We start from the raw sequence: 57,671 nt of genomic DNA on the forward strand, positions 1-57,671 counted from the left end.
GAACACCCGCAGGCCCACCCCGAGCTGCGGCGCGGCCAGGCCGGCGCCGTTCTGCTCGCGCATCGTGTCGGTCAGGTCGGCGATCAGCTTGCGCAGCTCGGCGTCGAAGTCGACCACGGGGTCGGCCGGCGTGCGCAGCACCGGGTCGCCGAACAGACGGATGGGCTGGACGGTCACGCGGCGTGGCTCCTTGTCTGGGACGGGTGGTGCCGTCCCAGTCTACGGAGTGCGGCCGGACGCCTCCGGTGGCGTACCGGGAACGGTGACCGGGGCCGCCTCCCGCCCGACGGTGACCGGCAGCGTGGCGTAACCGCGCAGGGTGAGCCGGACCCGCCGCTCGGGCGCGCCGGCCAGAGCCAGCCCGGGCAGCCGGCGCAGCAGCAGCGGGAACGCCACCTGTGCCTCCAGCCGGGCCAGCGCGGCGCCGAGGCAGTAGTGCGGCCCGGCGCCGAAGGACAGCGGGTGGATCTGCGGTCGCCACGGGTCGAAGCGCGCCGGCTCCGGGTAGCGGCGGGGATCACGGTTGGCCGCGCCGAGCATCACGATGATCCAGCTCTCCGGCGGCAGGTCGAGGCCGCCGTGCCGGGACGGCTCGGTGCTCATCCGGGAGGTCAGCTGCACCGGCGAGTCGTAGCGCAGCAGCTCGTCGACGTAGCCGGGGGCGAACTCCGGGTGCTCGCGCAGCGTCGCGGCCGCGTCGGGGTGGTCGAGCAGCGCCACCAGACCGTTGCCGAGCAGGTTGGTGGTGGTCTCGAAGCCGGCCACCAGCAGCACGATCAGGTTGGCCAGCAGCTCGTCGCCGGAGAGGCTCTCACCGTCGCTGTCGGCCCTCATTCGGTCCGGAGCGCCGTCTTGCGGCGCGGAGGCCGAATCATGGCCGTCGTGGGCCTGGACCAGCGCGGTCGTCAGGTCGTCGGCGGGGGCCCGGCGGCGGGCCGCGACCAGCTCGGTGAAGTAGGCCCGCAGCTCGCCCGCGCCCCGGTCGGCCACGGCCAGCTCGTCGGCCGTGATCTCCGGCTCCAGCACCCCGGTCAGGTCGGTGGCCCAGCGCCGGAACAGCGGCCGGTCCGCCGCCGGGACGCCGAGCAGCGCGCAGATCACCCCGACCGGCAGCGGGTACGCGAACTCGGCCATGAAGTCGACCGGCGCGCCGCCCCGCCCGCCGGCCAGCAGCCGGTCGACCAGGTCGTCGGCCTGCGCCTGCACCACGTCGCGCATCGCGGCGATCCGGCGTGGGGTGAACGCGCCGGCGGCGAGGCGCCGCATCCGGCTGTGGTCGGGCGGGTTGGTGCGCAGCATCGACCGGGAGATGGACAGCACCGCCGGGCTCTCCCGCCAGCCGGGCATGAACTGGTCGCGCAGGCCGTCGTCCATCACCCCGAACCGGGCGTCGCGCAGGATCGCGTCGGCCTCGGCGTACCCGGTCACCACGTAGAAGACGGGCCCGGCCTGGACCACCGGGCCGTGCGCGCGCAACCGCTCGTACGTCGGGTAGGGGTCGACCCGACCCGCGGGGGACATCAGCAGCGCGAGGGCGTCGGCAGGATCCACGGTCGGCCTCCCCAGGCGTCGGAGACCCCCATCATGCCCCGTTTCCGCCGGATCGGGCGATCCCGTCGCCGCGCCCGGACGGCCGTCAGGCCCCGGCGCCCGGCTCCCCGGCGAGCACCGCACCACCGCCGAGCAGGGCGTGCTCCGGCAGCGGCAGCGCGATGCCGTGCGCGTCCTCCCAGTCGTGGATCAGACCCGGCCGGGCCTGGGCGGCGAAGAAGTCGACGGCGCTCATGCCGCCGACCACCGGCTCGTCGACCTCGGCGACCAGTCGGGCGGGCACCAGCGGGAACCCGCCGCGCACCGCGGCGCTGAGCCGCCGGTGCCCGTCGACGACGAAGAAGTACTCACCGGTGTAGCCGATGCTCAGCGGCTCCAGCGCCTCGTCGCCGGCCTCGGCCACCTCGCCGGCGAACTCCGAGTCCCAGAGACCGCGCAGCGTGGCCACGTCCTCGGTCGGGTAGACCCGGTTCGGGTCGAGCAGCAGCAGCGGCTGGCCGGCGCGCAGCACCTCGGCGCCGAGCCGGCCCTCGTAGACGTCGACCACGTGCTGGATCACCTGCTCCGGGTTGGCCCGGGTGGTGTCGCAGATCAGGTCGTAGTTGCGCAGCCGGGCCTTGTCGACGCCGTACCGGACGATGAAGCGGCCGCGCTCGCTCTCGCTGCGCTCGCGCAGCTTGGCCCGCGCCTCCTCCAGCGAGGTGTAGCTCTCGGCCGGACCGGACGGGCGGGCCAGCACCCGTCGGGCCGCCTCGGTCGGCTCGGTGATCATGTGCACCTTGAGCGCGTCGGTGAAGAAGTGCCACGCCAGGCGGGAGTCCATCACCAGCGACTCGCCCGAGGCGGCGATGTCGCGCTGGAGCTGGTCGACGTAGCCGTCGACGGCCTGGTCCAGCTCGGCGTGCAGGTTGAGCTGGAGGGCGGTCATCTGCCGCTCCTGGGCCATCTGCCGGTAGAGGTCGCCGACGCTGACCCGGCGCAGGCCGAGCCGCTTGGCGATCTCGACGGAAACGGTGCTCTTGCCGCTGCCGAGGTCGCCGTTGAAGACGATCGACTGACGAACGGTCACGACTGGTCCACCCCTGCTCACCGGCTGACTGACGACATCGAATCCGTGTCGGCCCGACGTGCTGGGAGCATCCGCCGTGCCGTGTCCCGCGCGGAAAACCGCGCGCCTGGGCATGACGGGCGATGCTATCACCGCCCGCTACCCAATTGCCGGACCAGGTGTGCGGCAAACCCCAGCTCACGACCGTGCGCGCCGGCCCGGGTGCGCTGGGTCACGGCCGTCGGGGGCCGGTCAGAACAGGCTGAGCGGATCGACCTGGAGCCGGACCGGATCGACCGCCTTGCGCGCGCTGCGCTGCCCGGCCGCCGCGTGCAACGCGTCGGCCAGGGCGGCGGCCCGGGCCCGGGGGACCCGGACCAGCATCCGCTCCCGCCCCTCCTCCGCCGGCACCGGGCCGAGGACCTCCGCGTCGTCCGGCAGCCGGGCGCCGGCCAGCAGGTCGGCCACCGCCTCGGCCACGCCGGTGACGCTGGCCATCCGCACCGCCGGCGGGAAACCCAGCTCGCGGCGTTCGGCCAGCTCCCGTTCGGCGAACCAGGCCGCGTCCCAGCGCAGCAGCGACTGCACCGGCGCGAGGGCGCCGTCGGCGACCACCACCACCCGGCCCCCGGCCGCGCCGGGACGGGCCAGCGCGGCGGCGGCCATCCACCGGCGCAGCGCCTCCTCCCCGGCCCGCAGGTCGGCCCGGGTGAGCAGCGCCCACGAGTCGAGCAGCAGCACCGCGCCGAAGCCGCCCTCGGCCACCGGCTCCGCGCCCGGGGTGGCGATCACCAGCCCGGCCCCACCCGGCACGGTGGCCAGCACCTCCTCCCGGCCCGAGGTCCGCACCGGCACGCCCGGGAACGCCCGGCCCAGCTCCTCGGCGGTACGCCGGGCGCCGGTGACCGAGGCCCGCAGCCGCCGCCCGCCGCACTCCGGGCAGGCGTACGCGGCGGCCACCCGGCCGCACCAGCGGCAGGCCGGCGTGCCCTGGGCCGAGGGCAGGCTCAGCGGACCGGCGCAGTGCGGACAGCGGGCCGGGGCCCGGCAGTCGGCGCAGGCGACCGAGGGCAGGTAGCCGCGGCGGGGCACCTGCACCAGCACCGGCAGGTCGGCGCGGAGCGCGTCCCGGGCGGTGGTCCAGGCCAGGCTGGGCAGCCGGGCGGAGGCCGCGCCGGGGTCCCGGGCCAGCTGCGGGTCGTCGCCGGTGGGCGCCATGGCCGGCATCCGCGCCCGGACGGTGGCGCGGTCGGCGACCACCTCCCGGGCCCAGCCGGTCTCCACCAGCAGCTGCGCCTCGGCGGTCCGGGCGTAGCCGCCGACCAGGGCGGCCGCGCCGGTGAGCTGGGCCCGGGTGAGCAGCACCTCGCGGGTGTGCGGGTAGGGCGCGCGGGGTTCGGCGTGCAGGTCGTCGCCGTCGTCCCAGACGGCCACCAGGCCGAGCCGCTCCACCGGGGCGAACATGGCGGCCCGGGTCCCGATCACCACCCGCGCCTCGCCCCGGCGGGCGGTCAGGAAGGCGCGGTACCGGGCGGCCGGGCCGTCGGCGGCGGTGAGCCGGACGTGCCGCCCCGCGCCCGGCACCGCGGTCAGCGCCGCGTCGAGGCGGTCCAGGTCCCGGGCGTCGGCGACCACGACCAGCGCTCCCCGGCCGCCGGCCACGGTCGCGGCCACGGCGTCGGCGTACCGCTCGGCCCAGTCCTCCCCCGGCAGCGCGGACCACACGGCGCGGGGCGCCCGGCCGTCGGCGAGCGCCCGGATCAGCGCCGGCCCGGCCGGGTAGTCCCGCCAGCCGCGCGGATCGACCGGCGCGCCGACCGGTTCCGGTCGCACGGACCCGGGGTCCGCCGGAGAGGCGGCAGGCGCGCGGTCGGGGTCCGCGGACGCGTCGGCGGCCGCCGACGGCGCGACGCCGACGTCGACGTGGGTCTCTCCGGCGGCGTCCGGGGCGCGGTCGGGGTCCGCGGACGTGCCGGCGGCGGTGAGGGCCTTCTCGGCGCGGGCGTGCCGGGGCGGCACGGCGAGGCGGAGCACGTCGGCCAGGCTCCCGGCGTAGCGGTCGGCGACCGCCCGGGCCAGCCGGGCCACCTCCGGGGAGAGCACCGGCACCGGGGAGACGACCTTCTCCAGGTACGCCAGCTTGGGGTGCGCCGACTCGGCGACGCGTTCCAGCAGCCAGCCGTCGACGAGCTGCCCGGCGAACCGGACCTTCACCCGCACCCCGGGCCGGGCGTCGGCGTCCAGCGCCTCCGGGACCAGGTAGTCGAACGGCCGGTCGAGATGCGGCAGCGGCACGTCCACGCAGACGCGAGCGACCGGCGACCCCTCGGCGGGTCGCCGGTCGCGGCGCGTGGTGGCGGTCAGGCTCCCGCGGCCGACTTGAGGTCGGCGGCCCGCTCGGTGCTCTCCCAGGTCAGATCCGCCAGCTCCCGGCCGAAGTGGCCGTACGCGGCGGTCTGCTGGTAGATCGGGCGCAGCAGGTTCAGGTCCCGGATGATCGCGGCGGGACGCAGGTCGAACACCTCGGCCACGGCCTTCTCGATGGAGGCCACCGCCACCGTCTCGGTGCCGAACGTCTCGATGAACAGGCTCACCGGGTGCGCCTTGCCGATCGCGTACGCGACCTGCGCCTCGCACCGCTCGGCCAGGCCGGCGGCGACCACGTTCTTGGCCACCCAGCGCATCGCGTACGCGGCGGACCGGTCGACCTTCGACGGGTCCTTGCCGGAGAACGCGCCACCGCCGTGCCGGGCGTACCCGCCGTAGGTGTCCACGATGATCTTGCGGCCGGTCAGGCCGGCGTCACCCATCGGGCCGCCGATCTCGAACCGCCCGGTCGGGTTCACCAGCAGCCGGTAGCCCTCGGTCTCCAGACCCAGGCCCTCCAGCTCCGGCGTGATGACGTGCTCCCGCACGTCCGGCGTGAGCAGCGACTCCAGCGAGATGTCCGCCGCGTGCTGGCTGGAGACGACCACCGTGTCCAGGCGTACCGGGCGCAGGCCGTCGTACTCGATGGTGACCTGGGTCTTGCCGTCCGGACGCAGGTAGGGGATGGTGCCGTCCTTGCGCACCGCGGCGAGCCGGCGGGCCAGCCGGTGCGCCAGCGCGATCGGCAGCGGCATCAGCTCGGGCGTCTCGGAGCAGGCGAAGCCGAACATCATGCCCTGGTCGCCCGCGCCCTGCGCGTCCAGCGCGCTCTCCGAGCCACCGGTGCGCAGCTCGAACGCGTTGTCCACGCCCTGCGCGATGTCCGGCGACTGGGCGCCGATGGACACGCTGACGCCGCAGGACGCGCCGTCGAAGCCCTTCTTCGACGAGTCGTAGCCGATGCCGAGGATGGTCTCCCGGACGATGGTCGGGATGTCGGCGTACGCCTTGGTGGTCACCTCGCCGGCGACGTGCACCTGCCCGGTGGTGATCAGCGTTTCCACCGCGACCCGGCTGTGCGGGTCCTGCGCGAGCAGCGCGTCGAGAATGCCGTCACTGATCTGGTCGGCGATCTTGTCCGGGTGGCCCTCCGTGACCGATTCGGACGTGAAGAGACGTGTCACGGCACTCCTAAGCATGTGAAGACTTTTAAAGGTCGCTCGGCGGCAGTTTAGTCGCCCCCGTTCCGGTCCGGCCCCGGGAACGGCGAGCAGACCAACCGTCAGGACGGCGGGCCCAGGCGCGCCGCCACGAGATCCCAGACGGCGTCGGCCAGGTCCTCCTTGGGCTGCTCGGGCAGCCGGTGCACGGCGCCGTCGGCCCCGATCACGGTCGCCGCGTTGGTCTCCGCGCCGAAGACCTTGTCGACACCCACCTCGTTGACCACGATCAGGTCGGCGCGCTTGCGGGCGAGCTTGGCCCGGCCGTTGGCCTCGGCGTCGTCGGTCTCCGCGGCGAAGATCACCAGCACCTGCCCGGGCCGGCGATCCCGGCCCAACTCGGCGGCGATGTCCGGGTTGGTGACCAGCTCGACGGTCGGCGCGACGCCGTCCGCCGACTTCTTGATCTTCCCGGTGGCGTAGCTGGCCGGACGGAAGTCGGCGGGCGCGGCGGCCATCACCACTGCGTCCGCGTCGGTGGCCGCCGCCAGCGTGGCCTCGCGCAGCTCCTCGGTGGTGCCCACCCGGACCAGGTCGGCGCCGGCCGGGTCGGCGAGGGCCACGTTCGCCGACACCAGCGTCACCCGGGCGCCCCGGGCCACGGCGGCGCGGGCGAACGCGTACCCCTGCTTGCCGGACGACCGGTTGCCGAGGAAGCGGACCGGGTCGAGCGGCTCGCGGGTGCCGCCGGCGGTGACCACCACGTGCCGGCCGGCCAGGTCGGCCGGGGCGGCGACGCCGCGGGCCAGCGCCCGCCGGGCGACGGCGAAGATCTCCGCCGGGTCGGGCAGCCGGCCCTTGCCGGTGTCCCGCCCGGTCAGGCGGCCGACCGCCGGCTCGATCACCCGTACGCCCCGGGAGCGCAGCGTGGCCACGTTGGCCACGGTCGCCGGGTGCTCCCACATCTCGGTGTGCATGGCCGGGGCCAGCACCACCGGGCAGCGCGCGGTCAGCAGCGTGTTGGTGAGCAGGTCGTCGGCGAGGCCGTGCGCGGCCTTGGCGAGCAGGTCGGCGGTGGTCGGCGCCACCACGACCAGGTCCGCGTGCTGCCCGAGCCGCACGTGCGGCACCTCGTGCACGTCGGACCAGACGTCGTCGGCCACCGGTTGGCCGGAGAGGGCCGCCCAGGTCGGCGCACCGACGAAGCGGAGCGCCGACGCGGTCGGCACGACCCGGACCCGGTGACCCGACTCGGTGAAGAGCCGGAGCAGCTCACACGCCTTGTAGGCGGCGATGCCACCGCCGACCCCGAGGACGATCTCGGCGGGCATCGGCGCGGACGGAACTACGGCTGGTCGGTCGGCTCGGCGGTGAGCAGGCCCGCGTTGATCTCACGCATCGCGATGGAGAGCGGCTTCTCCTGCGGGGTGGTCTCCACCAGCGGGCCGACGTACTCCAGCAGGCCCTCACCGAGCTGGCTGTAGTAGGCGTTGACCTGGCGGGCACGCTTGGCGGCGAAGATGACCAGCGCGTACTTCGAGGTGGTCTTCTCGAGCAGCTCGTCGATCGGCGGGTTGGTGATGCCCTCGGGGTTGGTGGCGATGGATCCCACGAATTCAAACCTCTGCGTCTCGTGCGCCGCCCGGGGGCGGTGACCGGCTGGCGGGCCGCTCAACCGCCGGGAGGCGGTCGGGCCGGGGCCAGGAATGACGAACCGAGCAATCCTACCAGCTCGGTGGCGGCACGCTCGGTTCGGTCGTGCGCCACGGCGTGTGTGAAGGCGGCCGCGACGGCCGGCTCGGCCCGGTACGCCGGCGGCGCGAGCAGCACCAGCCGGGCCCGCGGCGCCACGGCCCGGACGGCGAGCGCGCCGGCCAGGTCCAACGGCAGCAGCACCGGACGGCCCTGCCTGAGCCGGGTCCACACGCCCGCGCGGGGCACGCCCCGCCGGTACGGCCCGATCCGGCACCACTCCAGCAGCTCGCCGGCCGCGATCAGCCGGTCGAAGCCGGCGGGGTCGAGGAAGAGGCGGTCCACCCCGTCGCGCTCCCCCGGGCGCGGCGGCCGCGTGGTGGCGACCACCGGCACCCACACGGACGCAAGGCGCGCCCGGACCAACTCGACGACACTGCCCCGGCCGGCCCCGGAGGGGCCGGAAAGGACAGTGAGCCGAGCCGCCGAGCGCGCCTCGTCATCCGTGCTCACCGCTTGTTTCTACACGGTGGGCCGTTCAGTTGGCGGCGAACTCTCCGAGCAGCGCCTTACGCTGCTGCTCGCCGAGGCCGCGCAGGCGACGGCTGTCGGCGATCTTGAGCTTCTCCATGATCTGGGTGGCCCGGATCTTGCCGATGCCCGGCATCGCCTGGAGCACTGCCGAAACCTTCAGCTTGCCCACGACGTCGTCGGACTCGGCCCGCTCGAGGACGGTGGCGAGGGTGGTCTTGCCCTGCTTGAGCTGCTCCTTCAGCTCAGCGCGGGCCTTGCGGATCTCCGCGGCCTTCTCCAGCGCGGCAGCGCGCTGTTCGGGGGTCAGTGACGGGAGCGGCACCAGTTCTCCTCAGGTCCCTAGTACGGCGGGCGGAGCGCCCCACCGCAGCTGTGAAACGTGGTGTCGCTGGCAACCAAAGGGGTCCGTGGTTCCCAGCGCGGGGAAAACTAGCGGTCAACGGAGCTTTCGGCAACGTGGACGCGCGATGATCAACGTAAAGTGACGGAGCCGTCAGTCAGTCAGGCGGTGGTCAGGGCGGCCCGGCACTCGGTCAGCACCCGCTCGACGGCGGCCCGCAGGGCCGCCTGGTCCGGCCCCGCGCCCAGCACCTCACGGGAGTACGACGGCAGCACCGACGGCAGGGCGGCGCCGAAGACCGCACGCAGCCCGGCGGGCGTCCCACCCTGCGCCCCGAGGCCCGGCGCGAGCAGCGGACCGTTGACCGCATCCAGGTCGTGACCGGTCTCACCGATCGTCGCGCCGACCACCAGGCCGATGCTGCCGAGCGGCTCCGCACCCCGGTTGAGCTGGGAAATCTCGTCGATCACAGTCTGCGCCACGGTGCGTCCGTCGGCGGCCACGGCACGCTGCACGGCAGCGCCCTCGGGGTTCGAGGTGAGCGCCAGGACGAACACTCCGCCGCCGTGCGCGGCGGCCAACTCGAACATCGGGGCGAGCGAACCCACCCCCAGGTAGGGGCTCGCGGTGACCGCGTCGACATACAGCGGGCTGGATGGATCGAGGTACGCCGAGGCGTACGCGCGGACCGTCGAGCCGATGTCACCGCGCTTGACGTCGAGCAGAACGAGCGCGCCCGCATTTCGCAACTGTCGGATAGTTGACTCAAGCACGCCGACACCCCGCGCGCCGAAGCGCTCGAAGAACGCCGACTGCGGCTTGACCACGGCCACCCGGTCGCCGATCGCCTCCACCACGGTGCGGCTGAACCGTTCGAGCCCCTCGACGTCGTCGGGCAGGCCCCAGTCGGCGAGCAGACCCGGGTGCGGGTCGATCCCCACGCAGAGCGGTCCCCGCTCCGCCACGGCCCGGTGCAGGCGGGCGCCGAACGTCTCCATCGCGCATCTCCCTCTTCCGGCGGCCGGGGCCGCCTCCGTGTCCGGCGACGGACCTCCCGTCGCGTCAGGTCGTCCCGGCCGGACCAGCCGGCCCCGACCGCCCGGCCGGGACTCAGCCGGCCTTGACCGCGGCGGCCACGCCGGCCGCGATCCGGGCCACGTCCGCCTCGTCGCAGACGTACGGCGGCATGGTGTAGACCAGGTCCCGGAACGGGCGCAGCCACACCCCCTCCCCGACCGCGGCGGCGGTCGCCCGCGGCAGGTCCACCTCGTGGTCCAGCTGGACCACGCCGATCGCGCCGAGCACCCGCACGTCGGCCACGCCCGGCGTGCCGCGCAACGGCTCCAGGCCGGCCCGCAGGCCCGCCGCGATCCCCGCCACCCGCCCGGACCAGTCCCCGGCCCGCAGCAGGCCCAGGGAGGCGTTGGCGACCGCGCAGGCGAGCGGGTTGCCCATGAACGTCGGACCGTGCGCCAGCACGCCGTCGGCGGAGATCGCCCCGGCCACCTCGGGGGTGCAGAGCGCCGCCGCCAGCGTCAGATAGCCACCGGTGAGCGCCTTGCCGACGCAGAGCACGTCCGGCGTGACGCCGGCGTGCTCGGCGGCGAACAGCCGGCCGGTCCGGCCGAAGCCGGTGGCGATCTCGTCGAAGACCAGCAGGATGCCGTGCCGCCGGGTCACCTCGCGCAGCACCCGCAGGTAGTGCGGGTGGTGGAACCGCATCCCGCCGGCGCCCTGGACCACCGGCTCGACGATCACCGCGGCCAGCTCGTCGGCGTGCCGCTCCACCGCCTCCACCAGCGCCGCCTCGTACGCCGGGTCGGGCGTGGCGTCGAAGCCGGGCGGCGGCACCGGCGCGAACACCTGACGGGGCAGCACGTCGCCCCACAGGTGGTGCATGCCGCCCTCCGGGTCGCAGACGCTCATCGGGTGGAACGTGTCGCCGTGGTAGCCGCCCCGCCAGGTGCCCAGCCGGCGGCGTCCCGGGCGCCCGACGGCGCGCTGGTACTGCAGGCACATCTTCACCGCGACCTCGACGCTCACCGAGCCGGAGTCGGCCAGGAAGACGTGTTCCAGCCCGTCCGGGGCCAGCTCGACCAGGGTGCGCGCCAGGCGTGCCGCGGGTTCGTGGGTGAGGCCGCCGAACATCACGTGGCTCATCCGTCCGAGCTGGTCGGTCACCGCGGCGTCCAGCACCGGGTGCCGGTAGCCGTGGATCGCCGCCCACCAGGACGACATGCCGTCGACCAGCTCCCGCCCGTCGCCCAGCCGCAACCGCACCCCGGCGGCGCTCTCCACCACGTACGGCGGGCTGCCCGCCGGCATCCCCGAGTAGGGATGCCAGACGTGCCGCCGGTCAAGGGTGAGGATCTCCTCGGGCGTCACGGACTCTCCTCCTTCGCCTCTCCCCGGCGATCTTGCGGTTTCGGCCCGTGTCGCGCCCGGTATGAGCGGTGTGCCGGGGCCGAAACTGCAAGATCGCGCGAACCGGGGTCAACGGGTGGTGCGGGTGGTGATGGCTCGGGTGAGGGCGGGGCCCCGGTAGATGAAGCCGGTGTAGAGCTGGACCAGGGCGGCGCCGGCGTCGAACATCCGGGTCGCGTCGTCGGGGTCGAGGATGCCGCCGACGCCGATCACCGGCAGACGGCCCCCGGTCTCCCGGTGCACGAAGCCGACCAGTTCCCGGGCGCGGTCGGTCAGCGGCCGGCCGGAGAGGCCGCCCGTCTCGGCGGCGCGCGCCCGGTCGGCGGGGGCGAGCCCGTCCCGACCGAGCGTGGTGTTGGTGGCGATGACGCCGGCCGCGCCCCGGTCCAGGCACACCTCCAGCAGCTCGGCGACGGCCGGCTCGCTGAGGTCCGGGGCGATCTTCACCAGCACCGGCTTCTCCCCCACCAGCGCGGCGAGCAGCGCGTCCAGATGGGACCGGTCCTGCAGCGACCGCAGGCCCGGGGTGTTCGGCGAGGAGACGTTGACCGCGAAGTAGTCGCCGTGCCCCATGAGCGCCCGGTAGGAGGCCAGGTAGTCCTCGACCGCCTCGTCCAGCGGGGTCACCTTGGACTTGCCGAGCGAGATGCCCAGCGGCACGCCGAGCGGGCGCGGCAGCGCCGCCAGCCGGGCGGCCAGGGCGTCCGCGCCGGCGTTGTTGAAGCCCATCCGGTTGATCACGGCCTCGCTGTCGCGCAGCCGGAACAGCCGGGGCCGGGGGTTGCCCGGCTGGGCGTGCGCGGTCACGGTGCCGACCTCGACGAAACCGAAGCCGAGCGCCGGCCAGGCGGGCAGCGCCAGACCGTTCTTGTCCATGCCGGCGGCCAACCCGACGGGGTTCGGGAAGCGCACCCCGAACACCTCCCGCGGCGAGGCCCGGAAGTACGTCCGACGCAGCGCCGCCAGCATCGCCGGCCGCCGCGACAGCGCGGCCAGCCGGGCGAGGGTCCACTCGTGCGCCGCCTCGGCGTCCCCGCCCCCGAGCGCGAACAGCCGCGGCCGCACCACCTTCTCGAAGATCACCGCCCCGCCCCCGACCCGTTGACCCTGAGGTTGGCGGCGATGTGGATGTCCGTCACCGCCGCCAACCTCATGATCGACGCGGATGTCGGGGTGGTCACTCGCCGGCCCGGAGGGCGGCGTGCAGGTCCTGGAGGGGGCGGACCTGGAGGTCGCCGTTGATCCTCGCCTCGATGCCCATGACCGCGGCGGCGGCGCCGGGGACGGTGGTGACACACGGGATGTCCGCGGTGACCGCGGCGCTGCGGATCTCGTAGCCGTCCGAGCGGGCACTCGCGCCGGAGCCCTGCGGGGTGTTGACCACCAGCGCCACGTCGCCGCCGAGGATCAGCGAGACCGCGTCCGCCCCCTCGCCCGACTCGTAGTGCTTGCGGATCTGCTCGCAGGCGATGCCGTGCCGGCGCAGCACCTCGGCCGTGCCGGTGGTGGCGACGATCTCGAAGCCGAGGTCCGCCAGGCGCTTGATCGGGAAGATCATGCCGCGCTTGTCGCGGTTCGCCACCGAGACGAAGATCTTCCCGGCCGTCGGCAGCGACCCGTACGCGGCGGCCTGCGACTTGGCGAACGCCCGGCCGAAGCCGGTGTCGATGCCCATCACCTCGCCGGTGGACCGCATCTCCGGGCCGAGCAGCACGTCGATGCCCTTGCCGGCCGGGGTGCGGAACCGCTTGAACGGCAGCACCGCCTCCTTGACCGCGATCGGCGCGTCGGCCGGCATGGTGCCGCCGTCACCGGTCGGCGGCAGCAGGCCCTCGGCGCGCAGCTGCGCGATCGTCGCGCCCAACGCGATCCGGGCCGCCGCCTTGGCCAGCGGCACCGCCGTGGCCTTCGACACGAACGGCACCGTACGCGAGGCGCGGGGGTTGGCCTCCAGCACGTAGAGCGTGTCGCCCTGCAACGCGTACTGGACGTTGAGCAGGCCGCGCACCCCGACGCCGCGGGCGATCTCCTCGGTGTAGCGGCGCACCTGCGTCAGGTGCGAGCCGGCCAGCGTGATCGGCGGCAACGCGCAGGAGGAGTCGCCGGAGTGGATGCCGGCCTCCTCGATGTGCTCCATCACGCCGCCCAGGTAGACGTCGCCGTCCGCGTCGACCAACGCGTCCACGTCGATCTCGATGGCGTCGTCGAGGAAGCGGTCCACCAGCACCGGGTGATCGGGCGAGATGTCGGTGGCCCGGCCGATGTAGTCGCGCAGCGTGGCGTCGTCGTAGACGATCTCCATGCCCCGACCGCCGAGCACGTACGACGGCCGCACCAGCACCGGGTACCCGATCTCGTCGGCGATCGCCTTCGCCTCGTCGTACGAGGTGGCCATGCCGTGCGCGGGCGCCCGCAGCCCGGCCCGGGCCAGCACCGCGCCGAACGCGCCCCGCTCCTCGGCCAGGTGGATCGACTCCGGAGAGGTGCCGACGATCGGCACCCCGGCGTCCTTGAGCCGCTGGGCCAGGCCCAGCGGGGTCTGGCCGCCGAGCTGCACGACCACCCCGACCACGCCCGGCCCGCCGGCCGCCTTGCCCGACGAGTCCTCGGCGTGCCAGACCTCCAGCACGTCCTCGAAGGTCAGCGGCTCGAAGTAGAGCCGGTCGGCGGTGTCGTAGTCGGTGGAGACGGTCTCCGGGTTGCAGTTGACCATCACGGTCTCGTAGTCCACGTCCCGCAGTGCCTGGACGGCGTGCACGCACGAGTAGTCGAACTCGATGCCCTGCCCGATCCGGTTCGGCCCGGAGCCGAGGATGAGCACCTTCGGCCGGTCCGAGGGCGCCACCTCCGTCTCGGAGTCGTAGGTCGAGTAGTGGTAGGGCGTGGTCGCCTCGAACTCGGCCGCGCAGGTGTCCACCGTCTTGTAGACCGGCCGGACCCCGAGCCGGTGGCGCAGCGTGCGTACCCCGTCCTCGGCGGCCAGCTCGGGGCGCAGCGCGGCCAGCTGCCGGTCGGACAGGCCGGCCCGCTTGGCCCGGCGCAGCAGGCCGGCGTCGAGCACCGGGGCGTCGACGATCTCGGCGCGCAGCTCGACCAGGGCGGCGATCTGGTCCAGGAACCAGGGGTCCATGCCGCCGGAGGCCTCGGCCACCTCGGCGATCGACGCGCCCAGGCGCAGCGCCCGCTCGACGGTGTAGAGCCGGCCGTCGTGCGGCATCCGCAGCGCGGCGAGCGTGTTCTCCTTCGTGGCTCCCGCCGGGTCCGGGGTGGTCCAGAAACCGGACGACCTGGTTTCCATCGAGCGCATCGCCTTGTTCAGCGCCTCGGTGAAGTTGCGGCCCAGGCTCATCGCCTCGCCCACCGACTTCATGGTGGTGGTCAGCTCCGGGTCGGCGCCGGGGAACTTCTCGAACGCGAACCGGGGGATCTTCACCACCACGTAGTCCAGCGTCGGCTCGAACGCGGCCGGCGTCTTGAGCGTGATGTCGTTGGGGATCTCGTCCAGCGTGTAGCCGATGGCGAGCTTCGCGGCGATCTTGGCGATGGGGAAGCCGGTGGCCTTCGACGCCAGCGCCGAGGAGCGCGACACCCGCGGGTTCATCTCGATCACGACGATCCGGCCGTCGGCCGGGTTGACCGCGAACTGGATGTTGCAGCCACCGGTGTCCACCCCGACCTCGCGCAGCACGGCGATGCCGAGGTCGCGCAGCCGCTGGTACTCCCGGTCGGTGAGCGTCATCGACGGAGCCACCGTGACGCTGTCACCGGTGTGCACGCCCATCGGGTCGACGTTCTCGATCGAGCAGACCACCACCACGTTGTCGTGGCGGTCGCGCATCAGCTCGAGTTCGTACTCCTTCCAGCCGAGCACGCTCTCCTCGATGAGCACCTCGTGCACCGGGCTGGCGGCCAGGCCCGCGCCGGCGATGCGCTCCAGGTCCTCGTCGGTGTGCGCCATGCCCGAGCCGAGACCGCCCATGGTGAACGACGGGCGGATGACCACCGGCAGGCCCAGCTCGGCGACCGTGTCCCGGACCTCGTCCATCGAGTGGCAGACCCGCGAGCGCGGGGTCAGCGTCGACGGGTCGTCCAGGCCCAGGCGTACGCCGGCCTTGGCCACGATGTCCTTGAACAGCTGCCGGTCCTCGCCCCGGTTGATCGCCTCGATGTTGGCGCCGATCAGCTCGACGCCGTACTTCTCCAGCACGCCCGCCTCGTGCAGCGCGACCGCGGTGTTCAGCGCGGTCTGCCCGCCCAGGGTGGGCAGCAGCGCGTCCGGGCGCTCCTTGGCGATGACCAGCTCGACGAACTCCGGGGTGATCGGCTCGACGTAGGTGGCGTCGGCGAACTCCGGATCGGTCATGATCGTCGCCGGGTTGGAGTTGACCAGGCTGACCCGGATCCCCTCGCTGCGCAGCACCCGGCAGGCCTGGGTGCCGGAGTAGTCGAACTCGCAGGCCTGTCCGATCACGATCGGCCCGGAGCCGATCACCAGCACGTGCTTCAGGTCGGTCCGCTTAGGCATTCTTGCCGCCTTCGATGAGCTCGGCGAAGCGGTCGAACAGGTAGTCCGCGTCGTGCGGACCGGCCGCCGCCTCCGGGTGGTACTGGACGGTGAAGGCGGGCACGTCCACGGCCCGCAGCCCCTCGACCACGTTGTCATTGAGGCAGAGGTGTGACACCTGGACGCCGCCGAACTCGGTCTGGATCACCTGATCCGGCACCACCGCGCCGTCCCCGGCGCCCGGCACCTGCACCGCGAAGCCGTGGTTGTGGCTGGTCACCTCGACCTTGCCGGTGACCCGGTCGAGCACCGGCTGGTTGATGCCGCGGTGGCCGTACCCGAGCTTGTAGGTGCCGAAGCCGAGCGCCCGGCCGAGGATCTGACTGCCGAAGCAGATGCCGAACAGCGGGATCCGCCGGGTCAGCACCTCCCGCGCCAGGGCCACCGGGCCGTCGGCGGTCGCCGGGTCGCCCGGGCCGGGCGAGAGGAACACCGCGTCCGCGCCGGTGGCGAGCAGGTCGTCGATCGTCGAGCCGGCCGGCAGCACGTGCGTGGTGACGCCGCGGGCGGCGAGCCGACGCGGCACGTTGCGCTTGATGCCCAGGTCCAGCGCGGCCACCGTGAACCGGTGCTCGCCCTGCGCCTCGACGACGTACGGCTTGGGGGTGCTCACCTCGGCGGACAGGTCGGCGCCGACCATCTGCGGCGAGCGGCGTACCCGCTCCAGCAACGCGGCCGGGTCGTCCTCGACGCTGGAGACACCGACCCGCATCGCGCCGCGCTCACGCAGGTGCCGGGTGAGCGCCCGGGTGTCCACCCCGCTGATGCCGACCACTCCCTCGGCGGCGAGCCGGTCCTCCAGGCCGCCGGTGGCGCGCCAGTTCGAGCCGATCCGGGCCGGGTCGCGCACCACGTACCCGGCCACCCAGATCCGGCCGGACTCGTCGTCCTCGCCGTTGACGCCGGTGTTGCCGATGTGCGGCGCGGTCTGCACCACCACCTGCCGGTGGTAGGAGGGGTCGGTGAGCGTCTCCTGGTAGCCGGTCATGCCGGTGTTGAAGACCGCCTCGCCGAAGGTCTCCCCGACGCTGCCGTACGCCTCGCCGTGGAACGTGCGCCCGTCCTCCAGGACGAGAATCGCGGGCCGTCGCTTCACTGTCCCCGCCTTTCGTTCCCGACTGCGGGACTCCGCTTCGCTGCGCTCACTTGACTGCCTTTCCGTCCAGGACCGTCGGCTCGCCGCGCAGGAAGGTCGCCACGATGCGACCCGGCAGCGTCATGCGGGCGTACGGGGTGTTGCGACTGCGGCTGGCCAGCTCCGCCGGTTCGATGACGCGCCGGGCGGCCGGGTCCACCAGGGTCAGGTTGGCCGGCACGCCGGGCGCGGGGTCGACGCCCTGCCCGGCCAGGCCGGCGATCCGGGCCGGCGCCCGGGACATCCGCTCGGCGATCAGGTCCCACCGCGGACCGAACACGTCGAGCGCGATGGAGAGCGCCGTCTCCAGGCCGAGCATGCCCGGCCGGGCGTACGCCCACTCGCACTCCTTGTCCTCCACGGCGTGCGGCGCGTGGTCGGTGGCGATGATGTCGATCACGCCCTCGGCCAGCGCGGCCCGCAGCGCGGCGACGTCGGCGGCGGTGCGCAGCGGCGGGTTGACCTTGAAGACCGGGTCGTACGTCTCGGCCCGCTCGTCGGTCAGCAGCAGGTGATGCGGCGTCACCTCGGCGGTCACCCGCACCCCGCGCGCCTTGGCCTGCCGCAGCACCTCGACGCTGCCGGCGGTGGAGACGTGGCAGACGTGCAGCCGGCTGCCGACGTGCTCGGCCAGCAGCACGTCCCGGGCGATGATCGCCTCCTCGGCGACGGCCGGCCAGCCGGTCAGCCCGAGCCGGGTGGACACCTCGCCCTCGTGCATCTGCGCGCCCTCGGTGAGCCGGGGCTCCTCGGCGTGCTGGGCGATCACCCCGTCGAACGCCTTGACGTATTCCAGCGCCCGGCGCATCAGCCGCGGGTCGGCCACGCAGTGCCCGTCGTCGGAGAAGATCCGCACCCGGGCCGCGGAGTCGGCCATCGCGCCCAGCTCGGCCAGGCGCTCCCCGGCCAGCCCGACGGTCACCGCGCCGATCGGCTGCACGTCGACCAAGCCGGCCTCCCGGCCGAGGCGCCAGACCTGCTCGACCACGCCGGCGGTGTCGGCGACCGGCGACGTGTTCGCCATCGCGCACACCGCCGTGTAGCCGCCGAGCGCCGCCGCCCGGGACCCGGACTCGACCGTCTCGGCGTCCTCCCGGCCGGGTTCACGCAGGTGGGTGTGCAGATCGACCAGGCCCGGCAGCGCGACCAGGCCGGTCGCGTCGAGCACCGTGGCGTCGCCGGCGGTCAGGCCGGCGCCGGCCTCGGCCACCACACCGTCGCGGATGAGCAGGTCGGTCGGCTCGCCGTCGAGCACACGGACGTTCCTGATGAGGTACGCGGTCACCGGTTGTTCCCTCCGAGCAGCAGGTAGAGGACGGCCATCCGCACGGAGACCCCGTTGGCGACCTGTTCGACGATGGTGGAGCGGGACGAGTCGGCGACCTCGGGCGTGATCTCCATCCCCCGGTTCATCGGGCCGGGGTGCATGACGATCGCGTGCTCGGGCAGCCGGCGCATGCGCGGCCCGTCGAGCCCGTAGCGGCGGGCGTACTCCCGGGCCGAGGGGAAGTAGGAGTCGCTCATCCGCTCCCGCTGCACCCGCAGCATCATCACCACGTCCACACCGGGAAGAACGGTGTCGAGGTCGTAGGAGACGTCGGTGCCGGGGGCCAGCGCCGGGGAGATGTCGCGCGGGATGAGCGTCGGCGGACCGACCAGGGTGACCTTGGCGCCCAGCGTGCTGAGCAGCAGCACGTTCGAGCGGGCCACCCGGGAGTGCAGCACGTCGCCGACGATCGCCACGTGCAGGCCGGCGAGCCGGCCCAGCCGGGACCGCATCGTGTACGCGTCGAGCAGCGCCTGGGTGGGGTGCTCGTGGGTGCCGTCGCCGGCGTTGACCACCGACCCGTCCACCCAGTCGGCCAGCCGGTGCGGCGCGCCGGAGGCGGGGTGCCGGACGACCACCGCGTCGGCGCCCATGGCCTGCAGGGTCAGCGCGGTGTCCTTGAGGCTCTCCCCCTTGGCCACGCTGGAACCCTTGGCGGAGAAGTTGATCACGTCGGCGCTGAGCCGCTTGGCGGCCGCCTCGAACGAGATCCGGGTCCGGGTGGAGTCCTCGTAGAAGAGGTTGACCACGGTGCGTCCGCGCAGCGCGGGCAGCTTCTTGACCTCGCGGCCGGCCACGGTGGCCATCTCGGCCGCGGTGTCCAGGACCAGGGTGGCGGTGTCGGCGTCCAGGTCGGCGCCGGAGAGCAGGTGACGGATCATGCGGGTGACCCCCCGTACAACTTGACCTCGTCGGTGCCGTCGGTCTCGGCGAGGGTGACCTTGACATTCTCGGCCAGCGCGGTGGGGATGTTCTTGCCCACGTAGTCGGCGCGGATCGGCAGCTGGCGGTGACCGCGATCGACCAGGACGGCGAGCTGGACGGAGGCCGGGCGGCCGACGTCGCTGAGCGCGTCCAGCGCGGCCCGCACGGTGCGGCCGGAGAAGAGCACGTCGTCGACGAGGACGACCCGCTTGCCGTCGATCCCGCCGGGCGGCAGGTCGGTCGGGCCGACCGCGCGGGTGGCGTGCCGGCGCAGGTCGTCGCGGTAGAGGGTGATGTCGAGCACGCCGACCGGGACGGTCACGTCCTCGAAGGTGCTGATCCGGGCGGCGAGCCGCCTGGCCAGGGGCACGCCCCGGGTGGGGATGCCGAGCAGCACGGTGTCGGCGGCGCCCTGGGTCTTCTCCAGGATCTGGTGGGCGATGCGGTCGACCACCCGCGAGACGTCGGCGGCGGCGAGGATCACCTTCACCGAGGGTTGTCGCGGCGGCGACGGTTGGGCAGCCGGTGGGTAGGCCACGGCGGACCTCCTTCCCCGCCTCACGGGACGGGTCGTTAAAGGACGTCTGATCGACTCCGGCGGAACCGCGAGGGCCCGGACCGGGGCTTCACGCCACGTTACCAGCGGTCACCGGACCCCCCGTCGCCGGTCCTGACCTGCTGGTCAGCCCGGAGAAATGCGGACAAGCCAGACCGGCCCCCCGGACCCGGTGGAGAGCAACACTTGACCACGTGTCGCAATCCCCGTACCGTCACGCTCCGTAGCGATAGCTGGGAGAACCCCGAGCAGCACTGGGAGTGTCCGAATGCCCTCTGAATACGCCAAGTCGCTGGGCGCCCGCCTGCGCTCCATCCGCCAGCAGCAGGGCCTGTCCCTGCAGGGTGTGGAGGAGAAGTCGAACGGGCGGTGGAAGGCCGTGGTGGTCGGCTCGTACGAGCGCGGCGACCGGGCCGTCACCGTGTCCCGCCTGGCGGAGCTGGCCGACTTCTACCGCGTTCCCGTCTCGGAGCTGCTGCCCGACGGCAGTGGGGTGCGTCACGAGCCCACCAGCAAGATCGTGCTGGACCTGGAGCGGCTCTACGACGAGGCCTCCGAGGACCTCGCGTACGTCGCCCGGTACGCCCGCGCCATCCAGCAGCAGCGCGGTGACTACAACGGCCGGGTGCTCTCCATCCGCGCCGACGACCTGCGCGCCCTCGCCATCGTCTACGACGCCTCGCCGTCGGGTCTGATCGAGCGGCTGACCGAGCACGGTGTGCTGGTCGCCGACCCGCGGGCGTTCTTCGCCTCCTGACCCACCCGTACGTCGAAAGGGCCCGTGCCATCCGGCACGGGCCCTTCGTCGTCGCGGCGCGTCAGCGCGTGGCGTACTCGGCGATCCGGCCGAGGATGCCGTTGAGGAACCGGGGCGAGTCGTCGGTCGACATCTGCCGGGCCAGCTCGACGGCCTCGCTGATCGCCACCGCGTCGTCGATCTCGTCGACGTAGAGCAGCTCGTAGACGGCGATCCGGGCCAGGTTGCGGTCGACCACCGGCATCCGGTCGATCGTCCACCCCTCGGCGTAGCTGGCGATCGTCTCGTCGATCCGGTCGAGGTGCGCCGCGACGCCCTCGACCAGCCCGACCGCGTAGCCGAGGTGGTCGGGGCGGGGCTGCTCGATCCGCTCCAGGTAGCCGGCCAGGACCTCGACCGGGGGCCGGTCGCGCAGGTCGGCCTCGAAGAGCACGTCCAGCGCCCGCTTGCGCGCCTTGCGGCGCGCCGGCATCTGCTGCTTCGGACCCTCGGCCATCAGGCTCGGCCGAGGTAACGGCCGTCGCGGGTGTCGACCTTGATCTTCTCACCGGTGGTGATGAACAGCGGAACCTGGACCGTGGCGCCCGTCTCGACGGTGGCCGGCTTGTTGCCGCCGGTCGACCGGTCGCCCTGCAGGCCGGGCTCGGTGTAGGTGACCTCGAGCACGACCGAGGTCGGCAGCTCGATGTAGAGCGGGACGCCCTCGTGGGTGGCGACGGTCGCCTCGGCCTCCGGGAGGAGGTAGTTGGCGGCCTCGCCGACGACGCCGCCCATGACGGTGATCTGGTCGAACGTCTCCAGATCCATGAAGACGTAGTCCTCGCCGTCGGCGTACAGGTACTGCATGGTGCGCTTGTCCACGGTCGCCGTCTCGACCTTGGTGCCCGCGTTGAAGGTCTTGTCGACCACCTTGCCGGACAGCACGTTCTTCAGCGTGGTGCGCACGAAGGCACCACCCTTACCGGGCTTGACGTGCTGGAACTCGACGACGGCCCACAGCTCGCCGTCCAGGTTGAGTACCAGGCCGTTCTTCAGGTCGTTGGTGGTGGCCATTTCCTGCCTTGATCATCAATTGGCGGACAGACCCACCAAGTCTACTAGCTGTGTCGAATCGGACCCCGGCCCCAGGTGACGCAGCGTCAGGCGCCGGCACCGAGCCGGAGCGCCAGGTGGTGCAGGGCCAGCCGGTAGCCGTCCACGCCCAGGCCGCAGATCACCCCGGTGGCCACGGCGGAGACCACCGAGTGGTGCCGGAACTCCTCGCGGGCGTGGATGTTGGAGATGTGCACCTCCACCAGGGGGCCGCGCAGCAGGGCACAGGCGTCGCGGACCGCGATCGAGTAGTGCGACCAGGCGGCCGGGTTGAGCACCACCGCCGCCTCCTCGTCGGCCGCCTCGTGCAGCCAGCCCAGCAGCTCGTGCTCGGCGTCGGTCTGCCGCACCACCACGTCCAGGCCCAGCTCACGCCCGGTCCGCTCGCAGTCGGCCACCAGGTCGGCGTAGCTGGTCACGCCGTAGACGTCGACCTGGCGGGTGCCGAGCCGGCCCAGGTTCGGCCCGTTGAGCACGTAGACCCTCACGAGCTGATCTCCCGGTACGCCTCGGCGAGCAGCTCGTCCGACGGCGCCTCCAGGATCGCCGGGCGGGCGAGCCCGTCCAGCACCACGAAGCGCAGCCGGCTGCCCCGGGCCTTCTTGTCCACCCGCATCGCGGCGAGCAGCTCCGGCCAGGCGTCGGCCCGGTAGCCGGTGGGCAGGTCGAGCGCCGCCAGCACGTCACGGTGCCGGCGCGCGGTCGCCTCGTCGAGCCGGCCGGCGAGTCGCGCGAGGATGGCCGCGTAGACCAGCCCGACCGCGACCGCGTGCCCGTGCCGCCAGCGGTAGCCCTCGACCTTCTCGATCGCGTGGGCGAGGGTGTGTCCGTAGTTGAGCACCTCGCGTACCCCGGACTCGCGCAGGTCACCGCCGACCACGTCGGCCTTGACCCGCACCGCGCGCTCGACCAGCTCACGCAGCACCGGGCCGGTCGGGTCCAGCGCGGCGGCCGGGTTCCGCTCCACCAGGTCGAGGATCACCGGGTCGGCGATGAACCCGCACTTGACCACCTCGGCCAGGCCGGCGGCCAGGTCGGCCGGGGGCAGGCTGTCCAGCGTCGCCAGGTCGCAGAGCACGCCGACCGGCGGGTGGAACGCGCCGACCAGGTTCTTGCCGGCCGCCGTGTTGATCCCGGTCTTGCCGCCGACCGCGGCGTCGACCATGCCGAGCAGCGACGTCGCCACCGGCACCCAGCGCACGCCGCGCAGCCAGCTGGCCGCGACGAAGCCGGCCAGGTCGGTGACCGCGCCGCCGCCCACCCCGACCACCGCGTCGGTACGGGTGAAGCCCGCCGCGCCGAGCCGGTCCCAGCAGCCGGCGGCCACGTCGACGTGCTTGCCCGCCTCGGCGTCGGGCACCTCCACCAGCAGCGGCGCCACGCCGTCGGCGCGGACCCGCTCGGCGAGCCGTTCGGCCAGCGCCTTCAGCGGCGGCGCGTACAGGAAGGCCACCCGCTCCGCGCCGGGCAGCAGCCGGGGCGGCGGGTCGAGCAGGTCGCGTCCCACCAGCACGTCGTACGGCCGTTCGCCGCCGACCGGGATCCGGGTCACCTCGTCCATCGCCGGCAGCCTAGTCCAGCGCCCGGCCCCGGCGCGGCGACTGTCCACTCCGTGGGGCGTTTGTCCGCGCGCGCCCCGGGTAGGGCGGCCGGATGAGCGAGAGCACGCAGCGCACGAGCATCCGGCTCCCCGCCACGATCCTCGGCATCGGGCTGGGCGGCTTCGTCGACGGCATCCTCCTGCACCAGGTCTTCCAGTGGCACCACATGCTCAGCAGCACCAACGCCGACCACGTGGGGATCAGGGACTACCCGGTCGACACCGTGCCGGGGCTGCAGATGAACACGGTGTGGGACGGCCTGTTCCACGTGGTCACCTGGGTGGCGGTGCTGACCGGGCTGGCCCTGCTCTACGCCCGGGTCACCCACTCCCGGGGCCGGCTTTGGCGCTCGCCGATGCTCTGGGGCTGGGTCCTGGTCGGCTGGGGACTGTTCAACCTGGTCGAGGGGATCGTCGACCACCACCTGCTCGGCATCCACCACGTCCGCACCGGCCCGCACCAGACCTGGTGGGACCTGGGCTTCCTCGCCCTCGGCCTGGTCCTGATCGCGGTGGGCTGGGCGATCCAGCGGCGGGCCGACGGGGTGGACCTCTGCGCGCCGGAGCGTCGGTGACCCTCGCCCACGCCGGGCACGCCGCCGACGGGTTCCCGGCGACCGCGCTGCTCCCGGCGGTCCTGTTCTGGGCCTACCTGGCCGCCGCGCTACGGCTGCGCGACCCCGACGGGCCGGGCTGGGCACACGGGCGGACCGCGAGCTTCGGGCTGGGGACGCTACTGGTGGCCGTCGGGCTGCTCCGGCCGGCCGACGACTTCGTCGGGCACATGTGGCAGCACCTGCTGATCGGCATGCTCGCGCCGCTGGCCCTGGTCCTCGGCGCGCCGGTCACGCTGGTGCTGCGGACCCTGGACCGGCGCGCCGGTCGCCGGCTGGTCCACGTGCTCCGGCACCCGGTGGCGCGGGTGCTCGGCCACCCGGCGACCGGTCTGCTGCTCACCGCCGGCGGGCTGTGGCTGCTCTACCTGACCCCGCTCTACCGGGCCACGCTGGACAACCCCGCCCTGCACACGCTGGTGCAGGCCCACTTCCTGCTCAGCGGTTGCCTCTTCGCCTGGTCGATCGCCGGGCCGGACCCCGGCCCGCACCGCCCCCGGGTGCCGGTCCGGCTCGTGGTGCTCGGCGTCGGCGTCGCCGCGCACGCCACGATCGCCCAACTGCTCTACGCCGGCATCCTCGTCGACGTGCCGGCCGGCGCCGCCGAGCTGCGCGCCGGCGCCACCCTGATGTACTACCTCGGCGACCTGGCCGAGATCGCCCTCGCGCTCGCCCTGCTCGCCACCTGGCGTCCGGAGCGCCCGGCCCGCCGTCCGGCCGACCGCTCAGCCACCGGCCCCGCGCCGGCCCGGGCGTGACCAGCGCGAACGCACCACAGACCGCGCGGCGCGGGATGCTCGCAGCTCTGCCGCACCCCGCCGTGCAGGATGCTCGCAGCTCTGCCGCACACGCCGTGCGAACTGCTCGCGGCTTCTGCCGCACACGCCGTGCGAACTGCTCGCGGCTTCTGCCGCACACGCCGTGCGAACTGCTCGCGGCTTCTGCCGCACCTCACCACGCGGCGCGCGGACGGCCGCAGCAGTCCGGGCCAGTTCGCCCCGCGAGCCGGCGTCGGGCCGCACGCTGACCGCGTGGTTGGCCGGTGACTCCCACCACCGGCACCCGACCCGCCCGCACACCCATAGCGTTCCACCCACCAGCGTCGACGACACCGAGTGGAACATCATGGGTGCCTCAACCCTCCGCAGACACCCATAGCGTTCCACCCACCGGCGCCAACGGCACCGAGTGGAACACCATGGGTGTCACGATGCGGCCGGACTTGCCCGACCGCGCGCCGGCCAGGGCAGGGCCGGGCCGAGGGCGGGCCGTGGTCAGGGCTTGAGCAGCGCGGCGATCTCGGTGGCCAACTCCTCCGGGGCACGCCCGTCGGTGACCACCGTCGCGGTCGCCACCTCGGCGTAGAGCGGGCGGCGCTGGTCCAGCAGGTGCTTGAGGGTGGCGCGCGGGTTCAGCGCCAGCAGCGGCCGGCCCGCGCCCAACCCGACCCGCCGGATCGCGTCGGGCAGCTCCACCGACAGGTGCACCACGGTGTGGCCGATCAGCGCGGCCCGGTTCTCCTCGGCCAGGACCGCGCCGCCGCCGAGCGCGAGCACGCCGGCGTGCGAGGCCAGCGCCGCCGCCACCGCGGCCCGCTCCAACGCGCGGAAGTGGTCCTCACCCTCGTCGACGAAGATCTCCGGGATCGGCTTGCCGGCCTGCCGCTCGATGTCGGTGTCGGTGTCCCGGAAGTCGACGCCGAGGGCGGCGGCGAGCGCGGTCCCCACCGTGGTCTTGCCGGAGCCCGGCGCCCCGACCAGCACGCAGACCGGTCGGCTGCTCACCGGTGCCACCTTCCGTTCGCGACTGCGGGACTCCGCTGCGCTGCGTTCCTCGCGCTCACCGAACCACCAGGCTGTCGAGGTAGCTGGCCAGGTTGCGGCGCATCTCGGCGATCGAGTCGCCGCCGAACTTCTCCACCGCCGCCTCGGCCAGCACCAGGGCGACCATGGCCTCGGCGACCACCGCCGCCGCCGGCACCGCGCACACGTCGGAGCGCTGGTTGATCGCGGTGGCCGGCTCGCCGGTGGTCACGTCGATCGTCGCCAGGGCCCGGTTCAGCGACGAGATCGGCTTCATCGCCGCCTTCACCCGCAGCGGCTCGCCGGTGGTGATGCCGCCCTCCAGGCCGCCGGCCCGGTCGGTCACCCGACGCACCCCGGTCGCCGTCGGCATGATCTCGTCGTGCGCCTCGGAGCCGCGGGAGCGGGCCTGCTGCCACCCGTCACCGATCTCCACGCCCTTGATCGCCTGGATCGACATCAGCGCGGTGGCCAGGCGGGCGTCGAGCTTGCGGTCCCACTGCACGTGGCTGCCCAGGCCCGGCGGCACCCCGTACGCGAGCACCTCGACCACGCCGCCGAGCGTGTCGGCGGCCTTCTTCGCGGCGTCGACCTCGGCGACCATCCGGGCGCTGGCCTCGGCGTCGAGGCAGCGCAGCGGGTCGGCGTCGATCCGCGCCGCGTCCTCCGGCGTGGGCCGCAGGCCGGGCTTCACCGCCACCGGACCCAACTCCACCACGTGCGAGACGATCTCGACGCCGAGCGCTTGCCGGACCAGCGCCTTGGCGACCGTGCCGACGGCGACCCGGGCGGCGGTCTCCCGGGCGCTGGCGCGCTCCAGGATCGGCCGGGCGTCGGTGTGCCCGTACTTCTGCATGCCGGCGAGGTCCGCGTGGCCCGGACGGGGACGGGTCAGCGGCGCGTTGCGGGCCTGACTCGCCAGCTCGTCCGGGTCGACCGGATCGGCGGCCATCACGGTGCGCCACTTCGGCCACTCGGAGTTGCCCACCCGGATCGCCACCGGGCTGCCCAGCGTCACGCCGTGCCGGAGCCCACCGATGATCTCGACCTCGTCCTGCTCGAACGACATCCGGGCGCCCCGGCCGTAGCCGAGCCGACGCCGGGCCAGTTCGCCGGAGATCTCCCCGGTGGTCACCTCGATGCCGGCGGGTACGCCCTCCAGCATCGCGACGAGGGCGGGTCCGTGCGATTCACCTGCAGTCAGCCAGCGCAACACAGCGGTCAGTGTGTCACGCCCGGTGGTCGCCGCCGTACGGCGGTCGCCGCGTCCCGCCCACCGGACAGGCCACCTCCGCGCGCTGATCTCCCAGCAGACGGCGGTGGTGTTAACAGGGGGCCCTTCCTCTACCGGAGGCGTTAAGAAGGGGCCCTTCCTTAAACCGCAAGCGCGGCGCGCATCGCGGCGCGCGGCGCGGCGACGCCGGTGAAGTGTTCGAACTGCCCCACCGCCTGGGCCAGCAGCAGGTCCAGCCCGGAAACCACCCGGCAGCCGGAGGCCAGCGCGGTGGCGGCGAGCGGCGTCGGCCACGGGTCGTAGACCACGTCGAAGAAGACCGACTCCGGCCGCCAGTCGAAGTTGTCCGCGAGCGGGTCGGCGACACCCTTCGGCACGGTGGAGATCACCAGGTCGGCCCGGGCGTGCGCGGGCGCGCCGTCCCACTCCGCGCCGGCCAGCGGCACGCCGACCGCCGCCGCCACCGGGCGCAACTCGTCCACCGCCTCGGGCCGGCGGGCCACCACCGTCACCTCGGCCGCGCCGATCCGGGCCGCCGCCGCGATCGCCGCCCGGGCGGTGCCGCCGGCGCCGAGCACGGTGACCACCGCCCCGGCCACGCAGCCGGCGCCGGTGAGCACCTCGACCATGCCGGTCACGTCGGTGTTGTCCGCGTACCAGGTGCCGTCGGGTCGGCGTACCAGCGTGTTGGCGGCGCCGACGGCGGCGGCGACCGGCGAGACCTCGTCGGCCAGCGCGAGCGCCGCCTCCTTGCCCGGCATGGTCACCGACAGCCCGGCCCACTCCGGGCCGAGGCCCGCGACCAGGCCGGGCAGCTCGTCCGCGCCGGCTTCGATCTTCGTGTACGACCAGCCGGTCAACCCGGTCGCCGCGTACCCGGCGGTGTGGATCGCCGGGGAGAGCGAGTGGGCGATCGGCTTGCCGACCACCGCCGCACGGTGGGGGGCCATCAGATGATCCCGGCCTCCCGGGCCTTGGCCTTGTTCTGCTCGTGCTGTTCGGGTGTCTCCGCGAAGGCGGAGTGTCCCTCCTTGTCGATCGCCACGAAGAAGAGCCACTTGCCCGGCGGCGGGTCCAGCGCGCCTTCCAGGGCCTGCTTGCCCGGGTTGTTGATCGGCGTGGGGACCAGACCGGCCAGCTTGCGGTTGTACGGGTTCTTCGGGTTGTTCAGCTCGGACTCGGTCATCTGCTTGGAGGTCTTGGTCCGCTGCCCGGTCAGCTCCAGGTAGTAGTTGACCGTGACGTCCATCTCCAGGCAGTTGCACGGGAAGTCGCCGTAGACCCGGTTGTAGGCGACCCGGGCGACCTTGCCCAGGTCGTCCTTGTTGCCCGCCTCCGCCTGAGCCAGCGACGCGACGATCAACGCCTCGTAGGGCGCGATACGGCGGTCCGACTTCACCTTGTCGGCGTACTGCATCTCGCCCGTGACGGTGAGGAAGTTGTCCACCATCAGCTTGAGCACCGTCTCGGCGGTGGCCTTCGGCGGGATCTCGTAGGTGTCCGGGAAGAGGAATCCCTCGATCGAGGGCTTGATCTTCTTGCCGTCGGAGCGTTCGAACCACCAGTCCGGCACGCCGAGCGCGATCGGATCCTTCGCCGCCGTCTCAAAGTCCTTGACCGGGATGTCCGTCTTCTCGGAGAGCCGCTTGAAGACCGTCTTCGCGGTCAGCCCCTCCGGGATGGTGAGCCCGTTGACGACCCTGTTCTTCAGGTCGAGCATGGCCGCGACCGCCGCGTCACCGCTCATCTGCTTGCGCAGCTTGTACGTGCCGGGCTGGATGTTCTTGCTGCGCGAGTTCTCCTCGGCGGCCTCGATGAACGCCTTGGTGCTCTTCACCACGTCGGCGGCGACCAGCGCGTCGCCCATGTCGGCGATCAGCGCGCCCTGCTTGATCTCGACGATCGCCTCGCCGGTGCCGGAGCCGTCGTAGTCGGGGGTGACGAAGTAGTTCTGCACCCGGTCGAAACCGTAGAACGCGCCGCCGCCGATGCCGCCGAGCAGGATCAGCGCGAGCGCGAGGGCGAGGAGGGTCTTGCCCCGGCCGCCGCCGGACTTGCCCTGCCGCCGGCGCACCGCGCCGCGCCGGTGCCGGCCCTTCTCCCCCCTCTCCGTCTCGTCGAATCCCAGGTCAAGGTCGTCGATCATTGCGTCCGCCTCCGCTGTGCGTCCAGCCAGCTCTGCAGAATCTCCACCGCGGCGGCCTGGTCGACCACCGCCCGTTGGCGCTTTCCCCGGACGCCCCGTTCGGCCAGCCTACGACTCGCGACGACGGTCGACATCCTCTCGTCCGTCAGCGTCACCGGAATCGACCCCATTACATCGGCCAAACGGGTGGCGTAGGCCGAGACGTTCGCCGCCGCCGGGCCGTGCTTTCCGGCGAGGTTGACCGGCAGCCCGACGACGATCCCGACCGCCTCGTGCTCGGCGGCCAGCCGGACCAGCTCGGCCATGTCGGCGGGCACCGCGTCCGGCTCGGCGCTCAGGTCGCGGGCCAGGGTGACCAGCGGGGTGGCGAGGATGCCGTGCGGGTCGCTGCGGGCCACGCCGACCCGGACCTGGCCGACGTCCACACCCAGCCGGACGCCCCGGGCGAACTCGGTCATCGGCCGCCACACCTCCGAAGCCGGTACGGGCCAGGGCGGACCGGGAGGTCCGCCCTGACGTCGATCAGTGCGCTCATGTCGTGCCAGCTGGGCATGCCCTCACGGCCCTCGCTCCGCTCGGTGCGTTCGCTCATGCCGTGCCAGCCGGGCATGCCCTCACGGCCCTCGCTCCGCTCGGTGCGTTCGCTCATGCCGTGCCAGCCGGGCATGCCCTCACGGCCCTCGCTCCGCTCGGTGCGTTCGCTCATGCCGCGTCCGCGACCGCCTTCTCCACCGTGACCAGCAGGTTCGGCGCCTCCGTGGCGGGCAGTCCGCCGCCCTGGGCCAGGTCGTCGCTGCCGCCGCCGCGCCCGGAGAACGCCGCCTTGACCAGCTCCTTGGCGCTCAGGCCCCGCCCCCGGGCGGCCTGGTTGACGGCCACCACCAGCGACGCCTTGCCGTTCGCCCGGGCCGCCACCGCGACCACCGCCGGGCGGGCCGCGTCGATCCGGCCCCGGATCTCCTGGGCCAGGGTCCGCACGTCGTTGGCCGCCGCGCCCTCGGGCGCCTCGGTGCCCACGTACGCGACCCCGCGCACGTCCTTGGCCTGCGCCGCGAGCGCGCCGGCGCCGCCGAGCACGAGCTGGGCGCGGAGCTTCTCCAGCTCCTTCTCCGCGTCGCGCAGCTGGGTGACGGTCTGCTCCACCCGGTCGGCGACCTGCTCCCCCGGCACCCGGAACAGCTCGGCCAGCCGGGACACCAGCAGGTGCTCGCGGGCCAGGAAGCCGAACGCGTCCATGCCGACCAGCGCCTCGATCCGGCGTACGCCGGAACCGACCGACGCTTCGGAGAGGATCTTGACCAGGCCGAGCTGGGCCGAGCGGGCCACGTGCGTGCCGCCGCACAGCTCCCGGGCGTAGTCGCCGACCTCGACGACCCGGACCCGCTCGCCGTACTTCTCGCCGAACAGGGCCATCGCGCCGATCCGGCGGGCCTCCTCCTGGCTGGTGACGAACGCGTGCACCTCCAGGTCGGCCAGCAGCACCTCGTTGACCTGCTGCTCCACGTCGTGCAGCACGCTCGGCGCCACCCCGGTCGGGGTGTTGAAGTCGAACCGCAGCCGGCCCGGCGCGTTCAGCGAACCCGCCTGGGTCGCCGACTCGCCGAGGAAGTTGCGCATCGTCTGGTGCACCAGGTGCGTCGCGGTGTGCGAGCGGGAGATCGCCCGTCGTCGCGACACGTCGATCTCGGCGTACCCGGTCTCGCCGGTGCGGACCTCGCCGCGCACCACCCGGGCCCGGTGCACGATCAGGCCGGGCACCGGCTGCTGCACGTCGAAGACCTCGACCTGGCCGCCGCCGACCGTGATCAGGCCCTGGTCGGGCTGCTGCCCGCCGCCCTCGGCGTAGAACGGGGTGGTGTCGAGCACCAGCTCGACCGTGTCGCCCTCGACCGCGGCGGACACCGCGGCGCCGCCGGACAGCAGCGCGCGCACCCGGGACTCGCGGTTCAGCTCGGTGTAGCCGGTGAACTCCACCGGGCCGCCGCCGTCGAGCACCGACCGGTACGCCGACACGTCGGTGTGCCCGGTCTTGCGGGCCTGCGCGTCGGCCTTGGCCCGGCTGCGCTGGTCGGCCATCAGCCGACGGAAGCCGTCCGCGTCGACCTGCAGGCCCTGCTCGGCCGCGATCTCCAGGGTCAGGTCGATCGGGAAGCCGTACGTGTCGTGCAGCTGGAACGCCTTGTCACCGGAGAGCGCCGGCTTGCCCGCCGACTTGGTCTCCGCGATCGCGGTGTCCAGGATCGTGGTGCCGGCGCGCAGCGTGGCGAGGAACGCGTCCTCCTCGGCGTACGCGTACTGGGAGATCCGGCCGAACTCCTCGGCCAGCTCCGGGTACGACGGGGCCATGCAGTCCCGCGCCACCGGCAGCAGCTCCGGCAGGGCCCGGTCCTGGTAACCCAGCAGCCGCACCGCCCGGATCGCCCGGCGCATGATCCGCCGCAGCACGTAGCCACGGCCCTCGTTCGACGGGGTCACGCCGTCGCCGATCAGCATCAGCGCGGTGCGCACGTGGTCGGCGATCACCCGCAGCCGCACGTCGTCCGGGTGCGACTGGTTGGCCGCGTGACCCGAGTGCGCGCCGTAGCGCTTGCCGGTCAGCTCGGCCGCCCGGTCCAGGATCGGCTTGACCTCGTCGATCTCGTAGAGGTTGTCCACGCCCTGCAGCAGCGAGGCCATCCGCTCCAGGCCCATGCCGGTGTCGATGTTCTTCGCCGGCAGGTCGCCGAGGATCGGGAAGTCCTCCTTGCCGACGCCCGGGCCGCGCTCGAACTGCATGAAGACGAGGTTCCAGAACTCCAGGTAGCGGTCCTCGTCGACCTCCGGACCGCCCTCCCGGCCGTACTCCGGGCCGCGGTCGTAGTAGAGCTCCGAGCACGGGCCGCACGGGCCGGGGATGCCCATCGACCAGAAGTTGTCGGCCTTGCCCCGGCGCACGATCCGCTCGGTGGGCACGCCGGTGGCCCGCCAGATGTCGTACGCCTCGTCGTCGTCCAGGTAGACCGTCGCCCAGATCCGCTCCGGGTCCAGCCCGAAGCCGCCCGCCTCGACCGACTTGGTGGCCAGGTCCCAGGCGAGCGGGATCGCCCCGTCCTTGAAGTAGTCACCGAAGGAGAAGTTGCCGTTCATCTGGAAGAACGTGCCGTGCCGGCTGGTCTTGCCGACCTCGTCGATGTCCGGCGTCCGGATGCACTTCTGCACGCTCGTCGCCCGCGCGTACGGCGGGCTCTGCTGTCCCAGGAAGTAGGGCACGAACTGCACCATGCCCGCGTTGATGAACAGCAGGTTCGGGTCGCTGATGGCGGGCAGCGGAGCGGACGGCACCACGGCGTGCCCGTTCGCCTCGAAGTGGGCGAGGAACCGCCGCTTGATCTCCGCCGTCTTCATCGCTGGTGCTCCTCCGGGAAAATCTCTCGGTCGCCGATCCGCGGGTCCTCCCGCAGCTCGGCGAACTCGTCGTCGTACGCCTCGCCGCGGGCGAAGGCCTCGTGGATCTCCTGCTCACGCTCGGCCATACCGACCCGGACGTCGTCCACGAAGGCGCGCACCGACTCGACCAGCCCGCCGGCGGACTCGGACAGTCCGCTGGCGATGCCCGCCGGGGTGTACGCCTGCGCGGTCCGGGTGGCCTTGCGGACCACCAGGACGCCCACGGCCAGCCCGATGCCCAGCCAGAACAACCGCCTCATGCTCTCATCCTTCCGCGTACGCCGGTCGGGGTCAGCGGTTGCCACGCCTGGCGGCCCGGCGCTGCTGCTTGATGGTGTCGCGCACCTCGCGCTCGGTCTCGGCGTGCCGGCGGGCGGAGGCGGCCTTGCGCACGCCGTAGCCGAACGCGGCCACCTTGACCAGCGGGTTCGCGGCGGCGGCGGAGACCACGGTCGCCAGGTTCGCCACGTTCGCGGTGACGTTCTGCGCGTGCGTGGTCATCGTGTCCACCTTGGCGAGCTGGAGGTTCACCCCGTCCAGCGAGGTCTGCACCTGCTCCAGCGCCACGTTGACGTTCTTCACCGTGGTGTTCACGTCCCCGAGCAGCGGCGCGGTGCGGTCGTTCAGGTCACCGATCATGCGGGTCGTCGCGTCGACGGTGTGCCGCAGCCGCAGGATCGGCACCGCCAGCACGAGCACCAGCATCAGGAACGCACCGGCCGCGATCAGCGCAGCGATCTCTCCACCACTCACGCGCATGTCCTCCTCAAGCAGTGTCCCGGGGCCGGACGGCTCCGGGACGCGCGACCGTCCCTACCCACTTCGCGCCACGCCGACCCGGTCACCGGGCGCGGGCGGGCGCGCCAGCCCCAGACCCTACCGTCCGTGATGGAAGTCGGCTCACGACGGTGAGGGGGTCGGCTCGCCGAGCGGGTCGTCGGTGAGGGTCGGGTAGGGATCCTCTCCGGTGAGTGACGGATCGGTGGTCGGCGTGGGGCCGGTGCGCTCGTCGTCGATCGCGTTGCGCACCTTCACCGACACCAACGAGCCGGTGCACGTCGCCGCTGCGGGCGCGGGCGGCGCGGACGGCGCCGGTTCCCCGTCCACCGGCGGCGGCGTGCAGGCGGGGTCGCGGACCCACAGGTCGAGCGTGAGCTCGTCCCGACGCCAGCACGTGTAGCTGCCCTCGACCTTCTCCTCCGGGCAGCGGTCGACCTTCCAGCGTCGCCAGCCGTCCTTGGCCAGGGCCGCCTCGTAGACCGTCACCGTCTGCTTCCAGCCCTGCTCCGACTCGACCGCGCGTTCCCGCAGCCGGCAGTCCTGCAGGCACCACCGGCTGCCGCTGACGTTGTCGACCGTCTTGGTGGCCGCCCAGGACGGCACGTCGAGCGCGTCGAGGGTGTCGAAGACCGGGTCGCGGCTGAGCGTGCGCATGCCGAAGTAGAGCGGCACCGCGCCCAGCAGCACGAGGCTGACCAGGGCGAGGATGCCCATCCGCAGTCGACGCCGCTCGCGTACCTGCCGGCGCAGCTCCGACCGGGCGCCGCGCAGACCGCCGGCCGCCGCGTCGTCGTCGGGGCCGGCCGGGCGCGACGCCGGCGCGTCGCCGGGCCGGATCCCCGCCGGCTCCACCGGGGGTACGACCGCGGCGGCCCGGGCCACCGCCGGCCCGCCCGGTCCCGGGCCGCCCGGAGCCGGCCCCATCGATTCGGGGGCGGGCGGAACGGCCCGGCCGGTGGTGCGCTCCTCCGGCCCGGCGGGACGGGCCACCCCGGCCGCCGCCCGAACGGGCGCCGGTCCGGCGACCGGCCCGGGGGCGACCACCGGGCCGGTGGACGGTCCTCGGGTGCCCGGGCGGGGCGGACCGCCGGCGCCGTCGGGACGGGCAGGTCCAGGACCGTCGGGGCCGGACGGAGCGGGTCCGGGGCGGACCGGGGACGCGCCCCGGTCCGGGCCGGGACGCCCGCCGTCCACGCCGGACGGGCGGCCGGCGGCGCGGGTCCGGTCGTCGGCCGGTCCACGCCCTCCGGGACGGCCGCCACCGACCGGCATGCCACCGGTCCGTTCGGGGTCACCGGGCGACGCGGGTCCGCCCGGCCCCACGGGACGACCCGGGCCGCCGGCGGTGCGGTCGCCGGCGCCCGGCGGCACGCCGGGACCGGTCGGGCCACCCGGGCGGTCACTCACCGGTGGGGCGCCGGGACGACCAGCGCGGACATCCGCCGGCTGGCCTCCGGGACGACCCGCGCGGTCACCGGCGGCCGGGGCGACGCCCGGACGCGCCGGTCCACCACCGGCCGGCGGCGCGCCGGTGCGGGCGGCGCCCCGGACGGGACCGGCCTGTTCGGGTCGGACGGGCGGCGCGGCCGGGCCGGGCTGCTCGGTGCGGGCCGGCGGCACGGCTGCCCCGGCACGGGCGCCCGGACCGCGGTCGGTAGCGCCGGCACGGGCACCCGGCCCGTCCGGCGGCGCGCCGGCCGGACGACGGGCGGCCGGCATGGCGGGGTCGGTGTGCGGCGTGCGACCGGCCTGCCGCAGCCAGTCGGCGGGGCGCTCCGGCCGCTGCGGTCGCGGCCCGCCGTTCTCGTCGCGGGCGGCCCGACCCGGTGCGGCGGGGACGGAACCGGAGCGGTCGGCGGCGTCGACCGGGTCGGGCGCGGCGCGCCGGCCGCCGGCCGGGGCGCGGCGGGAGCCGGGCGCGGGCGCCGGGCCGCCGGACACCGGGGCGGCGGGACCCGCGCCGGGCATCTGCGGCGCGTTTCCGCTGCGCGGGACGGCGGGTGGCCGGTCCGGCTCGGCGGCCCGCCGACCGGCACCCGAGACGGGCCGCGCGGCCGGATCGACCGGCGCGCGGTGGCCACCGGCGGCGGTCGGATCGTCCGGGCGGGCCCGCCGCGCGCCGGCGGAGGCCGCACGGGCGGCCGGGTCGGGGCCGGCCGGGTTCGGGCCGGCGCCCTCCGGCGCGGCGCGACGGCCGGCGCCGGACACCGGTCGCGTGGCGGCCGGAACGTCGTCGGGCCGCGCCCGACGACCCGCGCCGGACACGGGACGGACGCCGGAGTCGTCGGGCAGGGCACGGCGTCCACCGGGCACGGGCGGCATCGCGGGGTCGGTGCGCATCGGGTGGGTTCCGCCGGGAGCCTCGGCGCCGTGCCGGCCGCGCGGGGTGGGTGGCACCGCGACCGGCTGGTCGTCGCCGTCCCCGGGCCGGGGTCGGCCCGGCGCGGGCTCGGCCGGCGCGCGCTCGGGTCCCCGTCGTCCGGCGGGCGGAGGGCCGGGCGGGCCGGCGGGCGGCGGGACGGCGGGACGGCCGACCACCGGCGGTTGCGATCCGGTGGGCTCGTCCGTGCTCCGGCTGTACCGGGAACCGGCCGGCCGGGGCGCCTCGGGCACACCGGGCCAGGGACCGTCGACGGGGCGACGCGGGGCGGCCGGATCGGGTCCGCCCGGGCGGACCGGCGGGGCGGCCGGCCCGGCCGTGTCGGGGTCACGGCGCGCGACCGGAGGACGCGGCCCGGGGCGACCGCCGCCGGGCGTCTCCGGACCAGGGCGACCGCCACCGCCCGGGACGGCCGCGCCGGCACGACCGGGCGAGGTGGCCATCTCGCCACCGGGCCGACCATGCGCGGTGGGCATCTCGCCACCGGGCCGGCCGGGGGCGATGGGCATCTCGCCACCGGGCCGGCCGGGGACCGGGGGCCCGGCACGACCGGCGCCGGGAGGCGGCGCACCGGGACGACGGGACGTCGGAGGCATCGGCGCGCCGGGGCCGCCGGGCGGCGGCGTCATCGGGTCGGGGCGGCCGGCCGGTGGCGCGGTCGCGTCCGGGCGACCCGACGGCACGCTCGGGCCGGGACGGCCCGACGGCGGCGCGTCCGGACGAGCGGCGGCGGGCGGGTGGGGCCGGCCGGGAACGGGCGGCGGAGCGGTCCGGGCGACCGCCGGGGGCGGCGGACCGGTCACCGGCGACGAACCCGGTCCCGGCGGCATCGCCGCGCCGGGACCGGGCGGAGCCGGCGCGGGCGCGCCGGGACCGGCGCCCGGTCGGGGCGGTCGGCCCGGCTCCGGCGCGGATGCGGGCGGGGTGCCGGGGCCCGGTGGCCGACCCGGTCCCGGGACGGGGCCGGCGCCGGACCGAGGGCCCGGACCCGCCGGCGTCTCCCCCTCCGGGCCCAGCTCGCCCCGTTGCTGCTTGGCCGTGCGCAGGTCGTCGATCCAGCCGAACTCCTCGCCGGCGACGGCCGGATCCGGCTCCGCCTCGGCCCGGCCGCGCCCCCACCGGCGGCCCTTGGCCCGCGGATCGCGCCGCTCGTCGGGGCCGTCCGCCGGCCGCTCCGGACCACGCGCCATCACTACTGACCCCCCTCGATGACGTCGCCGCCACCTTCGCTCGCCCCGCTGGCCTGCTCGGTGCCCCCCGCCGGGCCCCCGGTCGGGGCGCCCGCCCCCGCCCGGGCCGCGGGTGCCGGCAACCCCCGGACGATCCGGCGCAGCACCGGCAGCCGGGTGGCGACGGCCCGCTCCGCGCCGTGCCCGCTGGGCCGGTAGTAGTCCGTCCCCACGAGATCGTCCGGAGCGTACTGCTGGGTGACCACCCCCCGGTGGTCGTCGTGCGGGTAGCGGTAGCCGGCCCCGTGCCCGAGGCCGCGGGCGCCGGAGTAGTGGGCGTCGCGCAACCCGCGCGGCACCGACCCGCCCCGCCCGGCGCGCACGTCGGCGACGGCGGCGCCGATCGCGGTGGTGGCCGAGTTCGACTTCGGCGCGGTGGCCAGGTGGATGACGGCCTGGGCGAGGTTGAGCTGCGCCTCGGGCAGGCCGACGTATTCCACGGCGTGGGCGGCGGCGGTGGCCACGGTCAGCGCGGTGGGATCGGCCATCCCGACGTCCTCACTGGCGAAGATCACCATCCGCCGGGCGATGAACCGGGCGTCCTCGCCGGCGACCAGCATCCGGGCCAGCCAGTGCAGCGCCGCGTCCACGTCCGAGCCGCGCATGCTCTTGATGAACGCGCTGGTCACGTCGTAGTGGGCGTCGCCGTCGCGGTCGTAGCGCACGGCCGCCACGTCGACCGCCTGCTCGGCCACGGCCAGGTCGATGCGGCCGGCGCCGAGCGCGGTCGCGGTGGCCGCCGCCGCCTCCAGCGCGGTGAGCGCCTTGCGGACGTCGCCGCCGGCGAGCCGGACGAGGTGGTCCTCCGCCTCCTCGGCCAGGGTCAACGTGCCGCCGAGGCCGCGCTCGTCGGTCACCGCGCGACGCAGCAGCCCGCGCACGGCGTCGTCGTCGAGCGCCTGGAGGGTGAGCAGCACGCAGCGGGAGAGCAAGGGCGAGATGACCGAGAAGTAGGGGTTCTCGGTGGTCGCCGCGAGCAGCGTGACCGTGCGGTCCTCGACGGCGGCGAGCAGCGAGTCCTGCTGGGTCTTGCTGAACCGGTGCACCTCGTCGATGAAGAGCACCGTGGGCGGGCCACCGGAGCGGCGCTGCCGCCGGGCGGTCTCGATCACGGCGCGGACGTCCTTCACGCCGGCGGTCAGCGCGGACATCGCCACGAAGCGCCGGTCGGTGGCCCGGGCCACGAGGTGGGCGATGGTGGTCTTTCCGCTGCCGGGCGGGCCCCAGAGAATCACCGACATCGGTGTCGCGCCCTCGACCAGCTGGCGCAGCGGCGCGCCGGGGGCGAGCAGGTGCTCCTGCCCGACCAGTTCGTCGATGCCGGCCGGCCGCATCCGGACCGGCAGCGGGGAGTCGGCCCGGGCGGCGGTGAACCCGTCGACGCCACCGGAGCCCGCGGGTGCGCCGGGCGCTCCGGCGGGCTCGCCGAGGGTGAAGAGGGCGTCGGATTCCATCACGAGAACAGTACCGGGCCGGACCGACGGCGCCGGAATCGCGCCGCCGACCCGACCCGGGTGGTCGTTTCCGGTCAGCCGCGGCCCGGACGACGGCCGCGGTACCAGCGGCCGCCACCGCCACCGCGCGGGCCGGAGCCGACGCCGGCCAGGTAGAGCGAGAGCAGCAGGAAGCCGATCAGGCTGAGGGTCCAGTTGTTGAACAGGTCCGGCGCGCCGAAGTTGGTGTTCAGGAAGTCCAGCAGCAGCGCGAAGCCGAACACGATGGCCGCGAGAATGGCGAGCATGTCGTTCCTCCGGTGGGGGTTCCCAGTAGGTCGGCGAGGGATGTACCCGATCGGTCTGTTCGTCAATCTCCACCGTGGAACGGCTCGCCCGGGCGGGTGTCTAGGCTGACGACATGATCACTGCCGACCCGGCGCTGACCGGGCGCGAGGCCCTGCTCGCCGCCACCGGCCACCATCCGTACGCCCGGCACGCGCTCTGGCGTGACCAGGAGGCGCGGGGTTGGCGACGCGACGGCGCGGTGGGCTGGCTGCTCCCACCGGGACAGGGGCCGGCGGGCGGCGCGCTCGGCGCCGCCGGACCGGCGCTGGCGGTCTTCGCCGGTCTGCGAGCCGACGGGACGCTGCGGGCCGGCCAGTCGGTGCACCTGCCCCGGACCGCGCCGGCCGAGGTGGCCGCCCACCTTCCGGTGGCCCGCCTCGACGAGTGGGACTTCCTCTGGACCGCCGCGCCACCGCCGCCGCAGCCGGCGCAGGAGCGGGTGGTCCGGCTCACCGAGGCCGACCACCCCGCGCTCGCCGCGCTCGTCGAGGAGGCCTTCCCCAGCTCCACCTCCCGGCCCGGCGACCCGCGCGTCGTCGACTGGTACGGCATCCGGGACGGTGACCGCCTGGTGGCCTGCGGCGCGGACCGCAGCCGCGGCGACATCGGCTTCGTGGCCGGCCTGACCGTCGCGCCCGGGCACCGGGGCCGGGGGCTGGGCGCGGCGCTGACCGCCGGGATGGCGGCGGCGCTGTTCGCCCGGTACGACCACGTGGCGCTCGGCGTCTACACCGCCAACGTCGGCGCGATCCGGCTCTACCGGCGACTCGGTTTCAGCGGCACGGAGCCGCGCACCTCGGTCCACCTCGGCTGACCGGGACGGCGGTTCGGCGACGGGTGGCGGCCTCCGGCGCGGGTGTGCGGTGGCTACGAACCTGATGACCCGGATGGATCGGGGGCACGCGTTCCCGCTCGCCTGAGCCGTTCGCGTCATCAGGTTCGTAGCCGGCGGCGGCCCTACGGCCGACGCCCGTCAGGCGGGCCGGTCGGCGGCGCCGGCCACGGCCGCAGGGTCCGGCGTCGGCACGCCACCCACCGCCCCGGTCACCGGACCCGCCGCCGGCCGCTCCGCCGCCTGGGCGTCCACCCCGGGCCGGGCCGGTGTGGCGGCAGTGGTGGCACCGTCCGCGGTGGTCCGGCCGGCGCGCCAGGCCGGCAGGTAGAGCGGCGCGGCCACGGCGAGCACCACCGCGCCGACGAGCATGGCGACCCCGACGCTCGTCGCGTCGGCGAGCGCGGTCAGCACCACCGCACCGAGCGCCCCTGCCGCTCCGGCCATCATCGAGTTCAGCGAGAGCACGCTGGTCCGGTAGGCGCCGTCGACCTGCCGGTGCAGCAGGCCCTGGTGCAGCGGGTTCGAGGCGCCGTGCACGGCGTAGCAGGCCAGGTAGGCCACGAGCACACCGACCGGGCCGGCCAGCAGGCCCATGCCGACCACCGTCGCGCCCTGCAGGATCCGCATCAGCGCGGCGGCCGGCGCGGCGCCGAGGCGGCGCAGCAGGAGCGGGGTGAGCGCGGCCCCGGCCGCGTTGGCCAGCCAGGCCGCGGAGCCGGCGGGGCCGAGCAGCGCGGCCGCGCGGTCGGCGTCACCGACCACCTCGGACAGCCGGACCGGCAGCAACGACTCGAACGTGACCATCCCGAAGCCCCAGAACAGCTCGACCGCGACCAGGGCCAGCAGCACCCGGTTGCGGCGCAGCAGACCGACGGCCTGCCCGACCATCCGGGGCGCCTCGACCACCGAGGCGCGCAGCGCGGCCGGGCCGGAGGCGGGTCGCCGTTCGACGAGCAACGCCAGCAGCGCCGCGATCGAGACCGCCTGGAGCACGACCGCGACCAGCACCGGCAGGGTCAGCGCGCTGACCGGACCGACCGGTCCGAGCGCCACCAGACCGCCGCTGAGCAGCGCGCCCGCGCCGATCGCGACGCCGACGACGGTGCCGGCCCAGCCGAGGCCGCGTTCGTACTCGGCGGCCGGGTCGGCGGCCAGCGTGGCGTCGACGTACCAGGACTCCAGCGGGCCGCTGTCGAGCGCCCGGTAGACGCCCTGCAACGCCCAGACCAGGAAGAACATCCAGAACGAGTCGGCCACCGCCATCAGCGCCAGCGAGGCGAGGCAGACCACCCAGGCGGCCAGCAGCACCGGCTTGCGGCCGAGCGCGTCGGCGAACCCGCCGGTGGGCAGCTCCAGCGCCAGCACCACCAGGCCCTGCGCGGTGAAGACCAGGCCGATCTGGGACAGCGAGAGCCCGCGCTCCTGCATGAGCAGGATCATCACCGGGATCATCAGGCCGGCGGGCAGCCAGCGCAGGCCGAAGAGGATGAGGTAGCGGGACCGGACCTGGCGTACGGACAGCCCGCTCACGACTTTCCCCCGGCCGGCGGCAGCACCGTGCTGAGCGGGAAGGCGGCCAGGTAGAGCTGGACCATCTCGGCGTCGGGGTCGTCCGGGTCGGTCTCGTCCCGGTGGCGTTCGAAGACCGCGAAGACCTCGGCCTTGATCGCCTCCAGCCGGGCGGCCGGGATCCGCATGAAGAAGTCACCCATGCCGTACGCGTCGCGCCAGGCGGGCGACCACTCGTGGCGCCCCGCGAACCAGCGCTCCGCGTGGTGGGCGAAGAAGCGGACGTAGTCCTCCTCGATCCACTCGATGGCGGCCCGCGCGTCCGGGTCGTCGTCGAAGTCGGAGGCCTCCCAGCTGGTGGCGTCGTGCGCGGCCCGCCAGTAGCGCTGCCGGCCGGTGCCGAGGTTCGGGTCCTCGACCACGAGGCCCACCTCGGCAAGCTGACGCAGGTGATAGCTGGTCGCGCCGGTGTTGGTGCCGAGCATCTCGGCGAGGGCGGTGGCCGTGGCGGGGCCACCGACCCGCAGCGCCCCGATCAGCCGCATGCGCAGCGGTTGGGCCAGGGCGCGCACCTGCCGGTGGTCGATGCGCACGGCGCGGTCCTCGGTCCGCTTCTTTTCCTCCATGCGAAGCACAATATCTGTGCACACTTCTCGTGCACAAGAGGCTTGCAAAGAAAGTGTGCAACTAGGCGTACAGCTCGGCGACCCCACGCAGCCGGGTCCGCAGCAGCCCGACGGCGCGGGCGGAGTCCAGCACCACCTCGGCCGGGCGGTGCAGCCCGGCGCCCGCGATCGTGGTCGTCCGCAGTCCGCCCGCGTCCACGCCGTCGTGCCGCGCCACCAGGACTCCCAGCTCGGCACGGCTCACCGCGTCCGGCCCGGCCACGTTCAGCGGCCCGGCGTAGTCGCCCGGCACCAGCTCCAGCACGGCGGCGGCCAGGTCGGCGACGTGGACCGGGCAGCGCAGCTCGTCGGTGAAGAGCGTCGCCCGGCCGGCGAGCGCGTCCCGGCAGAGCTGGATCTGCTTGCTCCCCTCCCCCAGGATCAGCGACGTCCGCACCAGCGCGGCGCCCGGATCCACCGCCCGCACCGCCGTCTCCGCCGCCGCCTTCGCCGCCCCGTACGCGTGCAGCGGCGTGGGCACGTCGTCGTCGGCGTAGGGCTTCGGCCGACCTGCGTGCAGCGCGTCGCTGGACAGGTGCACCAACCGCGCGCCCACCTCGGCGGCGGCGACCGCGATGTGGGCCGCCCCGTCCGCCGTGACCGCCCAGTCGTCGTACCGGTAGGGGTCGCGACGACCGCGTCGGGGCGTACCCGGGTCAGGAGCTCACGCACGGCGGCGCGGTCGGTCACGTCGAGCCGGCGCGGCGCGACGCCCGGCACCCCGATGGCGGTCGAGTGGTAGGTGCCGACCACCCGATGCCCGGCGGCCACCGCCTGCCGGCACACCTCGCCACCGAGAAAGCCGCTGGCGCCCACCACGAGCAGGTTCATCCGTCCCCCTGAAGATCGAAAAGGCCCGCGTCATCATGACGCGGGCCTTTCGACGAAGCCAGGATCAGGTCGGGTCGGCCACCGGGGCGGCCGGGCCGGCGGTGCCGGCGTGCGGGCCGACCGGCGCCTTCGGCTTGGCGTCGATGCCGGCCTCGGCACGCTGCTGCCCGGTGATCGGGGTCGGCGCGCCGGTCAGCGGGTCGAAGCCGCCACGCGTCTTCGGGAACGCGATCACCTCGCGGATCGAGTCCGCGCCGGCCAGCAGCATGCAGACCCGGTCCCAACCGAACGCGATGCCGCCGTGCGGCGGGGCGCCGTACTTGAACGCCTCCAGCAGGAAGCCGAACTTGTCCTGCGCCTCCTCGGGCGTGATGCCCAGCAGGTCGAACACCCGCTGCTGTACGTCACCCCGGTGGATACGGATCGAGCCGCCACCGATCTCGTTGCCGTTGCAGACGATGTCGTACGCGTAGGCCAGCGCCCGGTCCGGCGCCTCCTCGAAGCGGTCCACCCACTCCGCGTTCGGCGAGGTGAACGGGTGGTGCACCGCGGTCCAGCCGCCCTCGTCCGTGCGCTCGAACATCGGCGCGTCGACCACCCAGCAGAACGCCCAGGCGCTCTCGTCGACCAGGTTCGACCGCTTGGCGATCTCGATCCGGGCCGCGCCGAGCAGCTCCTGCGCCTCCCGGGTGTTCGTGCTCGCGGCGAAGAAGACCGCGTCACCGGGCTTCGCGCCGACCGCGTCGGCCAGGCCGGCCAGGTGCGCCTCGGACAGGTTCTTGGCCACCGGGCCGCGCGCCTCGCCGGTCTCCGCGTCCAGCACCACGTAGGCCAGGCCGCGCGCGCCGCGCGCCTTGGCCCAGTCCTGCCAGCCGTCCAGCTCCTTGCGGGTCTGGCTCGCGCCGCCGGGCATGACCACCGCGCCGACGTAGCCGCCCGCGTCGATCGCGCCGGCGAACACCCGGAACTCGGTGCCGCGCAGGTAGTCGGTCAGCTCGGTCAGCTCCACGCCGTAGCGCAGGTCCGGCTTGTCGGAACCGTAGCGGGCCATCGCGTCGTGCCAGGTGATCCGCGGGATCGGCCGAACGATCTCGTGCCCGGCCAGGTCCTTCCAGAGCGAGGAGACGATGGCCTCGCCGAGGTCGATCACGTCGTCCTCGGTGACGAACGACATCTCGATGTCGAGCTGGGTGAACTCCGGCTGCCGGTCGGCCCGGAAGTCCTCGTCGCGGTAGCAGCGGGCGATCTGGTAGTAGCGCTCCATGCCGCCGACCATGAGCAGCTGCTTGAACAGCTGCGGCGACTGCGGCAGCGCGTACCAGCTGCCCGGCTGCAGCCGCACCGGCACCAGGAAGTCGCGCGCGCCCTCCGGGGTGGAGCGGGTCAGCGTCGGCGTCTCGATCTCCAGGAAGTCCCGCTCGTGCAGCACCGTGCGGGCGAGCTGGTTGGCCTTCGAGCGCAGCCGCATCGCCCTGGCCGGGCCGCCCCGGCGCAGGTCCAGGTAGCGGTACTTGAGCCGAATGTCGTCGCCGGCCTCGATCTGGTCGTCCACCGGCAGCGGCAGCGGCGCGGCCTCGGAGAGCACCTCCAGCGCGGCGGCGGTCACCTCGACCTCGCCGGTCGGCAGGTCCGGGTTCTCGTTGCCCTCGGGGCGACGGGTCACCTCGCCGACGACCTTGACGCAGAACTCGTTGCGCAGCGCGTGCGCGTCCTCCTCGCGGAAGACCACCTGCACGACGCCGGAGGCGTCGCGCAGGTCGACGAAGATGACACCGCCGTGGTCGCGCCGGCGGGCCACCCACCCGGCGAGCGTCACCGTCGAGCCGGCGTCCGCGGCGCGCAGGCTTCCGGCATTGTGGGTACGGATCACGGCTGGCGTCTCCTCATCTGGTCCACGACTGCTTCCCGCATTCTGTCAGGGCGGACCGGCCGGCTCCCGGGCACCCGTCGGAGCGGCCCGGCCCGGGGGTGTGGCAAAGCCGGGCCGTGACCCGGGCGGACGGTTACCGTGGCCGGGTGCGCGTCGTACCGAGCTGGGCCGTGGGCGTCGCGGCGGCCGCGCCCGCGATGCTGGTGACGGGATGGACGGTCGCCGGCGCCCGCCAGCCCCCGGATTACGACCCGGTGCGGGACACGATCAGCGAGCTGGCCGGCGAGGGGGCGACCGACCCCTGGCTGATGGGGGGCGTCCTGGTGCTGCTCGGCGTCGCCTACGTCGCCACCGCCGCGGTGCTGCACGCCGCCGGGCTGGCCAGTCGGTTCCTGCTCGCGCTCGGCGGCACGGCCACCGTCGGGTTGCTCGCGTTCCCCCGCCCCGAGGTGGGCGGCTCGCCGGCGCACGGCGTGGTGGCCACGGTCGCGGTGCTCGCGTTGTCGCTCTGGCCCGCCGGCTCGGCCCTGCGCCTGCCGCGCGCCGTGCGCCGGGAGGTGGCCGCCTCGCCCACCGGCACGCCCCCGTGGGCGTTCCGCCGGCCGGTGGCGCTGACCGTGACCGCGGTCCTGCTGGTGCTGTTCGGCTGGTTCGTGATGGAGGTGACCGGCGGCTCGCGGACCGGGCTGGCCGAGCGGGTGGCGGCCCTGGCCGTCGCGCTCTGGCCGCTGGCCGCGGTCCTGTCGGCCCGCCGGGCGGCCACGACATCCGCTCCCGCGCCGGTCAGTCCGGGTCGGCCGGGAGCAGGTGGCTGACCCGCGTCACCGACCCGGTCGGGGACGCGGAACGGGCCGCCGGTCACCCGGCGGCCCGTCCGTGGGGTCTCGATCAGAAGACGCTCACGCCGTAGACGCTGAGCGCCTCGGTGACCGGCTGGAAGTAGGTGGTACCACCGGTGCGGCAGTTGCCGCTGCCGCCGGAGGTGAGGCCGAGCGCGGTGCTGCCCGAGAAGAGCGAGCCGCCGCTGTCGCCGGGCTCGGCGCAGACGTTGGTCCGGATCAGGCCGTAGACCGAACCCTCGGCGTAGTTGACCGTCGCGTTGGTGGCGTTGACCGAGCCGCTGCGCAGGCCGGTGGTGCTGCCGGAGCGCTGCACGCTCTGGCCCACGTAGGCGTTGCCGGCGCCGGTGATGTCGCGGTAGCTGCCGTTGTAGAGGTAGACGTTGCCGGCGGCGTTGCCCGAGTTGCTGTGCCGGACGATGCCGTAGTCGTTGCCCGGGAAGCTCGTCCCGGCGCGGGTGCCGAGCAGGCTGGTCTGCGAGGAGTTGCTGTACCAGCTCGACGAGATGTTGGTGCAGTGGCCCGCGGTGAGGAAGTAGTAGGTCGAGCCGCTGCGGACGTTGAACCCGAGCGAGCAGCGGCCCCCACCACCGGCGTAGATGGCCTGGCCGCCGGAGATCCGGGTGCTGAGCGTGCCGGCCTCGGCCTCGATCCGGACCGCGCCACCGGTGCGGGCGGCGGCGGCCTTGACCCGCTCCAGCTTGGCGCCGGTGACGGTGCTGTCGACGGAGACGACGACCTGGTTGGTCGCCGCGTCGGTCCACCAGGCGGTGCCCGGGATCTTGGCGGAGCGCTCCAGCTCGCTGGTGGCGGCCCTGAGCTGCTTGGCGCCGCGGGTGACCAGCTTCGGCGTGGCGCCGGCGGCGTGCACCTGGCGGGCGGCGGCGGCGTCGGTCACCGTGACGACCATCTTGCCGCTGGCGTCGCCGTACGCGCCGGCGGCCCGGTCGCCGAGCTTCTCGACGAGGGTCGCGGCGGCGTCCGGCGAGAGGGGCGAGGGCGCGGCCTGGGCGGGGGCGCCGAGCAGGGAGCCGGTGACCAGGGTGCCGGCCACGGCGACGGCGGCGGCGCGACGGAGCGTGGACCTCGTGGGTCGCATGTAACAACCTCCGGATGGGGGTGAACGGGCGCTGTCATGGGGAAGCGCCCGAGGACAACCCGGGCGACCTGGGGAAACCGTCCGGGCTGACCAAAGTATTCACATATTTAAGATCGTAAGCAAGACATGACTTTGCCCGGATTCGCACCGGACCCCGATGTAACGGCGTGGCAACAACATCGTCATGGAGTGTCAGAGCCGCTCAGGGCGGTCAGGCGCGACGGCGGGCCCCCGGACCGGGGCGGGGCAGCACGTCCCGAGGATCGGCCACGTCGTGCCCGTCGGCGCACCGCAACGCGACCCGGACCTCGGCGCCGCAGTCGCGGTGCGCCACGGTCAGCGGCGCGCCCTCGGGGTCGGCCAGGTGGCGGTCACCCCAGCCGAGCACCGCGACCAGCACCGGCCACAGGTCCAGTCCCATCTCGGTGAGCCGGTACTCCTGCCGCGGCCGGCTGCCCGGCTCCCGGTACGGCTCCCGGCGCAGCACGCCCCGTTCCACCAGCATCGACAGCCGGTTGGTGAGCACCTGACGCGGGATGCCGGTGCGCACCCGCATGTCGTCGAAGCGGCGTACGCCGTTGAACACCTCGCGGAGCACGACCACGGTCCACCGCTCGCCGAGGATCTCCATGGCGCGCGCGATGGTGCAGTTCTCCACCGACCAGTCCAGTGCCGCGGGTCTCATGTCGACCAGGCTAGGTCTGATTGACAGACTCAGCAACGCGCTGCGAGGCTGGGTCCATGACACAGACGCAGGAGCGCAGCCGCACGTTCACCTGGTCCGACCCGGTCGCCGGGGCCGCCCACGTCGGCCGGCGCGGCGGCCTGGAGCTGCTGCGCGCGATGATCGCCGGCGAGCTGGCCGCGCCACCGGTCATGCACCTCATCGACATGGCCCGGATGGAGGCCGACGAGGGTCGCGTCGTGGTCGAGCTGCTGCCGCAGGAGTTCCACTACAACCCGCTCGGCACCGTGCACGGCGGCGTCCTCTCCACGCTGCTGGACACCGCCGCCGGCTGCGCGGTGCACACCACCCTGCCGGCCGGCGTCGGCTACACCTCGCTCGACCTCAACGTGAAGTTCCTGCGCCCGGTCACCGTGGACAGCGGCACGCTGCGCTGCGAGGGCACCGTGCTGCAACGCGGTCGCCGCACCGCCCTGGCCGAGGCCCGCCTCACGGACCCCGCCAACCGCCTCGTCGCCCACGCCACCTCCACCTGCCTCCTCTTCCCCCTCGACCAGCCCGCCTGACCCCGCCGCCCTCGCCTCCCCGGCGATCTTGCACTTTCGGCCCACGGAACGCCTGATCCACGGCTTTTGCCCGGGCAGCAACTGCAAGATCGCCGAGGGGTGAGGGGGTGGGGGGTGGGGGGTTAGCGGGGGGTGGTGAGGCGGGAGGCGCGGGCGGCGCGGCGCTCCTCGAAGCGGGACGCCTGGGTCTCCAGGGTGTCCAGGTGGGCGGCGATCTGGTCGCGGGCGGTCTCGCCGTCGGCGTCCAGGCCGGTGACGTCGAACAGGTTCCACTGGCGCAGCACCGGCATCACCACCTCGTCCCGGTGCTGCCGCAGGTCGTAGATGCCGGCCAGCGCGATCGCCACCGACTTGCGGGCGAAGCCGTCGATGCCGACCCCGGGCATCTGGAAGTCGGCCAGCACGTCGGCCACCGCCCGCATGGCCTGGCTCGGCGCCAGCTCGAACGCGGCGCCGAGCAGGTTGCGGTAGAAGACCATGTGCAGGTTCTCGTCCGCCGCCACCCGGGCCAGCAGCGCCTCGCAGGCGGGGTCACCGGTGGCCCGGCCGGTGTTGCGGTGCGAGATGCGGGTGGCGAGTTCCTGGAACGACACGTACGCCAGCGAGTGCAGCACCTCGTCGTCGTGCGTGTTGCGGTAGCCGGCGGACATGTGCACCATCCGCGCCCGCTCCAGCGCCACCGGGTCCACCGCCCGGGTCACCGTGAGGTAGTCCCGGATCGCGGTGCCGTGCCGCCCCTCCTCGGCGGTCCACCGGTGCACCCAGGTCCCCCACGCGCCGTCGCGCCCGAAGAGCGTGGCGATCTCGTGGTGGTAGGAGGGCAGGTTGTCCTCGGTGAGCAGGTTGACGATCAACGCGGTGCGGGCCACCTCGGACATCGTCGAGTCGGCCTCCGACCAGGGCTCCCCGCCGAGCGGGCCGTCGAAGGTACGCCCGTCGCTCCACGGCACGTACTCGTGTGGGAACCATTCCTTGGCCAGCGACAGGTGGCGGTCGAGGTTCTTCTCGACCACCGGCTCCAGTTCGGTGAGCAGGGCGGTCTGGCTGAGCACGGACACGACGTTCTCCCTACGGTGGCGTAACTTACGCCACCGTAGGTCCAAACGTCGTCAGGCGCCAGTGCCGGCCGGACCCACCAGCGGTTTGAGGTCCGCCCGGGGCGGCGTCCACTCGCCCGCCGCCGCGGCCACCTGCTCACCGGAACGGATGTCCTTGACCTCGTCGCCGTCCGCGCCGGGGAACCAGACGTACGGGATGCCCCGCCGCTCGGCGTACCGGATCTGCTTGCCGAACTTCGCCGCGGACGGCGACACCTCCGTGGGCACACCCCGGGACCGCAGCGCCGCCGCGACCGCGTCGCTGGCCGCCCGTTCCTCCTCGGCGGTGACCGCGACCAGCACGCACGTCGGCACCGACCGGGACACCGACAGCGCCTCGGCGCCGAAGAGCAGGCCGAGCATCCGGGTCACCCCGATCGAGATGCCCACCCCGGGGAACCGCACACTGCCCGCACTGGCCAGGTTGTCGTAGCGGCCGCCGGAGCAGATCGAGCCGAACCGCTCGTAGCCGATCATCTGCGTCTCGTAGACCGTGCCGGTGTAGTAGTCCAGGCCCCGGGCGATGCGCAGGTCGGCGACGCAGAGGCCGGGCGCGTGCGCGGCGGCGGTCTCCACCACCGCGGTCAACTCCGCGATGCCCTCCTCCAGCAGGGGATCGCTCACCCCGAGGGCGCGCACCGCGTCGGCGAACGAGGCGTCCGGCGCGGAGATCTCGGCCAGCGCGAGGCACGCCTTGGCCTGGGCCTCGCTCGCCCCGGCGGTCTCGGCCAGCAGATCGGCCACCTTCGCCGGGCCGAGCTTGTCGAGCTTGTCCACGGCGCGCAGCGCCGCCTCCGGGTCGGTCAGCCCGATGCCCCGGTAGAAGCCCTCGCAGATCTTGCGGTTGTTGACCTGGATCCGCACCGGCGGGATGGGCAGCGACCGCAGCGCGTCACCGATCACCAGTGGCATCTCGGCCTCGTAGTGCGCCGGCAGCGAGTCCCGGTCGACGATGTCGATGTCGGCCTGGAGGAACTCGCGGTAGCGGCCCTCCTGCGGCCGCTCCCCCCGCCACACCTTCTGGATCTGGTAGCGGCGGAACGGGAACTGCAGCTTGCCGGCGTTCTCCAGCACGTAGCGGGCGAACGGCACGGTCAGGTCGAAGTGCAGGCCGAGCGCGTCGTCGCCGGCCGGCCCGTCGGCGTCGGCCTGCAACCGGCGCAGCAGGTAGACCTCCTTGGAGGTTTCCCCCTTGCGCAGCAGCTGGTCGAGCGGCTCCACCGAGCGGGTCTCCAGCGGCGCGAAGCCGTACAGCTCGAACGTGGCGCGGATCCGGTCGAGCACGAACTGCTCGATCATCCGCTGGGCCGGCGTCCACTCGGGGAAGCCGGAGATGGGCGTGGGCTTGCTCATGACGTACTCCTTGGAAACCCGCGCGGGGCGCGGGTGCGGTCTAGAGGCCTCGGGTGGGCGCGGCCGGGCGCGCGGACCCCGCCACCTCGACGAGGTAGGGGTTGGTCGCGCGCTCGCGGCCGATGGTGGTCGCGGGACCGTGGCCGGGCAGGACGACGGTGTCGTCGGCCAGCGGGAGGACCTTCTCCCGGAGGCTGGCCAGCATGCGGGGCATGCTGCCGCCCGGCAGGTCGGTGCGCCCGATCGAGCCGGCGAAGAGCACGTCACCGGAGAGGCAGATCTCGTCGGCCTCCCAGGACGAGCCGGCGCCGGGCATCCGGAACAGCACCGACCCGCCGGTATGGCCGGGGGCGTGGTCGACGGTGATCTCCAACCCGGCCAGCGACAGGGTCGCGCCGTCGGTCAGCTCGGCCACGTCGTCGGGCTCGGCGTAGGGCAGGCGACCGCCGAAGAGCGCGGTGAGGTCCATCGAGAGCGCCTTGGACGGGTCGGCCAGCAGCTCCCGGTCCTCCGGGTGGACGTAGGCGGCGATGCCGCGCGCCCCGCAGACCGGCGCGACCGAGAACGTGTGGTCCAGGTGCCCGTGGGTGAGCAGCACGGCGGCCGGGTGCAGGCGGTGCTCGGCGAGCACCTCGTCGAGCCGGTCGAGCACCCCGATGCCGGGGTCGACCACCACGCACTGCTCCCCCGGAGCGGTCGCCACCACATAGCAGTTGGTGCCGAAGGCGTCCGCGGGAAAGCCGGCCACGAGCACGTCCGTCCCCTTTCCGTCCGGTCGTCGTCCTCGCCCAGCAGCCTAGTCGCACCGGCGAGCGGGTTTCGCCCGCCACCGGACCCGCCTGCCCCAACAGTCCCAGTGACACCTTCCGATAAACGCAGGCGGGACCTCGTACACCACATACACAGTCGGTACCCGTACACTCTGGCGGGCGTGTGGCGTGGCGCACCCCGACCGGGACGGCGGGCGACGTCGGCGACGCCGGCGGCGATCAGGCAGAGGAAGGGGAGCACCGGTGGCTTCCAGCAGGGACCGGCAGCGCAAACTGGCGCGGGCCAAGCTCGACCGGCAGCTCGCCCGGCGGGCCGCGGCCGCGAAGCGCCGCCGGCAGATCCAGGCCGGCGTCGGCGCCGCGGTGGTGCTCGCGCTGATCGTGGCCGGCTCGGCCTGGGCGCTCGGCGCGTTCGACTCCGATCCGGAGAAGCCGACCGCCGCGGACGTCTGCCTCTGGACCCCGCAGGACGGCGCGGCGAACACCAACCTCAAGGACGTCGGCACGCCCGCCACCAAGGACCTGCCCACCGAGGGCACGCGGTCGATGACGATCACCACGAACCAGGGTGGGCCGATCACGGTCGGCCTGGACCTGGCCGACGCCCCGTGCGGCGCGGCGAGCCTCGCCCACCTGGCCAGCCGGTCGTTCTACGACGACACCAAGTGCCACGAGATCACCACCGAGGGCGCGCTGCGCTGCGGCGACCCGAGCGGCACCGGGATCGGCGGGCCGACCTACTCGTTCTACAACGAGAACGTCCCCTCCGCGCCGGAGCCCAGCCCGTCGGCCTCGCCGGCGCCGGGGCAGCCGCCGGCGTACCCGAAGGGCACGGTCGCCATGATCGGCAACCCGCCCGGCACCAACGGCAGCCAGTTCCTGATCTTCTTCAAGGACTTCAACCCGGCCAAGCCGGACTACAGCGTGGTCGGCAGGGTCACCGGCGGCCTCGACGTGGTGGAGAAGATCGGCGCGCTCCCGACCGTGGACAATGGCAGCGGCGCCAAGGTCAAGCCGAAGACGGACGTGGTGATCCAGAGCCTCACCGTCGGCGAGCCGAACGCCGCGCCGGCCGCGTCCAGCGCGCCGGCGAGCAGCCCCAGCGCCGGTTGAGTCGACGCTGACCCACCCAGGACTCGACGGCGCGCGGCGCCGTCCCCCGATACCCAGCAGGTGAGGAGAGACCGTGACGTCCACGAGAGACCGCCAGCGCGCGGCGGCGCGGGCCCGGCTCGAACGGGAGATGGCCGAGCGGGCCGGCAAGGCCCGCAAGCGCCGGCAGACGCAGGCGATCGTCGGCGCCGCGGCCGTACTGGTGCTCGTCGTGGCCGGCACCGTCTGGCTCGCCACCTCGCTCGGCGACGATGACGACGACAAGCAGGGCGGCACCGCCGCCGGCTTCGTCCAGTGCGCCTACACCGAGGTGCCGAAGGAGGGCCGGCCGGCGCAGATCAAGGACGTCGGGCTGCCGCCGGCGGAGCAGGCGGCCAAGGGCAGCCAGACGATGACGATCGACACGAACCTGGGCCCGATCACCGCCAAGCTGGACCGCACCAAGGTGCCCTGCACCGCGGGCAGCTTCACCCACCTGGCCAGCAAGGGCTTCTTCGACAACACCAAGTGCCACCGCCTGGTGACCCAGGGCATCCAGGTGCTCCAGTGCGGCGACCCCAGCGCGACCGGCAAGGGTTGGCGGGACACCGACGGCACCGGCGGGCCGGGCTACAACCTGGCCGAGGAGAACCTCCCCACCGACAAGCGCCCGCCGTACCCGGAGGGCGTGATCGCGATGGCCAACTCCGGCCAGCCGGGCAGCACCGGCAGCCAGTTCTTCATCGTGTATGGCGACTCGCAGCTCGATCCGAACTACACGGTGCTGGGCACGATCACCGGCGGGATGGACGTGGTGAAGCAGGTCGCGGCGGCCGGCGACGACGGCGCGTTCGCCCAGCAGGCCGGTGGCGGTCACCCGAAGAAGGAGATCGTGATGACCAAGGTGAGCCTGAGCCCGATCCAGGGCTGAGCACCCGCGCGACGACGAAGCGCCCGCCGGCTGGGATCAGCCGGCGGGCGCTTCCGCGTGCGGGGTGGGCGGCTCAGGCCCCCGAGGTGACCCGGTACGCGTCGAAGACGCCGTCGACCTTGCGCACCGCGGCGAGCAGGTGCCCGAGGTGCTTCGGGTCGGCCATCTCGAAGCTGAACCGGCTGACCGCCACCCGGTCCCGGGTGGTGGTGACGGTGGCGGAGAGGATGTTCACCCGCTCCTCGGAGAGCACCCGGGTGACGTCGGCCAGCAGCTTGTGCCGGTCCAGCGCCTCCACCTGGATGGCGACCAGGAACGTGGAGGCGGAGGTGAGCTTCCAGCTCACCTCGACCACCCGCTCGGGCTGGGCGCGCAGGTCCTCGGCGTTGGCGCAGTCGTCGCGGTGCACGCTGACCCCGCCGGAGCGGGTGACGAAGCCGAACACGGAGTCCGGCGGCACCGGCGTGCAGCACCGGGCCAGCTTGATCCAGACGTCGCTGACGCCGCGGACCACCACGCCCGGGTCGGCGCTGCTCTGCCGGCTGCGCGGCGGCCGGGTGGCGACGGCGGTCTCGGCGATGTCCTCCGCCGCGCCCTCCTCGCCGCCGTAGGAGGCCATCAGCTTCTGCACCACCGACTGCGCGGAGACCTGGCTGTCGCCGACCGCCGCGTAGAGCGAGGCCACGTCGGCCAGGTGTAGGTCCCGGGCGATCGCCATCAACGCGTCCGAGGTGAGCATCCGCTGCAACGGCATGCCCTGCTTGCGCATCGCCTTGACGATCGCGTCCTTGCCGGCCTCGATCGCCTCCTCGCGCCGCTCCTTGTTGAAGTACTGGCGGATCTTGGTGCGGGCGCGCGGGCTCTTGACGAAGCCCAGCCAGTCCTGCGTCGGGCCGGCAGTGTCGGACTTCGACGTGAAGATCTCGATCACGTCGCCGTTGGACAGCGTCGATTCGAGGGGCACCAGCTTGCCGTTGACCCGCGCCCCGATGCACTTGTGCCCGACCTCGGTGTGCACCGCGTACGCGAAGTCGACGGGCGTCGACCCGGTCGGCAGCGGGATGACGTCACCCTTGGGGGTGAAGACGTACACCTCCTGGCTGGACAGGTCGAAGCGCAGCGCGTCCAGGAACTCGCTCGGGTCGGCGGCCTCGCGCTGCCAGTCCAGCAGCTGCCGCAGCCAGGTCATCTCGTCAATGTGCGCCGGCGGGCCCACCACCGGGGTGCCCTTGTGCTCCTTGTACTTCCAGTGCGCGGCGATGCCGAACTCCGCGGTGCGGTGCATCGCGTACGTGCGGATCTGCATCTCCACCGGCTTGCCGGTGGGCCCGATGACCGTCGTGTGCAACGACTGGTACATGTTGAACTTGGGCATGGCGATGTAGTCCTTGAACCGGCCCGGCACCGGCTGCCAGTTGGCGTGGATGACCCCCAGCGCCGCGTAGCAGTCCCGCACCGTGTCGACCAGGATCCGCACACCCACCAGGTCGTAGATGTCGTTGAAGTCGCGCCCCCGCACGATCATCTTCTGGTAGATCGAGTAGAGGTGCTTCGGCCGACCGGTGGTCTCCGCCTTGATCTTGGCGGCCTTCAGGTCGGTCGACACCTTCTGGGTCACCTGGCGCAGCAGCGCCTCGCGCTGCGGCTGGTGCTCCCCGATCAGCCGGTTGATCTCCTCGAACCGCTTCGGGAACAGCGTGCCGAAGGCCAGATCCTCCAGCTCCCACTTGATCGTGTTCATACCGAGGCGGTGCGCCAGCGGGGCGAGGATCTCCAGCGTCTCCTTGGCCTTCTGCTCCTGCTTGGGGCGGGGCAGGAAGGTCAGCGTCCGCATGTTGTGCAGCCGGTCGGCCAGCTTGATCACCAGGACCCGAGGGTCCTTCGCCATGGCCACGACCATCTTGCGGATCGTCTCCGCCTTGGCCGCGTCGCCCAGCTTGACCTTGTCGAGCTTGGTGACGCCGTCGACCAGCAGCGCGACCTCACCGCCGAAGTCGGCCCGCATCGCGTCGAGCGTGTATTCGGTGTCCTCGATCGTGTCGTGCAGCAGCGCCGCGACCAGCGTCGTGGTGTCCATGCCCAGGTTGGCCAGGATGGTCGCCACGGCGAGCGGGTGGGTGATGTACGGGTCGCCGGACTTGCGGTACTGACCCGAGTGCCAGCGCGCGGCCGTGTCGAAGGCGCGCTGCAGCAGCCGGGCGTCGGCCTTGGGGTGGGCGTCCCGGTGGGTGGAGATCAGCGGCTCCAGCACCTCGCTGACCTGCGAGGTCTGCCAGGGCGCGTTGAACCGGGCCAGCCGGGCGCGTACCCGACGGCCGGTCGGCGCGTTGGAGAGGGCGAACCCGCCACTGGTCGAGGGGTCGTCGGTCGGGAACGGCACCACGACCGCGCCGCCGTCGGCCGTCGCGTCGGGCACGCCCCCGGTGGCACCGGTCGCCCGGGCCGGAGGATTGCCGCTGCGCTCGGTCACCGAGCCGTCCGCGTCGCCTGTCGGGTGCACCGTGCCCTCCACCGGAGGGACGACATCGTGGGACACCGGCCTCCTCACCGCTCGCCGGGGATGCGTCGGCCGTGCGGCCGACGTCTGGTTCAACCGACCCGGGGGTCGGTGTTGTTCCGCGCCGGTCACCGGGGCCGGGCCCCGGCGGCTCGCCGCCCCGGACGGTCGCCCGCCCGGTCAGGCAAAGGGCAATGCTACCCGTACGCAGGGTACGCCGCCGCTCCGCCGGACGGTCCGAGCCGGTCGCGCCGACCGGCCGGCGGGTCAAACGGTCAGCAGGGCATGGACCGGACGCGGGGCGAGCCGTTCGCGGCCCTTGAGGAAGCCCAGCTCCAGCAGGACGGTGAAACCGGAGACCGTGCCGCCGGCCCGCTCCACCAGGTCGAGGGTGGCCTCGGCGGTCCCGCCGGTGGCCAGCACGTCGTCGAGCACCAGCACCCGGTGCCCGGCGGTGAACGCGTCCTGGTGCACCTCCAGCGTCGCCTCGCCGTACTCCAGCGCGTAGGAGGCGGAGTGGGTCGCGCGGGGCAGCTTGCCGGCCTTGCGCACCGGCACCACACCGACCCCGGTGGCGTACGCGACGGCCGCCGCCAGCACGAACCCGCGCGCCTCGATCCCGGCGACGGTGTCGAACGAGTCCGGCCCGTGGTAGGCGATGATCCCGTCGATCACCTCGCGGAACGCGACACCGTCGGCGAAGAGCGGCATCAGGTCCTTGAACATGACCCCCGGCTTGGGGAAGTCCGGCACGTCGAGCAGCCGGCTCGCGACCAGCTGGGCGACCTCCGGGCCGCTGTCTCCCCGTACGCCGGCGGTGTGGGTCTCCGTCACGGTGCGTCCCATGTCCTCTCGAAACGACGAACGGCGTCCGTCATGCCGTGACACCAGCATGACGGACGCCGTCCGGTCGATTCCGTCCGGGTCAGCGGCGCTTCGCGCCGCCGGGCCGGTTGCCCCCGCCGCCGGCGGGGCGACCGCCCCGGGCGCCGCTGGGACGCTTGCCGGCCGGCCGGGCGCCGACCTTGGGCGCGGCGCCGGCCAGCGCTGCCGCCTCCGGGTCGATCGGCTCGTCGCCGACCGGCGCGGCGCGCGGCGCACCCTTCGGGGTGATCTCGCCGCGGGCGAGCGCCCCCCGGCGGGCGAGCACCCGCTTGTTGTGGGCGCTGATCCGCGGGTCCTGGTTCTTCAGCAGCACCAGCAGCGGGGTGGCCAGCAGGATCGAGGTCAGGAACGCCACCGCCATACCGACGAAGAGCACCAGACCGAGGTCCTTCAGCGTGCCCGCGCCGAGCAGGCCGGCGCCGATGAAGAGCAGGCCGCCGACCGGCAGCAGCGCGACCACCGAGGTGTTCAGCGAGCGCATGAGGCTCTGGTTGAGCGCCAGGTTGGACGCCTCGCCGTAGGTGAGGTTGTTGTTCGCGGTGATGCCCCGCGTGTTCTCCTGCACCTTGTCGAAGACCACCACCACGTCGTAGAGCGCGAAGCCCAGGATGGTGAGGAAGCCGATGATCGTCGACGGGGTGACCTCGAAGCCGACCAGCGAGTAGATGCCGGCGGTGAGGACCAGGTTGGTCAGCAGCGAGGCGATCGCGGCGACCGCCATCCGCCACTCGAAGCGCAGCACCAGGTAGACCGACACCACCGCGATGAAGATGAGCAGACCGAGCAGCGCGCGCGAGGTGACCTGGCTGCCCCAGGCCTCGGAGACCTGGTTGCCGCTGATCTGGTCGGCCTGGATGCCGAACCTCTCGGCCATCGCGGTCTTGGCCGCGTTGGCCTGCTCCGCGGTGAGCTGCCCGGAACGCATCTCGTAGAACTCGCCGCTGGTGCCGCCGACCTTCTGCGCGCTGACCACCTCGACGCCGGGCGCCTCGTCGGCCAGCACCTCGTCGACGGTCCGCTCGGCCTGGTCCAGCGTGCCGACGCTGGCCGGCACCTGGAACGAGTTGCCGCCGGCGAACTCGATGCCGAGCTTGAAGCCGCTGATCGCGAAGCTCAGGATCGCGATGAGCACCAGCACGCCGGCCACGCCGAACCACAGCTTGCGCCGGCCGACGATGTTGAGATCGGCCTCGCCACGGTAGAGCCGGGCGGCCAGACCACTCTTAGCCATCTCAGGCCTCCTTGACACGCGGGTTGCGGGCGGTGCCCGACTCGGCCGACCGGGCCGGCAGCGCCCGACCCAGACCGCTGACCCGCGGGGACAGGAACGCCCGGGTGCGGGCGAACATCGTCATGATCGGGTGGCGGAAGAGGAACACGACGACCAGGTCCAGCACGGTCGCGAGGCCGAGCGCGAAGGCGAAGCCCTTCACCGCGCCGACCGACACGATGTAGAGCACCACTGCCGACATCAGCGTGATGGCGTTCGCCGAGATGATCGTCCGGCGGGCCCGGATCCAGGCCCGCGGCACCGCGCTGCGTGGGCTGCGCCCCTCCCGGATCTCGTCCTTGAGCCGTTCGAAGTAGATGACGAACGAGTCCGCCGCCACACCGAGCGAGACGATCATGCCGGCGATGCCGGCGAGCGTCAGCGTGAAGCCGATCGACCGGCCGAGCACCACCA

53 protein-coding genes and 1 pseudogene (2 of these 54 running past the window's edge) are annotated in these 57,671 nt (G+C 73.8%); 8 read left to right on the forward strand and 46 right to left on the reverse strand.

All coding sequences use genetic code 11. From position 1 onward, the window contains the following. From def to pyrR, 17 genes are all read right to left on the reverse strand, one after another. Positions 1–177, reverse strand: partial view of a peptide deformylase gene (gene def, locus CO540_RS07930; protein WP_091578009.1) — the start only. It extends 384 nt beyond the left edge of the window; the window shows 177 of its 561 coding nt (coding positions 1–177); its start codon is at positions 175–177; its stop codon lies beyond the left edge, outside the window. A 42-nt stretch (positions 178–219) separates the two neighbouring features. Beyond that, positions 220–1,551, reverse strand: coding sequence for a cytochrome P450 (locus CO540_RS07935; protein ID WP_099161527.1), 1,332 nt, complete (start codon positions 1,549–1,551; stop codon positions 220–222). A gap of 85 nt (positions 1,552–1,636) precedes the next feature. Next, positions 1,637–2,620 carry an AAA family ATPase gene (locus tag CO540_RS07940; RefSeq protein ID WP_098745342.1) on the reverse strand — a complete coding sequence of 328 codons (984 nt, stop codon included), beginning with the start codon at positions 2,618–2,620 and terminating at the stop codon, positions 1,637–1,639. Positions 2,621–2,851: 231 nt separating this feature from the next. Continuing rightward, entirely contained in the window at positions 2,852–4,900 is a 2,049-nt protein-coding gene (locus CO540_RS07945) for a primosomal protein N' (RefSeq protein WP_099161528.1), read from the reverse strand. A 59-nt stretch (positions 4,901–4,959) separates the two neighbouring features. Further along, complete coding sequence (metK, locus tag CO540_RS07950) at positions 4,960–6,150, reverse strand: methionine adenosyltransferase (protein ID WP_245666717.1); 1,191 nt, start codon at positions 6,148–6,150, stop codon at positions 4,960–4,962. A 98-nt stretch (positions 6,151–6,248) separates the two neighbouring features. After that, complete coding sequence (coaBC, locus tag CO540_RS07955) at positions 6,249–7,457, reverse strand: bifunctional phosphopantothenoylcysteine decarboxylase/phosphopantothenate--cysteine ligase CoaBC (RefSeq protein ID WP_099161529.1); 1,209 nt, start codon at positions 7,455–7,457, stop codon at positions 6,249–6,251. A gap of 14 nt (positions 7,458–7,471) precedes the next feature. Further along, entirely contained in the window at positions 7,472–7,738 is a 267-nt protein-coding gene (gene rpoZ, locus CO540_RS07960) for a DNA-directed RNA polymerase subunit omega (RefSeq protein ID WP_013285517.1), read from the reverse strand. A gap of 59 nt (positions 7,739–7,797) precedes the next feature. Next, positions 7,798–8,331 carry a guanylate kinase gene (locus CO540_RS07965; RefSeq protein WP_099161530.1) on the reverse strand — a complete coding sequence of 178 codons (534 nt, stop codon included), beginning with the start codon at positions 8,329–8,331 and terminating at the stop codon, positions 7,798–7,800. Positions 8,332–8,356: 25 nt separating this feature from the next. Further along, entirely contained in the window at positions 8,357–8,674 is a 318-nt protein-coding gene (mihF, locus tag CO540_RS07970) for an integration host factor, actinobacterial type (protein WP_013285515.1), read from the reverse strand. Between the two features lie 179 nt (positions 8,675–8,853). Next, complete coding sequence (gene pyrF / locus CO540_RS07975) at positions 8,854–9,690, reverse strand: orotidine-5'-phosphate decarboxylase (protein ID WP_099161531.1); 837 nt, start codon at positions 9,688–9,690, stop codon at positions 8,854–8,856. 112 nt (positions 9,691–9,802) lie between these two features. Next, a complete protein-coding gene (locus tag CO540_RS07980; RefSeq protein ID WP_099161532.1) occupies positions 9,803–11,077 on the reverse strand; it encodes an adenosylmethionine--8-amino-7-oxononanoate transaminase in 1,275 nt (424 codons plus the stop codon). A gap of 108 nt (positions 11,078–11,185) precedes the next feature. Then, positions 11,186–12,199: a quinone-dependent dihydroorotate dehydrogenase gene (locus tag CO540_RS07985; RefSeq protein ID WP_099161533.1), complete on the reverse strand. Its 1,014-nt coding sequence runs from the start codon at positions 12,197–12,199 to the stop codon at positions 11,186–11,188. 94 nt (positions 12,200–12,293) lie between these two features. Then, positions 12,294–15,641, reverse strand: coding sequence for a carbamoyl-phosphate synthase large subunit (gene carB, locus CO540_RS07990; RefSeq protein WP_099161534.1), 3,348 nt, complete (start codon positions 15,639–15,641; stop codon positions 12,294–12,296). Then, positions 15,634–16,776 carry a glutamine-hydrolyzing carbamoyl-phosphate synthase small subunit gene (gene carA, locus CO540_RS07995; protein WP_099161535.1) on the reverse strand — a complete coding sequence of 381 codons (1,143 nt, stop codon included), beginning with the start codon at positions 16,774–16,776 and terminating at the stop codon, positions 15,634–15,636. The genes carB and carA overlap by 8 nt, the downstream gene beginning before the upstream one ends. 46 nt (positions 16,777–16,822) lie before the next feature. After that, positions 16,823–18,100 carry a dihydroorotase gene (locus CO540_RS08000; RefSeq protein WP_099161536.1) on the reverse strand — a complete coding sequence of 426 codons (1,278 nt, stop codon included), beginning with the start codon at positions 18,098–18,100 and terminating at the stop codon, positions 16,823–16,825. Next, positions 18,097–19,023, reverse strand: coding sequence for an aspartate carbamoyltransferase catalytic subunit (locus CO540_RS08005; RefSeq protein ID WP_091578045.1), 927 nt, complete (start codon positions 19,021–19,023; stop codon positions 18,097–18,099). Before CO540_RS08005 ends, CO540_RS08000 begins: the two co-directional genes overlap by 4 nt. Beyond that, on the reverse strand, positions 19,020–19,604 hold the full coding sequence (gene pyrR / locus CO540_RS08010) for a bifunctional pyr operon transcriptional regulator/uracil phosphoribosyltransferase PyrR (protein WP_091578047.1): 585 nt from the start codon (positions 19,602–19,604) through the stop codon (positions 19,020–19,022). Before pyrR ends, CO540_RS08005 begins: the two co-directional genes overlap by 4 nt. Positions 19,605–19,890: 286 nt before the next feature. Here pyrR and CO540_RS08015 point away from each other — a divergent pair, with 286 nt between their 5' ends. Further along, entirely contained in the window at positions 19,891–20,379 is a 489-nt protein-coding gene (locus CO540_RS08015; RefSeq protein WP_013285505.1) for a transcriptional regulator, read from the forward strand. Positions 20,380–20,440: 61 nt separating this feature from the next. Here CO540_RS08015 and nusB read toward each other — a convergent pair whose 3' ends face one another. The 4 genes from nusB to aroB form a co-directional block, all read right to left on the reverse strand. Then, positions 20,441–20,851, reverse strand: coding sequence for a transcription antitermination factor NusB (gene nusB, locus CO540_RS08020; protein ID WP_172967998.1), 411 nt, complete (start codon positions 20,849–20,851; stop codon positions 20,441–20,443). A gap of 23 nt (positions 20,852–20,874) precedes the next feature. Beyond that, on the reverse strand, positions 20,875–21,432 hold the full coding sequence (gene efp / locus CO540_RS08025) for an elongation factor P (protein ID WP_091578052.1): 558 nt from the start codon (positions 21,430–21,432) through the stop codon (positions 20,875–20,877). An 86-nt stretch (positions 21,433–21,518) separates the two neighbouring features. Next, a complete protein-coding gene (gene aroQ, locus CO540_RS08030) occupies positions 21,519–21,959 on the reverse strand; it encodes a type II 3-dehydroquinate dehydratase (protein ID WP_099161538.1) in 441 nt (146 codons plus the stop codon). Beyond that, positions 21,956–23,032, reverse strand: coding sequence for a 3-dehydroquinate synthase (gene aroB / locus CO540_RS08035; protein ID WP_099161539.1), 1,077 nt, complete (start codon positions 23,030–23,032; stop codon positions 21,956–21,958). Before aroB ends, aroQ begins: the two co-directional genes overlap by 4 nt. 92 nt (positions 23,033–23,124) lie before the next feature. Between aroB and CO540_RS08040 the strand changes: the two genes are divergently transcribed. Next, a complete protein-coding gene (locus CO540_RS08040) occupies positions 23,125–23,646 on the forward strand; it encodes a DUF2243 domain-containing protein (RefSeq protein WP_099161540.1) in 522 nt (173 codons plus the stop codon). After that, positions 23,643–24,443, forward strand: a complete 801-nt coding sequence (locus CO540_RS08045) for a cytochrome c oxidase assembly protein (protein WP_099161541.1) — start codon at positions 23,643–23,645, stop codon at positions 24,441–24,443. Before CO540_RS08040 ends, CO540_RS08045 begins: the two co-directional genes overlap by 4 nt. A 516-nt stretch (positions 24,444–24,959) precedes the next feature. Here the strand turns inward: CO540_RS08045 and CO540_RS08050 are convergent. The 12 genes from CO540_RS08050 to CO540_RS08105 all read right to left on the reverse strand — a co-directional run bounded on the left by CO540_RS08050 (position 24,960) and on the right by CO540_RS08105 (position 38,423). Then, the gene (locus CO540_RS08050; protein ID WP_099161542.1) at positions 24,960–25,469 is read right to left on the reverse strand and encodes a shikimate kinase; all 510 of its coding nucleotides are present in this window, start codon (positions 25,467–25,469) and stop codon (positions 24,960–24,962) included. Positions 25,470–25,524: 55 nt separating this feature from the next. Then, positions 25,525–26,703, reverse strand: coding sequence for a chorismate synthase (aroC, locus tag CO540_RS08055; protein WP_099161543.1), 1,179 nt, complete (start codon positions 26,701–26,703; stop codon positions 25,525–25,527). Between the two features lie 158 nt (positions 26,704–26,861). Beyond that, the gene (locus CO540_RS08060) at positions 26,862–27,671 is read right to left on the reverse strand and encodes a shikimate dehydrogenase (RefSeq protein WP_099161544.1); all 810 of its coding nucleotides are present in this window, start codon (positions 27,669–27,671) and stop codon (positions 26,862–26,864) included. After that, positions 27,671–28,867 (reverse strand): endolytic transglycosylase MltG, encoded by a 1,197-nt coding sequence (gene mltG, locus CO540_RS08065; protein WP_099161545.1) that lies wholly within the window; start codon positions 28,865–28,867, stop codon positions 27,671–27,673. Before mltG ends, CO540_RS08060 begins: the two co-directional genes overlap by 1 nt. Continuing rightward, positions 28,864–29,325: a Holliday junction resolvase RuvX gene (ruvX, locus tag CO540_RS08070; protein WP_091578075.1), complete on the reverse strand. Its 462-nt coding sequence runs from the start codon at positions 29,323–29,325 to the stop codon at positions 28,864–28,866. The genes mltG and ruvX overlap by 4 nt, the downstream gene beginning before the upstream one ends. Beyond that, positions 29,322–29,573, reverse strand: a complete 252-nt coding sequence (locus CO540_RS30850; RefSeq protein ID WP_099161546.1) for a hypothetical protein — start codon at positions 29,571–29,573, stop codon at positions 29,322–29,324. Before CO540_RS30850 ends, ruvX begins: the two co-directional genes overlap by 4 nt. Beyond that, positions 29,570–32,251, reverse strand: a complete 2,682-nt coding sequence (gene alaS / locus CO540_RS08080) for an alanine--tRNA ligase (RefSeq protein ID WP_099161547.1) — start codon at positions 32,249–32,251, stop codon at positions 29,570–29,572. Before alaS ends, CO540_RS30850 begins: the two co-directional genes overlap by 4 nt. Further along, positions 32,248–32,553 (reverse strand): DUF6167 family protein, encoded by a 306-nt coding sequence (locus CO540_RS08085; RefSeq protein ID WP_091578080.1) that lies wholly within the window; start codon positions 32,551–32,553, stop codon positions 32,248–32,250. Before CO540_RS08085 ends, alaS begins: the two co-directional genes overlap by 4 nt. A 31-nt stretch (positions 32,554–32,584) precedes the next feature. Continuing rightward, the gene (locus tag CO540_RS08090) at positions 32,585–33,046 is read right to left on the reverse strand and encodes a DUF948 domain-containing protein (protein ID WP_091578082.1); all 462 of its coding nucleotides are present in this window, start codon (positions 33,044–33,046) and stop codon (positions 32,585–32,587) included. A gap of 147 nt (positions 33,047–33,193) precedes the next feature. Then, complete coding sequence (locus tag CO540_RS31295; protein WP_371682293.1) at positions 33,194–33,997, reverse strand: hypothetical protein; 804 nt, start codon at positions 33,995–33,997, stop codon at positions 33,194–33,196. Between the two features lie 2,648 nt (positions 33,998–36,645). After that, positions 36,646–38,136 (reverse strand): replication-associated recombination protein A, encoded by a 1,491-nt coding sequence (locus CO540_RS08100; RefSeq protein ID WP_099161548.1) that lies wholly within the window; start codon positions 38,134–38,136, stop codon positions 36,646–36,648. Between the two features lie 74 nt (positions 38,137–38,210). Next, entirely contained in the window at positions 38,211–38,423 is a 213-nt protein-coding gene (locus CO540_RS08105) for a hypothetical protein (protein WP_091578088.1), read from the reverse strand. Positions 38,424–38,536: 113 nt separating this feature from the next. On the opposite strand from CO540_RS08105, the gene CO540_RS08110 reads away from it, so the two are divergent. Then, entirely contained in the window at positions 38,537–39,277 is a 741-nt protein-coding gene (locus CO540_RS08110; RefSeq protein WP_099161549.1) for a GNAT family N-acetyltransferase, read from the forward strand. Positions 39,278–39,436: 159 nt separating this feature from the next. On the opposite strand, the gene CO540_RS08115 is transcribed toward CO540_RS08110, so the two are convergent. The 4 genes and pseudogenes from CO540_RS08115 to aspS all read right to left on the reverse strand — a co-directional run bounded on the left by CO540_RS08115 (position 39,437) and on the right by aspS (position 44,173). Beyond that, complete coding sequence (locus tag CO540_RS08115) at positions 39,437–40,828, reverse strand: MFS transporter (protein ID WP_099161550.1); 1,392 nt, start codon at positions 40,826–40,828, stop codon at positions 39,437–39,439. Next, positions 40,825–41,433 (reverse strand): helix-turn-helix transcriptional regulator, encoded by a 609-nt coding sequence (locus tag CO540_RS08120; RefSeq protein WP_099161551.1) that lies wholly within the window; start codon positions 41,431–41,433, stop codon positions 40,825–40,827. The genes CO540_RS08115 and CO540_RS08120 overlap by 4 nt, the downstream gene beginning before the upstream one ends. Positions 41,434–41,494: 61 nt before the next feature. After that, positions 41,495–42,303, reverse strand: a pseudogene (locus CO540_RS08125) (sugar nucleotide-binding protein). 64 nt (positions 42,304–42,367) lie between these two features. Next, positions 42,368–44,173, reverse strand: coding sequence for an aspartate--tRNA ligase (aspS, locus tag CO540_RS08130; RefSeq protein ID WP_099161552.1), 1,806 nt, complete (start codon positions 44,171–44,173; stop codon positions 42,368–42,370). Positions 44,174–44,319: 146 nt separating this feature from the next. Here aspS and CO540_RS08135 point away from each other — a divergent pair, with 146 nt between their 5' ends. Next, the gene (locus CO540_RS08135; RefSeq protein WP_253866550.1) at positions 44,320–44,988 is read left to right on the forward strand and encodes a DUF998 domain-containing protein; all 669 of its coding nucleotides are present in this window, start codon (positions 44,320–44,322) and stop codon (positions 44,986–44,988) included. A 73-nt stretch (positions 44,989–45,061) separates the two neighbouring features. On the opposite strand, the gene CO540_RS08140 is transcribed toward CO540_RS08135, so the two are convergent. Both CO540_RS08140 and CO540_RS08145 read right to left on the reverse strand, forming a co-directional pair. Beyond that, positions 45,062–46,111 carry a S1 family peptidase gene (locus CO540_RS08140; RefSeq protein ID WP_099161553.1) on the reverse strand — a complete coding sequence of 350 codons (1,050 nt, stop codon included), beginning with the start codon at positions 46,109–46,111 and terminating at the stop codon, positions 45,062–45,064. A gap of 211 nt (positions 46,112–46,322) precedes the next feature. Beyond that, positions 46,323–46,796 carry a helix-turn-helix domain-containing protein gene (locus CO540_RS08145; RefSeq protein ID WP_099161554.1) on the reverse strand — a complete coding sequence of 158 codons (474 nt, stop codon included), beginning with the start codon at positions 46,794–46,796 and terminating at the stop codon, positions 46,323–46,325. A 56-nt stretch (positions 46,797–46,852) separates the two neighbouring features. On the opposite strand from CO540_RS08145, the gene CO540_RS08150 reads away from it, so the two are divergent. Beyond that, positions 46,853–47,362: a PaaI family thioesterase gene (locus CO540_RS08150; RefSeq protein ID WP_098745365.1), complete on the forward strand. Its 510-nt coding sequence runs from the start codon at positions 46,853–46,855 to the stop codon at positions 47,360–47,362. 122 nt (positions 47,363–47,484) lie between these two features. On the opposite strand, the gene CO540_RS08155 is transcribed toward CO540_RS08150, so the two are convergent. Genes CO540_RS08155 through CO540_RS08165 form a run of 3 tightly spaced genes read right to left on the reverse strand, consistent with a single transcriptional unit; the run spans position 47,485 to position 50,566 of the window. After that, positions 47,485–48,420 carry an acyl-ACP desaturase gene (locus CO540_RS08155; RefSeq protein WP_099161555.1) on the reverse strand — a complete coding sequence of 312 codons (936 nt, stop codon included), beginning with the start codon at positions 48,418–48,420 and terminating at the stop codon, positions 47,485–47,487. 51 nt (positions 48,421–48,471) lie between these two features. Further along, entirely contained in the window at positions 48,472–49,812 is a 1,341-nt protein-coding gene (hisS, locus tag CO540_RS08160; protein WP_099161556.1) for a histidine--tRNA ligase, read from the reverse strand. A 40-nt stretch (positions 49,813–49,852) separates the two neighbouring features. Beyond that, the gene (locus CO540_RS08165; protein ID WP_099161557.1) at positions 49,853–50,566 is read right to left on the reverse strand and encodes an MBL fold metallo-hydrolase; all 714 of its coding nucleotides are present in this window, start codon (positions 50,564–50,566) and stop codon (positions 49,853–49,855) included. Positions 50,567–50,825: 259 nt separating this feature from the next. On the opposite strand from CO540_RS08165, the gene CO540_RS08170 reads away from it, so the two are divergent. Then, positions 50,826–51,695: a peptidylprolyl isomerase gene (locus tag CO540_RS08170; RefSeq protein WP_099161558.1), complete on the forward strand. Its 870-nt coding sequence runs from the start codon at positions 50,826–50,828 to the stop codon at positions 51,693–51,695. Between the two features lie 73 nt (positions 51,696–51,768). Continuing rightward, positions 51,769–52,605, forward strand: a complete 837-nt coding sequence (locus CO540_RS08175) for a peptidylprolyl isomerase (RefSeq protein ID WP_099161559.1) — start codon at positions 51,769–51,771, stop codon at positions 52,603–52,605. Positions 52,606–52,678: 73 nt separating this feature from the next. Here the strand turns inward: CO540_RS08175 and CO540_RS08180 are convergent, their stop codons facing one another. The 4 genes from CO540_RS08180 to secD all read right to left on the reverse strand — a co-directional run. Next, positions 52,679–55,117 carry a bifunctional (p)ppGpp synthetase/guanosine-3',5'-bis(diphosphate) 3'-pyrophosphohydrolase gene (locus CO540_RS08180; RefSeq protein ID WP_172967999.1) on the reverse strand — a complete coding sequence of 813 codons (2,439 nt, stop codon included), beginning with the start codon at positions 55,115–55,117 and terminating at the stop codon, positions 52,679–52,681. Positions 55,118–55,369: 252 nt separating this feature from the next. After that, complete coding sequence (locus CO540_RS08185; RefSeq protein ID WP_091583745.1) at positions 55,370–55,936, reverse strand: adenine phosphoribosyltransferase; 567 nt, start codon at positions 55,934–55,936, stop codon at positions 55,370–55,372. A gap of 91 nt (positions 55,937–56,027) precedes the next feature. Beyond that, positions 56,028–57,218, reverse strand: coding sequence for a protein translocase subunit SecF (secF, locus tag CO540_RS08190; RefSeq protein WP_099161560.1), 1,191 nt, complete (start codon positions 57,216–57,218; stop codon positions 56,028–56,030). A 1-nt stretch (position 57,219) separates the two neighbouring features. After that, positions 57,220–57,671, reverse strand: partial view of a protein translocase subunit SecD gene (gene secD / locus CO540_RS08195; RefSeq protein WP_172967808.1) — the end only. Its footprint extends 1,486 nt past the window's final position; 452 of the gene's 1,938 nt are visible here — the last part of the coding sequence; the start codon falls outside the window, past its right edge; the stop codon is at positions 57,220–57,222.

The organism is Micromonospora sp. WMMA2032, assembly GCF_002688545.1.
Classification (GTDB): Bacteria; Actinomycetota; Actinomycetes; order Mycobacteriales; family Micromonosporaceae; genus Micromonospora; species Micromonospora sediminicola.

Coding starts and splice junctions, on each gene's coding strand:
- coaBC (WP_099161529.1), bottom strand. CDS start 7,457: ATGCCCGCCGAGATCGTCCTCGGGGTCGGCGGTGGCATCGCCGCCTAC.
- pyrF (WP_099161531.1), bottom strand. CDS start 9,690: ATGGAGACGTTCGGCGCCCGCCTGCACCGGGCCGTGGCGGAGCGGGGA.
- carB (WP_099161534.1), bottom strand. CDS start 15,641: ATGCCTAAGCGGACCGACCTGAAGCACGTGCTGGTGATCGGCTCCGGG.
- CO540_RS08005 (WP_091578045.1), bottom strand. CDS start 19,023: ATGATCCGTCACCTGCTCTCCGGCGCCGACCTGGACGCCGACACCGCC.
- CO540_RS08015 (WP_013285505.1), top strand. CDS start 19,891: ATGCCCTCTGAATACGCCAAGTCGCTGGGCGCCCGCCTGCGCTCCATC.
- nusB (WP_172967998.1), bottom strand. CDS start 20,851: ATGCCGGCGCGCCGCAAGGCGCGCAAGCGGGCGCTGGACGTGCTCTTC.
- efp (WP_091578052.1), bottom strand. CDS start 21,432: ATGGCCACCACCAACGACCTGAAGAACGGCCTGGTACTCAACCTGGAC.
- aroB (WP_099161539.1), bottom strand. CDS start 23,032: ATGGACGAGGTGACCCGGATCCCGGTCGGCGGCGAACGGCCGTACGAC.
- CO540_RS08040 (WP_099161540.1), top strand. CDS start 23,125: ATGAGCGAGAGCACGCAGCGCACGAGCATCCGGCTCCCCGCCACGATC.
- CO540_RS08060 (WP_099161544.1), bottom strand. CDS start 27,671: ATGGCCCCCCACCGTGCGGCGGTGGTCGGCAAGCCGATCGCCCACTCG.
- mltG (WP_099161545.1), bottom strand. CDS start 28,867: ATGATCGACGACCTTGACCTGGGATTCGACGAGACGGAGAGGGGGGAG.
- ruvX (WP_091578075.1), bottom strand. CDS start 29,325: ATGACCGAGTTCGCCCGGGGCGTCCGGCTGGGTGTGGACGTCGGCCAG.
- CO540_RS30850 (WP_099161546.1), bottom strand. CDS start 29,573: ATGAGCGAACGCACCGAGCGGAGCGAGGGCCGTGAGGGCATGCCCGGC.
- alaS (WP_099161547.1), bottom strand. CDS start 32,251: ATGAAGACGGCGGAGATCAAGCGGCGGTTCCTCGCCCACTTCGAGGCG.
- CO540_RS08085 (WP_091578080.1), bottom strand. CDS start 32,553: ATGAGGCGGTTGTTCTGGCTGGGCATCGGGCTGGCCGTGGGCGTCCTG.
- CO540_RS31295 (WP_371682293.1), bottom strand. CDS start 33,997: ATGGGGCCGGCTCCGGGCGGCCCGGGACCGGGCGGGCCGGCGGTGGCC.
- CO540_RS08100 (WP_099161548.1), bottom strand. CDS start 38,136: ATGGAATCCGACGCCCTCTTCACCCTCGGCGAGCCCGCCGGAGCGCCC.
- CO540_RS08105 (WP_091578088.1), bottom strand. CDS start 38,423: ATGCTCGCCATTCTCGCGGCCATCGTGTTCGGCTTCGCGCTGCTGCTG.
- CO540_RS08110 (WP_099161549.1), top strand. CDS start 38,537: ATGATCACTGCCGACCCGGCGCTGACCGGGCGCGAGGCCCTGCTCGCC.
- CO540_RS08120 (WP_099161551.1), bottom strand. CDS start 41,433: ATGGAGGAAAAGAAGCGGACCGAGGACCGCGCCGTGCGCATCGACCAC.
- CO540_RS08140 (WP_099161553.1), bottom strand. CDS start 46,111: ATGCGACCCACGAGGTCCACGCTCCGTCGCGCCGCCGCCGTCGCCGTG.
- CO540_RS08145 (WP_099161554.1), bottom strand. CDS start 46,796: ATGAGACCCGCGGCACTGGACTGGTCGGTGGAGAACTGCACCATCGCG.
- CO540_RS08150 (WP_098745365.1), top strand. CDS start 46,853: ATGACACAGACGCAGGAGCGCAGCCGCACGTTCACCTGGTCCGACCCG.
- hisS (WP_099161556.1), bottom strand. CDS start 49,812: ATGAGCAAGCCCACGCCCATCTCCGGCTTCCCCGAGTGGACGCCGGCC.
- secF (WP_099161560.1), bottom strand. CDS start 57,218: ATGGCTAAGAGTGGTCTGGCCGCCCGGCTCTACCGTGGCGAGGCCGAT.